This is a genomic window from Arthrobacter echini (genome assembly GCF_008107445.1).
In the GTDB taxonomy this organism is placed as follows: domain Bacteria; phylum Actinomycetota; class Actinomycetes; order Actinomycetales; family Micrococcaceae; genus Arthrobacter_D; species Arthrobacter_D echini_A.
In genome coordinates, this window is the sequence record NZ_VSLD01000004.1 from 57,672 (window position 1) to 115,342 (window position 57,671).

47 protein-coding genes (2 of these 47 cut by a window edge) are annotated in these 57,671 nt (G+C 69.3%); 32 read left to right on the forward strand and 15 right to left on the reverse strand.

Features of this window, described 5'->3' with window-relative positions; genetic code table 11:
• The 18 genes from mraY to nrdR form a co-directional block, all read left to right on the forward strand.
• A protein-coding gene (gene mraY, locus FQ377_RS09525; protein ID WP_148601033.1) for a phospho-N-acetylmuramoyl-pentapeptide-transferase crosses the window boundary here: on the forward strand, window positions 1-837 show its 3' portion. It extends 264 nt beyond the left edge of the window; only the last 837 of its 1,101 coding nucleotides appear in the window; the start codon falls outside the window, past its left edge; it ends in the stop codon at window positions 835-837.
• Complete coding sequence (murD, locus tag FQ377_RS09530; RefSeq protein WP_262364379.1) at window positions 834-2,456, forward strand: UDP-N-acetylmuramoyl-L-alanine--D-glutamate ligase; 1,623 nt, start codon at window positions 834-836, stop codon at window positions 2,454-2,456. Before mraY ends, murD begins: the two co-directional genes overlap by 4 nt.
• Window positions 2,453-3,736 (forward strand): putative lipid II flippase FtsW, encoded by a 1,284-nt coding sequence (gene ftsW / locus FQ377_RS09535; protein WP_148601034.1) that lies wholly within the window; start codon window positions 2,453-2,455, stop codon window positions 3,734-3,736. The genes murD and ftsW overlap by 4 nt, the downstream gene beginning before the upstream one ends.
• Window positions 3,733-4,851 (forward strand): undecaprenyldiphospho-muramoylpentapeptide beta-N-acetylglucosaminyltransferase, encoded by a 1,119-nt coding sequence (gene murG, locus FQ377_RS09540; protein WP_148601035.1) that lies wholly within the window; start codon window positions 3,733-3,735, stop codon window positions 4,849-4,851. Before ftsW ends, murG begins: the two co-directional genes overlap by 4 nt.
• 50 nt (window positions 4,852-4,901) lie before the next feature.
• Window positions 4,902-6,350 (forward strand): UDP-N-acetylmuramate--L-alanine ligase, encoded by a 1,449-nt coding sequence (murC, locus tag FQ377_RS09545; RefSeq protein ID WP_148601036.1) that lies wholly within the window; start codon window positions 4,902-4,904, stop codon window positions 6,348-6,350.
• A gap of 143 nt (window positions 6,351-6,493) precedes the next feature.
• Window positions 6,494-7,159 carry a cell division protein FtsQ/DivIB gene (locus FQ377_RS09550; protein ID WP_187393316.1) on the forward strand — a complete coding sequence of 222 codons (666 nt, stop codon included), beginning with the start codon at window positions 6,494-6,496 and terminating at the stop codon, window positions 7,157-7,159.
• Window positions 7,160-7,358: 199 nt separating this feature from the next.
• On the forward strand, window positions 7,359-8,549 hold the full coding sequence (gene ftsZ / locus FQ377_RS09555) for a cell division protein FtsZ (RefSeq protein WP_148601038.1): 1,191 nt from the start codon (window positions 7,359-7,361) through the stop codon (window positions 8,547-8,549).
• A 3-nt stretch (window positions 8,550-8,552) separates the two neighbouring features.
• Window positions 8,553-9,320, forward strand: a complete 768-nt coding sequence (locus tag FQ377_RS09560; RefSeq protein WP_262364380.1) for a purine nucleoside phosphorylase YfiH/LACC1 family protein — start codon at window positions 8,553-8,555, stop codon at window positions 9,318-9,320.
• On the forward strand, window positions 9,317-10,102 hold the full coding sequence (locus tag FQ377_RS09565) for a YggS family pyridoxal phosphate-dependent enzyme (protein ID WP_148601039.1): 786 nt from the start codon (window positions 9,317-9,319) through the stop codon (window positions 10,100-10,102). Before FQ377_RS09560 ends, FQ377_RS09565 begins: the two co-directional genes overlap by 4 nt.
• Window positions 10,103-10,213: 111 nt before the next feature.
• Entirely contained in the window at window positions 10,214-10,735 is a 522-nt protein-coding gene (locus FQ377_RS09570) for a cell division protein SepF (protein ID WP_148601040.1), read from the forward strand.
• A gap of 61 nt (window positions 10,736-10,796) precedes the next feature.
• Entirely contained in the window at window positions 10,797-11,087 is a 291-nt protein-coding gene (locus FQ377_RS09575; RefSeq protein WP_148601041.1) for a YggT family protein, read from the forward strand.
• A gap of 147 nt (window positions 11,088-11,234) precedes the next feature.
• Complete coding sequence (locus FQ377_RS09580; RefSeq protein WP_148601042.1) at window positions 11,235-11,909, forward strand: DivIVA domain-containing protein; 675 nt, start codon at window positions 11,235-11,237, stop codon at window positions 11,907-11,909.
• Window positions 11,910-12,183: 274 nt separating this feature from the next.
• Window positions 12,184-12,696, forward strand: a complete 513-nt coding sequence (gene lspA / locus FQ377_RS09585) for a signal peptidase II (protein WP_148601200.1) — start codon at window positions 12,184-12,186, stop codon at window positions 12,694-12,696.
• Window positions 12,686-13,621, forward strand: coding sequence for an RluA family pseudouridine synthase (locus FQ377_RS09590; RefSeq protein WP_148601043.1), 936 nt, complete (start codon window positions 12,686-12,688; stop codon window positions 13,619-13,621). The genes lspA and FQ377_RS09590 overlap by 11 nt, the downstream gene beginning before the upstream one ends.
• Before the next feature lie 38 nt (window positions 13,622-13,659).
• Window positions 13,660-17,205: a DNA polymerase III subunit alpha gene (dnaE, locus tag FQ377_RS09595; protein WP_262364381.1), complete on the forward strand. Its 3,546-nt coding sequence runs from the start codon at window positions 13,660-13,662 to the stop codon at window positions 17,203-17,205.
• A 56-nt stretch (window positions 17,206-17,261) separates the two neighbouring features.
• Window positions 17,262-17,789, forward strand: a complete 528-nt coding sequence (locus FQ377_RS09600; RefSeq protein ID WP_148601044.1) for a hypothetical protein — start codon at window positions 17,262-17,264, stop codon at window positions 17,787-17,789.
• Window positions 17,790-17,855: 66 nt separating this feature from the next.
• The gene (gene hisD / locus FQ377_RS09605; protein WP_262364382.1) at window positions 17,856-19,220 is read left to right on the forward strand and encodes a histidinol dehydrogenase; all 1,365 of its coding nucleotides are present in this window, start codon (window positions 17,856-17,858) and stop codon (window positions 19,218-19,220) included.
• A gap of 139 nt (window positions 19,221-19,359) precedes the next feature.
• The gene (gene nrdR, locus FQ377_RS09610) at window positions 19,360-19,857 is read left to right on the forward strand and encodes a transcriptional regulator NrdR (RefSeq protein ID WP_148601045.1); all 498 of its coding nucleotides are present in this window, start codon (window positions 19,360-19,362) and stop codon (window positions 19,855-19,857) included.
• Between the two features lie 23 nt (window positions 19,858-19,880).
• On the opposite strand, the gene ppgK is transcribed toward nrdR, so the two are convergent.
• Both ppgK and map read right to left on the reverse strand, forming a co-directional pair.
• The gene (gene ppgK / locus FQ377_RS09615) at window positions 19,881-20,693 is read right to left on the reverse strand and encodes a polyphosphate--glucose phosphotransferase (RefSeq protein ID WP_148601046.1); all 813 of its coding nucleotides are present in this window, start codon (window positions 20,691-20,693) and stop codon (window positions 19,881-19,883) included.
• A 78-nt stretch (window positions 20,694-20,771) separates the two neighbouring features.
• Window positions 20,772-21,650 carry a type I methionyl aminopeptidase gene (gene map, locus FQ377_RS09620; RefSeq protein ID WP_148601047.1) on the reverse strand — a complete coding sequence of 293 codons (879 nt, stop codon included), beginning with the start codon at window positions 21,648-21,650 and terminating at the stop codon, window positions 20,772-20,774.
• 104 nt (window positions 21,651-21,754) lie between these two features.
• On the opposite strand from map, the gene FQ377_RS09625 reads away from it, so the two are divergent.
• A complete protein-coding gene (locus FQ377_RS09625) occupies window positions 21,755-21,946 on the forward strand; it encodes an SPOR domain-containing protein (RefSeq protein ID WP_148601048.1) in 192 nt (63 codons plus the stop codon).
• On the opposite strand, the gene panB is transcribed toward FQ377_RS09625, so the two are convergent.
• Entirely contained in the window at window positions 21,943-22,824 is an 882-nt protein-coding gene (gene panB, locus FQ377_RS09630; RefSeq protein WP_148601049.1) for a 3-methyl-2-oxobutanoate hydroxymethyltransferase, read from the reverse strand. The two genes, FQ377_RS09625 and panB, sit on opposite strands and share 4 nt — an antisense overlap.
• Window positions 22,825-22,979: 155 nt before the next feature.
• On the opposite strand from panB, the gene glnA (FQ377_RS09635) reads away from it, so the two are divergent.
• Window positions 22,980-24,320 (forward strand): type I glutamate--ammonia ligase, encoded by a 1,341-nt coding sequence (gene glnA / locus FQ377_RS09635; protein ID WP_148601050.1) that lies wholly within the window; start codon window positions 22,980-22,982, stop codon window positions 24,318-24,320.
• A gap of 31 nt (window positions 24,321-24,351) precedes the next feature.
• Window positions 24,352-27,360 carry a bifunctional [glutamine synthetase] adenylyltransferase/[glutamine synthetase]-adenylyl-L-tyrosine phosphorylase gene (locus FQ377_RS09640; protein ID WP_148601051.1) on the forward strand — a complete coding sequence of 1,003 codons (3,009 nt, stop codon included), beginning with the start codon at window positions 24,352-24,354 and terminating at the stop codon, window positions 27,358-27,360.
• Between the two features lie 210 nt (window positions 27,361-27,570).
• Here FQ377_RS09640 and glnA (FQ377_RS09645) read toward each other — a convergent pair whose 3' ends face one another.
• Window positions 27,571-28,995, reverse strand: coding sequence for a type I glutamate--ammonia ligase (glnA, locus tag FQ377_RS09645; protein ID WP_148601052.1), 1,425 nt, complete (start codon window positions 28,993-28,995; stop codon window positions 27,571-27,573).
• 266 nt (window positions 28,996-29,261) lie between these two features.
• Here glnA (FQ377_RS09645) and FQ377_RS09650 point away from each other — a divergent pair, with 266 nt between their 5' ends.
• Window positions 29,262-29,699, forward strand: coding sequence for an RDD family protein (locus tag FQ377_RS09650; RefSeq protein ID WP_148601053.1), 438 nt, complete (start codon window positions 29,262-29,264; stop codon window positions 29,697-29,699).
• 112 nt (window positions 29,700-29,811) lie between these two features.
• On the opposite strand, the gene FQ377_RS09655 is transcribed toward FQ377_RS09650, so the two are convergent.
• The 3 genes from FQ377_RS09655 to lipB form a co-directional block, all read right to left on the reverse strand.
• Window positions 29,812-30,564, reverse strand: coding sequence for a DUF4191 domain-containing protein (locus FQ377_RS09655; protein WP_148601054.1), 753 nt, complete (start codon window positions 30,562-30,564; stop codon window positions 29,812-29,814).
• A 75-nt stretch (window positions 30,565-30,639) separates the two neighbouring features.
• The gene (gene lipA / locus FQ377_RS09660; protein ID WP_148601055.1) at window positions 30,640-31,641 is read right to left on the reverse strand and encodes a lipoyl synthase; all 1,002 of its coding nucleotides are present in this window, start codon (window positions 31,639-31,641) and stop codon (window positions 30,640-30,642) included.
• Window positions 31,638-32,339, reverse strand: a complete 702-nt coding sequence (lipB, locus tag FQ377_RS09665) for a lipoyl(octanoyl) transferase LipB (RefSeq protein ID WP_148601056.1) — start codon at window positions 32,337-32,339, stop codon at window positions 31,638-31,640. The genes lipA and lipB overlap by 4 nt, the downstream gene beginning before the upstream one ends.
• Window positions 32,340-32,482: 143 nt before the next feature.
• On the opposite strand from lipB, the gene FQ377_RS09670 reads away from it, so the two are divergent.
• Window positions 32,483-34,273 carry a serine/threonine-protein kinase gene (locus tag FQ377_RS09670; RefSeq protein WP_148601057.1) on the forward strand — a complete coding sequence of 597 codons (1,791 nt, stop codon included), beginning with the start codon at window positions 32,483-32,485 and terminating at the stop codon, window positions 34,271-34,273.
• 5 nt (window positions 34,274-34,278) lie between these two features.
• On the opposite strand, the gene FQ377_RS09675 is transcribed toward FQ377_RS09670, so the two are convergent.
• From FQ377_RS09675 to FQ377_RS09690, 4 genes are all read right to left on the reverse strand, one after another.
• On the reverse strand, window positions 34,279-35,175 hold the full coding sequence (locus FQ377_RS09675) for a TIGR01777 family oxidoreductase (protein WP_148601058.1): 897 nt from the start codon (window positions 35,173-35,175) through the stop codon (window positions 34,279-34,281).
• A 107-nt stretch (window positions 35,176-35,282) separates the two neighbouring features.
• Complete coding sequence (gene sucB, locus FQ377_RS09680) at window positions 35,283-37,145, reverse strand: 2-oxoglutarate dehydrogenase, E2 component, dihydrolipoamide succinyltransferase (protein ID WP_148601059.1); 1,863 nt, start codon at window positions 37,143-37,145, stop codon at window positions 35,283-35,285.
• Between the two features lie 141 nt (window positions 37,146-37,286).
• On the reverse strand, window positions 37,287-38,669 hold the full coding sequence (lpdA, locus tag FQ377_RS09685) for a dihydrolipoyl dehydrogenase (RefSeq protein ID WP_148601060.1): 1,383 nt from the start codon (window positions 38,667-38,669) through the stop codon (window positions 37,287-37,289).
• A 296-nt stretch (window positions 38,670-38,965) separates the two neighbouring features.
• Complete coding sequence (locus FQ377_RS09690) at window positions 38,966-40,513, reverse strand: leucyl aminopeptidase (protein ID WP_148601061.1); 1,548 nt, start codon at window positions 40,511-40,513, stop codon at window positions 38,966-38,968.
• Window positions 40,514-40,766: 253 nt separating this feature from the next.
• On the opposite strand from FQ377_RS09690, the gene FQ377_RS09695 reads away from it, so the two are divergent.
• From FQ377_RS09695 to FQ377_RS09710, 4 genes are all read left to right on the forward strand, one after another.
• Window positions 40,767-41,762 (forward strand): proteasome assembly chaperone family protein, encoded by a 996-nt coding sequence (locus tag FQ377_RS09695; RefSeq protein ID WP_148601062.1) that lies wholly within the window; start codon window positions 40,767-40,769, stop codon window positions 41,760-41,762.
• A gap of 27 nt (window positions 41,763-41,789) precedes the next feature.
• Window positions 41,790-43,139 (forward strand): MFS transporter, encoded by a 1,350-nt coding sequence (locus FQ377_RS09700; RefSeq protein WP_148601063.1) that lies wholly within the window; start codon window positions 41,790-41,792, stop codon window positions 43,137-43,139.
• A 77-nt stretch (window positions 43,140-43,216) separates the two neighbouring features.
• Entirely contained in the window at window positions 43,217-44,545 is a 1,329-nt protein-coding gene (locus tag FQ377_RS09705) for a DUF4192 domain-containing protein (protein WP_148601064.1), read from the forward strand.
• Between the two features lie 254 nt (window positions 44,546-44,799).
• The gene (locus FQ377_RS09710) at window positions 44,800-46,002 is read left to right on the forward strand and encodes an RNA polymerase sigma factor (protein WP_148601065.1); all 1,203 of its coding nucleotides are present in this window, start codon (window positions 44,800-44,802) and stop codon (window positions 46,000-46,002) included.
• A 79-nt stretch (window positions 46,003-46,081) separates the two neighbouring features.
• Here the strand turns inward: FQ377_RS09710 and FQ377_RS09715 are convergent, their stop codons facing one another.
• Window positions 46,082-46,303 carry a DUF7455 domain-containing protein gene (locus FQ377_RS09715; RefSeq protein ID WP_148601066.1) on the reverse strand — a complete coding sequence of 74 codons (222 nt, stop codon included), beginning with the start codon at window positions 46,301-46,303 and terminating at the stop codon, window positions 46,082-46,084.
• Between the two features lie 236 nt (window positions 46,304-46,539).
• On the opposite strand from FQ377_RS09715, the gene FQ377_RS09720 reads away from it, so the two are divergent.
• A complete protein-coding gene (locus FQ377_RS09720) occupies window positions 46,540-48,648 on the forward strand; it encodes a DNA gyrase/topoisomerase IV subunit B (RefSeq protein WP_148601067.1) in 2,109 nt (702 codons plus the stop codon).
• An 18-nt stretch (window positions 48,649-48,666) separates the two neighbouring features.
• Here FQ377_RS09720 and FQ377_RS09725 read toward each other — a convergent pair whose 3' ends face one another.
• Both FQ377_RS09725 and FQ377_RS09730 read right to left on the reverse strand, forming a co-directional pair.
• A complete protein-coding gene (locus FQ377_RS09725) occupies window positions 48,667-49,653 on the reverse strand; it encodes a M56 family metallopeptidase (protein WP_148601068.1) in 987 nt (328 codons plus the stop codon).
• 7 nt (window positions 49,654-49,660) lie between these two features.
• On the reverse strand, window positions 49,661-50,029 hold the full coding sequence (locus tag FQ377_RS09730; RefSeq protein WP_148601069.1) for a BlaI/MecI/CopY family transcriptional regulator: 369 nt from the start codon (window positions 50,027-50,029) through the stop codon (window positions 49,661-49,663).
• Window positions 50,030-50,203: 174 nt separating this feature from the next.
• On the opposite strand from FQ377_RS09730, the gene FQ377_RS09735 reads away from it, so the two are divergent.
• Window positions 50,204-51,247 (forward strand): GNAT family N-acetyltransferase, encoded by a 1,044-nt coding sequence (locus FQ377_RS09735; protein WP_262364383.1) that lies wholly within the window; start codon window positions 50,204-50,206, stop codon window positions 51,245-51,247.
• Window positions 51,248-51,317: 70 nt separating this feature from the next.
• Here FQ377_RS09735 and FQ377_RS09740 read toward each other — a convergent pair whose 3' ends face one another.
• Window positions 51,318-53,918 carry a DNA gyrase/topoisomerase IV subunit A gene (locus FQ377_RS09740; protein WP_148601070.1) on the reverse strand — a complete coding sequence of 867 codons (2,601 nt, stop codon included), beginning with the start codon at window positions 53,916-53,918 and terminating at the stop codon, window positions 51,318-51,320.
• Window positions 53,919-54,040: 122 nt separating this feature from the next.
• Here FQ377_RS09740 and FQ377_RS09745 point away from each other — a divergent pair, with 122 nt between their 5' ends.
• The 3 genes from FQ377_RS09745 to FQ377_RS09755 all read left to right on the forward strand — a co-directional run.
• Window positions 54,041-56,782, forward strand: a complete 2,742-nt coding sequence (locus FQ377_RS09745) for a bifunctional acetate--CoA ligase family protein/GNAT family N-acetyltransferase (RefSeq protein ID WP_148601071.1) — start codon at window positions 54,041-54,043, stop codon at window positions 56,780-56,782.
• 61 nt (window positions 56,783-56,843) lie between these two features.
• On the forward strand, window positions 56,844-57,518 hold the full coding sequence (locus tag FQ377_RS09750) for a DUF5998 family protein (RefSeq protein WP_148601072.1): 675 nt from the start codon (window positions 56,844-56,846) through the stop codon (window positions 57,516-57,518).
• 6 nt (window positions 57,519-57,524) lie between these two features.
• Window positions 57,525-57,671, forward strand: partial view of an alkaline phosphatase family protein gene (locus tag FQ377_RS09755; RefSeq protein ID WP_316245921.1) — the 5' portion only. It continues 1,056 nt past the right edge of the window; 147 of the gene's 1,203 nt are visible here — the first part of the coding sequence; the start codon lies at window positions 57,525-57,527; the stop codon falls past the right edge of the window.

Here is a 57,671-nt window from a genome sequence, read left to right on the forward strand (position 1 = left end):
CTGCTGTTCCTCGCCACCGGCATGGGACTGGTGGGCTTCGCGGACGACTTCATCAAGATCTCCAAACAGCGCAGCCTCGGCCTGAGCGCCCCGGCCAAGATCGCGGGCCAGACCGCCGTGGGCGTGACCTTCGGCATCCTCGCGCTGCAGTTCCCCAACGAGCAGGGACGCACCCCGGCATCGACGGCCATCTCCTTCATCCGGGACACGCCGATAGACCTGGCGTTCGCCGGGACCCTCCTCGGAGCGATCCTGTTCGTCGTCTGGTCCAACCTGATCATCACCGGAGCCAGCAACGGCGTGAATCTGGCCGACGGACTGGACGGACTCGCAGCCGGGGCGTCCATCCTGGTCTTCGGGGCGTACCTGCTGATCGGCATCTGGCAGAGCAACCAGAGCTGCGGCTCGCCCGGCGCCGGCAGCGTCTGCTACGAGGTGCGCGACCCGCTGGACCTGGCCCTCGTCGCCGGCGCCATGTGCGGCGCCCTCGTGGGCTTCCTCTGGTGGAACACGTCCCCGGCACGGATCTTCATGGGCGACACCGGATCCCTGGCCCTCGGCGGCGCGATCGCCGGCTTCGCCATCCTGTCGCGCACCGAACTGCTGCTCGTGATCCTCGCGGGGCTGTTCGTGCTGATCACGCTCTCCGTCATCATCCAGGTGGGCTATTTCAAGCTGTCCGGGGGCAAGCGCGTGTTCAAGATGGCACCCCTGCAGCATCACTTCGAACTCAAGGGCTGGGCCGAGGTCACGGTGGTGGTGCGGTTCTGGATCCTCGGGGGACTGTTCGTCGCCGTGGCACTGGGCGTCTTCTATGCGGAATGGGTTGTGGGATGAGCGAAGCGGAGGGAAGCATGGCGACCGGAGCCACGGGAGCAGGGCATGGAGTCGACCGGCTGGCATCGCTGGTGACCTGGGATGCCGACTGGGCAGGACTGCGCGTCGTCGTCGCCGGGATCGGCGCCTCCGGATTCTCCGCGGCCGACACGCTCATCGAACTCGGCGCCGTCGTCGTCGTCGTGGACGCGGGTGCCGGCGAGGAGAACGAGGCGCGCGCCGAGACGCTGCGGATCGTGGGTGCCCGAGAGGTGCTGCTCGGGGCCGAGCACGCAGCCTCCCTGCCCCTGGTGGACGGCCGTCCGGCAGAGCTCGTCGTCACCTCCCCGGGCTGGCCGCCCACCCAGCCACTCCTGGCCGCGGCCGCAGCGGAGGGCATCGCGATCTGGGGCGACGTCGAACTCGCCTGGCGGGTGCGGATCCGCGAGGGCCGCCCCACCGCCGACTGGCTGACGATCACGGGCACGAACGGGAAGACGACCACCGTGGGCCTCACCGAAGCCATGCTCCTGGCCTCCGGCAGGCGGGCCATCGCCGCGGGCAACGTGGGCATCCCCCTCCTCGACGTCATCCGCGACCCCCAGGGCTACGACGTCCTCGCCGTCGAGCTCTCGAGCTTCCAGCTGCACTGGGCCCACTCCATCTCGCCGCTGGCCAGCGTCTGCCTCAATGTGGCCGAGGACCACGTGGACTGGCATGGCAGCTACGAGGCGTACGTCGCCGCGAAGGCCTCGGTCTACGAGCGCACGAGGATCGCCTGCATCTACAACGTGGAGCAGCGCGAGACCGAGACCATGGTGGAGAACGCCGACGTCATCGAGGGCTGCCGGGCCGTGGGCTTCACCACGGGTACGCCGTCGATCAGCATGGTCGGCGTGGTCGAGGATCTGCTGGTCGACCGCGCCTTCATCGCGCAGCGCAAGGACTCGGCCGCCGAGCTGGCCGCCCTCGGAGACCTCGGCGCGGTGGTACCCCGGCACCTCGTGGCCGATGCCCTCGCCGCCGCAGCCCTCGTGCGGGCCGCCGGTGTGGAGCCGGCCGCGGTTCGCGAGGGCATCCGTGCGTTCCGCCCTGGCGATCATCGGATCCAGGTGGTCGGTGACGAGGACGGCGTCCTGTGGATCGACGACTCGAAGGCCACCAATCCGCATGCCGCAGCCGCCTCCCTCGCGTCCTTCGAATCCGTGGTCTGGATCGCGGGAGGGCTCTCCAAGGGTGTCTCCTACGACGACCTCGTCCGGGACCACGGGCGCCGCCTCCGCGCCGTCGTCCTTCTCGGAGCTGACCCGACCCCGCTCCAGGACGCCCTTGCGCGCCACGCGCCGGAGGTGCCAGTCCTCCTCCACCCCGCACAGCGCGCATCGTCGGACCCCGCATCCGCCATTACTGCCGACCGGGAGCGCGGCGCCGGGAAACCCCACCAGCTGCCGACGGGCGAGGCCCTGATGCACTGGGCGGTCGCCGAGGCGGCAGGCCTCGCCCAGCAGGGGGACACCGTGCTCATGGCCCCCGCCGCCGCGTCCATGGACCAGTTCTCCTCCTACGCGCACCGGGGAGCCGCCTTCACGGCCGCCGTCGCAGCGCGCAGTGGGCAGGGAACCGGGGAGGGCGCATCATGAGCACCTCGACCCGCACCGAAGCCCCCGCGTCGACGAGCCATCCGGTCCGCGAGCGGATCCGGAAGGGCTGGTCCCTCCTCGAGGGCGCCGGCCGGACGCCGTCGGGTTCGAGCTACTACCTCATCCTCGGGGCCGCCCTGGCGCTGACCGCGATCGGCCTGCTGATGGTCCTCTCCGCCTCGTCCGTCGAAGCCATCTCCGAGGGCAAGGAAAGATTCGATCTCTTCCTGAAGCAGGCCATCTGGGCCAGCGCAGGCCTGGTCCTGATGCTGGTGCTCTCGCGCCTCGGCCCGCGTGCGTACCGGGCGCTGGCCTGGCCCAGCCTCGGGATCGCCGTCGTGCTGCTGGTCCTGGTTCTCGTGATCGGCGTGGAGATCAACGGCAACAGGAACTGGATCAGGATCGGGTCGCAGACGTTCCAGCCGTCCGAGCCGACCAAGCTCGCGCTGGCCCTGTGGTTCGCCGCGGTCCTGGAACGGAAGAAAGCCCTCATCCGGGACTGGCGCCACGTCCTGATGCCGGCGCTGCCCTTCGGCGGCCTCCCGATCGGGCTCGTCCTGCTGGGCGGGGATCTGGGAACCGGGCTGGTCCTCATGATGATCGCCGGAGCGGCACTGTTCTTCGCCGGAGCGCCGCTGAAGCTGTTCATCCTCACCGGGGCCGGGGCGCTCGTCGGGTCGCTGCTCATGGTGGTCACCAGCGAGAACCGCGGCGGGCGCATCCGCGCCTGGCTCGGCCTGAACTGCGACAACGGGGCCGATCTGTGCCTGCAGTCCGACAACGGGCTCTTCGCCATGGCCTCCGGCGGCTGGTTCGGCGTGGGGATCGGGCAGAGCCGGCAGAAGTGGAACTGGATCCCCGAGGCGCACAACGACTTCATCTTCGCCATCATCGGCGAGGAGTTCGGCCTCCTCGGCACCCTCGTGGTCGTCCTGCTGTTCGGCATCCTCGCCGTCGCCACCATCCGGGTGGCCCTGCGGTACACGGATCCGTTCGTACGCATCCTCATGGGATCGATCCTCGTCTGGCTGATCGGACAGGCCTTCGTCAACATCGGGATGGTGACCGGGCTGCTGCCCGTGATCGGGGTTCCCCTGCCCTTCATCTCCTACGGCGGCTCCGCGCTCACCTTCACGCTCGGTGCGGTCGGGGTACTCCTGTCCTTCGCCCGCAAGATGCCGGCCACGCCGGAGACCGCCCCGCAGCCCGGCCCGGCCGGGCGCACCACGACGCCCGCCGGCGCCTCCCGCACCATCCGACGGAACGGCGCCCGATCATGACACCCACCTCCTCCGACCGGGCCGTGTCCGTGGTCCTCGCGGGCGGCGGCACCGCAGGCCACGTCAGCCCCCTCCTGGCCATCGCCGGGGCCCTCGTCGAGAAGCGCCCCGGGGCGCGCATCACGGTGGTCGGGACCGAGGCCGGCATGGAGACCCGCCTGGTGCCCGCCGCCGGGTTCGAGCTACGGACGATCGATCGCGTACCCTTGCCGCGGCGCCCGTCGATCGACCTGCTGAAGCTGCCGGTCCGTTTCGTCCGCGCGGTGCGGCAGGCACGCCGGATCATCGTCGCGGCTGGAGCCGACGTCGTCGTCGGGGTGGGTGGGTACGTCTCCGCGCCCGCCTATCTCGCCGCCCTCTCGGCGCGTGTCCCCGTCGTCATCCACGAGGCCAATGCCCGACCCGGTATCGCCAACAGGGCGGGGGCACGGATCGCGTCGCGTGTCGCGGTCGCCTTCGAGGGCACGAGACTCACGGGTGCGGTGCTGGTGGGCATGCCGATGCGCAGGAGCATCGCCGAGCTCGACCGCGCGGGGTCCCGCACCGAGGCTCGCGCGGGCCTCGGCCTCGCTCCGGAACGGACCACGCTCATCGTCACGGGCGGGTCCTCGGGAGCTGCAAGCATGAATCGCGCCCTGGCGTCCGCCGTTCCCGATCTCGTGGCGGCGGGGATCCAGGTCCTCCATCTCACCGGCCGGGGCAAACACATTGCCGGAGCGGACGGCACACCCCTCGCCGTGCCCGGCTACCAGCAACTCGAGTTCGTCGACGGCATGGAGCGCGTGTACGCGGCGGCCGATCTGCTGGTGGCCCGCGCCGGCGCAGCGACCGTGAGCGAGATCAGTGCCGTGGGCCTTCCCGCCGTGCTCGTCCCGCTTCCCCACGGCAACGGTGAGCAGCGACTCAACGCCGCCGGACTCGTGGCTGCCGGTGGCGCCGTGCTGGTCGACGACGCGGCCTTCACGCCCGCGTGGATCCGCGGTGAACTCCTGCCGCTGGTGTCCGACGCCGCCCGGTTGCAGGCGATGTCGGCGGCATCCCGCGCGCGCGGGGTGCGCGACGCCGATCGCCGGATGGCGGAGCTCGTCCTCGCCGTCGCGGAGGACCACCGATGAGCACGGACGGCTCACCAGGACAGCACACAGCAGCAGCTACGGAAGTCCCGATGAACACCACCGCACCGGCGCTGGAGGCAGGCCTGACGGAACCGGTCCATTTCATCGGGCTGGGAGGCGCAGGCATGTCCGCGGTGGCCCGCGTCCTCCTGGGCCAGGGGCTGCGGGTCTCGGGGTCCGACGCCGCCGACTCGAAGGGCCTGCGGGCGCTGGCCGCGCTGGGCGCCGACGTCCACCTGGGGCACGCCGCCGACAACGTTCCCGGGGAGGGCACCGTGATCGTGTCCTCGGCGATCCGTGGGACGAACCCCGAACTGGTCGAGGCGCGCGGCCGCGGCCTGCCCGTGCTCCACCGCTCTGAAGCACTCGCGGCCGCCATGCACGGGCAGCGGTCGGTCGCAGTCGCGGGGACGCACGGCAAGACGAGCACGACGGCGATGCTCACCGTCCTGCTGCGGCAGGCGGGGTTCGGCCCCTCCTTCGCGATCGGCGGCGATGTCGCCGCGCTCGGCGTCAACGCGGAGTGGACCGGTGGCGACATCTTCGTCGCGGAGGCGGACGAGTCCGACGGCTCGTTCCTGAACTACGCACCCCTGATCGCCGTCGTGACGAATGCCGAGGCCGATCATCTGGACCACTACGGCAGCGCCGACGCCGTCCATGCGGCCTTCCGCGACTTCGCGGACAGTATCGGTGACGGCGGACTCCTGGTGGCGTGCGCCGACGATCCAGGGGCTGCGATGCTCGCCGAGAGGCTTCCGGCGTCGCGCCGCGTCCGGACCTACGGCTATGGCGAGACGGCGGACGTCAGGATCAGCGGGACGAGATCCGTGGGAAGTACCACCAACAGCGTGCTGTCCTTCTCCATCGACGGGCTCGACGCCGTCCAGGAGCTCCAGCTCAGCGTCCCGGGCCGGCACAACATCCTCAACGCCGCCGCGGCCTTCACCGTGGCGCTCGAACTAGGGGTGGATCCCGCCGTCGCTGCGACCGGGCTGGCACTGTTCTCCGGAGCGGCGCGCCGGTTCGAGGCCCGTGGGGAGGCCGACGGCGTCCGCGTGTTCGACGACTATGCGCACCATCCCACCGAGGTCCGTGCCGCCCTGACCGCCGCGCGGACCGTCGCGGGGGAGCACCGCGTCCACGTTCTCTTCCAGCCGCACCTGTTCTCGCGCACGCGCGAGTTCGCTGCCGGGTTCGCCGAGGCCCTGACGCTGGCGGACACCACCACGGTGCTGCCCGTCTACGCGGCCCGGGAGGACCCGGCCGACGACGTGGGCGGCTGGTCCATCACGGAGCTCATGCCCGCCGGCACCGCGCGCTACGTGGCGGACCCGACGGAGGCACTCCACGCGGTCGTGGGCGGGGCCCGTCCGGGCGACATCGTCCTCACGGTGGGTGCCGGGGACGTGACCCACCACGGAGGGGAGCTCGTGGCCCTGCTCGCGCGACGCACCGCCGGTCACCGGCCTCCTCCGGTCACCGGGACCGGGACCTGATGGCACGGAAGCCACCACGGCCCGCGGGGAGATCCGGCAGCACCCCCGTCCCCGGGCACGTAGTCGGTACCGGCGACGCGCCGCGGTCGGGGACCGTCCTCGACTTCCCGGGGCCCCGCCGGTCCCACCGCTTCAGGAACACCGTGCTGACACTCGTCTCGCTGGCTGTGGTCCTCGGCGGCCTGGTGGCGTTCGCCGTCTTCTCCCCGGTGCTCGCGCTGCAGACCATCGTGGTCCAGGGCCAGTCCCTGACCACCGCGGACGAGATCGACGCCGCCCTCGAGCCGCTGACGGGGACCTCCCTGACGCGGATCTCCCGCGAGGACGTCCTGGAGCTCCTGGCGGACAAGGCGCCGATCGAGGACGTGCGGATCGCCGCCGAACCGCCCTCCACACTCGTGGTGACGCTCGAGGAGCGCAAGCCCGTGGCCGTGGTGCGCGAGGGCTCCGAGTTCGTCCTCATCGACTCCGCGGGGCAGCACCTGGCCGGCGTGGCCGATCGCGAGGACGTCGAGCTCCCGCTCATCGACGGTGGGACGGACGCCGCCGACTCGGCGATGTTCTCCGCCATCACCGAGGTGCTGGCGGAGCTGCCTGATCCGGTCCTGTTCAGGCTCACGAGCGCGTCCGCGGGAAGCGTCGACTCGATCAAGCTGTCCCTCGACGGGGACCGGACGATCTTCTGGGGCAGTTCCGAACGCAGCGGGGAGAAGGCGCTCGTGGTGGAGGCCATGCTCGCCATGCCTGCCGGGGACCAGCCCGTCAAGGAGTTCGATGTCAGCACACCCGACCGTCCGGTCACCCGGTGAACCCGGTGCGGAGCGGGCGGTCTGGAGCGACACGCAACGCCCGGTTATTGCATCATGGCGCCGACGCACCTAGCGTCGAACACAGAAGCTACTTGACATAACGTTAACTTTCAACCTGAACGTTAATGTTATGGGGGCAGACTTGGGCCGAGAATCGGCTCACCGAACAGCACACAGATTCGAACAAGGGACACAGGACGTGGCAGCACCTCAGAATTACTTGGCCGTCATCAAGGTCGTCGGCATCGGCGGTGGTGGCGTCAACGCCGTCAACCGCATGATCGAGGTGGGACTCCGTGGCGTGGAGTTCATTGCCATCAACACCGACGCCCAGGCGCTCCTGATGAGCGACGCCGACGTCAAGCTCGACGTCGGGCGTGAACTCACGCGCGGTCTCGGAGCCGGAGCGGATCCGGAGGTGGGGCGGCGTGCCGCCGAGGACCACGCCGAGGAGATCGAGGAAGTCATGCGCGGGGCGGACATGGTCTTCGTCACGGCAGGAGAGGGCGGCGGTACCGGCACCGGTGGCGCGCCCGTCGTCGCCCGCATCGCGCGCTCCCTCGGAGCACTCACCATCGGCGTGGTCACGCGCCCGTTCACCTTCGAGGGCCGGCGTCGGTCCAATCAGGCCGAGAGCGGGATCGACACCCTCCGCGAGGAGGTCGACACCCTCATCGTGATCCCGAACGACCGGCTGCTCTCGATCAGTGACCGGAATGTGTCGATGCTCGACGCGTTCCGTTCCGCGGACCAGGTCCTGCTCTCGGGCGTCCAGGGCATCACCGACCTCATCACCACGCCGGGCCTGATCAACCTCGACTTCGCGGACGTCAAGTCCGTGATGCAGGGGGCAGGATCGGCGCTCATGGGTATCGGTTCGGCGCGCGGCGAGGACCGGGCCGTCAAGGCCGCCGAACTCGCCATCGCCTCACCGCTGCTCGAGGCGTCGATCGACGGCGCACACGGCGTGCTGCTGTCCATCCAGGGTGGTTCCGATCTCGGTCTGTTCGAGATCAATGAGGCCGCCCGGCTCGTGCAGGAGGTGGCCCACCCAGAGGCGAACATCATCTTCGGTGCGGTCATCGACGATGCGCTCGGTGACGAGGCCCGCGTCACGGTCATCGCTGCAGGCTTCGACCAGGTGGATGCCACGTCCCAGCCCGCACCGGCACCGGCACCCGCGTCGAGGCCGGCCGTCGCGCCGAGCGTCGGCGCGGACCAGCCGCGTTCGCCCGCTTCGGCGGGCCTCGGTACCTGGTCCGCCCAGCGCTCGAACGGGCGGGCCGTACCGGCCGACTCGGGCTTCGACGTGGATCTCCCCGCGATCGTGGAGCCCGACCTGTCCGCGGGTCGCTCCGACGACCTCGACGTCCCCGACTTCCTCAAGTAGATCGTGGACACCACGGCCGTGGCCCGGACCTCCCCGTTCCACTGGGACGAGGAGGTCCGGCCCGGGCTGCGGGTAGCCTTCACCTCCAGCAGTGCCGGGAATCTGGCGCTGCACGTGGGCGACGACGCCGTCGCCGTCCACGGGAATCGCGCACGGCTCGCGGCGTCCATGGGCATCGGGACCGGAACGCTGCGGTTCATGAGCCAGACGCACTCGGACCGCGTGGTGGTTCTCCCCGGTGGCGTGCCCGGCAATGCTGCTCCGGCAGGAGTGGCGCCGGACGCCGACGGCCTGATCTCCCCGGACGGACACGATCCGCTCGCCGTGCTCGTGGCCGACTGCGTCCCGGTGGTCCTGGCCGACGCCCCTGTCGATGAGGGCGGATCCGGTGCCACCGCGGTGGTGCACGCCGGTCGCGCCGGCGTGCTGAACGGCATCGTCGGTCATGCCGTGGAGCTCCTGCGGGCCCGCGGCGCCACGGATCTCATCGCGTGGGTGGGACCGGCCGTGTGCGGATCCTGCTACGAGGTACCCGGGGAGATGATGCGCGGGCTTGCAGCGCTGGTGCCCGAGGCTGCGTCGCGTACCCGGACCGGGTTACCGGCCCTCGATCTCCCGGCAGCCGTCCGTACACAGCTCCGGCGCGGCGGAGTGGGGGTTGCTCCGGTGCCCGACGCCGCTGCCTGGTGCACGCTGGAGAATCCCGCCCTGTACTCGCATCGCCGTGCACCCGGCGCCGGACGGATCGCCGGTCTGGTGTGGCGGACGTGACCGGACCCGGGGATGGCTCCTCCACCCCGTCCGGCGCCGGGGACGGTAGAGCCGGGGACGACAGAGCGCGGGAACTCCGGGGCCGTCTCGACGCCGTGAGGGAGCGGATCGCCTCGGCGGCCGGAGCTGCCGGACGCGACGAGCCGCGCCTGATCGTCGTCACCAAGTACTTCCCGGCGTCGGACCTGAGGATCCTGGTCGACCTGGGCGTCACCGATGTGGGTGAGAACCGTGACCAGGAGGCCTCGGGCAAGGCGGCGGAGCTGGAAGGTCTGCTGACCTGGCACTTCATCGGCCAGCTGCAGACCAACAAGGCAAGATCGGTGGTCCGCTACGCGCACAGCGTGCACTCCGTGGACCGGGCGTCCCTGGTGACCGCCCTCGGGAAGGCCGTGGCGGCGGACCGGCACGAGCGGGCCGCAGGGGGATCCGGCACGCCTGCTGAGCTCGAGTGTTTCCTCCAGTTCGATCTCGACCGTGCCGCCGTCGCCGGTGGCAGGGGAGGGGCACTGCCCGCGGACGCCGTCGCCCTGGCCGAGACCCTCGCGGGCACACCGGGACTCCGCCTCGCGGGAGTCATGGCGGTGGCACCGCTGGGCGCCCCGCCGGCAGCGGCCTTCGAACAGCTCCGACGGATCTCCGAGACCGTCCGTACCGTCGACGCGGCAGCGACGTCGATCTCGGCGGGCATGAGCGGGGATCTCGAGGAGGCGGTGGCAGCCGGCACGACACACCTGCGGATCGGTTCTGATGTCCTCGGTCCGCGTCCGGGCGTGGGGTAGCGTCGGGGCGAGAACGGCAGGACCACGCACACCGGACCTGCCTCGTCCGACACGCCCCAGGACTGCCCCACGCACGATCTCCGTATCCACTCGTCCACGACAGGAGCCACCATGGCCGGCGCACTGCGCAAGACAATGATCTACCTTGGGCTCGCCGACGGTGATGAGCACTACGAACCCGAAACGAAGACGAAGCACGGCAGGAGCGAGGACTACACGGTGGACTACGATCGCGACGAGCGTCATCCCGAGCCCGCGCCGGCCCCCACGCGCATCGCTGCCGTGGAGGAGTACCGCGCTCCCGTCACACCGATCAAGCGCGCGCCGTCGTCCCGCGACGACTCGACGGCCCTGCGCCAGATCACCACGATCCACCCCCGGTCCTACAACGATGCCAAGCTCATCGGCGAGAGCTTCCGGGACGGGATCCCCGTGATCATGAACGTCACCGACATGGCGGAGGCCGACGCGAAGCGCCTCGTCGACTTCTCTGCCGGTCTCGTCTTCGGTCTGCACGGCAGCATCGAACGCGTCACCAATAAGGTGTTCCTGCTGTCACCGTCGTATATTGAAGTCCTCGGCGAGGACCTGAAGGCCAGCGAAGGTCAGACCAGCTTCTTCAACCAGAGCTGAACCCCGCGGCCCTCCAGGTCGCGTCCGACCCCCCGAAGGCCCGAAGGACTGGAACTGCTCCGTGAGTTTGGTATTCGCACTGATCTACCTCGTACTGATGCTGTTCCAGCTCGCCCTGATCCTGCGCATCGTCTACGACGCCGTCCAGGGCTTCGCCCGGAGCTGGCGGCCGCAGAAGCTCGCCCTCGTCCTCGCCTCGGCGGTCTACTCGGTGACGGACCCGCCGATCAAGGTACTGCGTCGGCTGATCCCCCCGTTGCGACTGGGCGGGGTGCAACTGGATCTCGCCTTCCTCGTGCTGTTCATCGTGGTCCTGATCCTCATGTCCGTCTCGGCCAACCTCGCCGCCTAGCGTCCGGTGCCGTTTCATGTTGCAGTTCCGGACCAGCTACGCTGATTCCCAGCTCGACGCGGGTCAGCAGGCCCGTGTCCACGACCCGATCCCGCAGCAGCGCCCGCTCCTTCCGGCGGACCGGCACTCATCAGAAGAGGTGACCAGATGGCATTGACACCAGAAGACGTCGTCAACAAGAGATTCCAGCCCACCAAGTTCCGTGAGGGCTACGACCAGGACGAGGTGGACGATTTCCTCGACGAGATCGTCGTGGAACTGCGCCGCCTGAACCAGGAGAACGAGGAGCTGCGCCGCGCCGCGGGCTCCGACTCCGTTGACGGAGCCCGCACCGATACCGGGACCGTCCCGGCTCCTGTCGCTGCGAGCCCGCAGACGGCGGACGCCGTGCCAACCGATCCAGCCGCAGGCTCGGACATCGGCACCACGGAGCTCGCGGAGCCCACGGCGGCCCCGGCGGCTCCTGACGCCCTCGAGAGCGCCCAGGCCCCCGCCCCCACCGACACGGCGGAATCAGCGGCCGGCGTGCTCGCCATGGCGCAGCGCCTGCACGACGAGTACGTCAACGCGGGCGTGGAGCAGCGCGACAGGATCATCGCCGAAGCACAGCTGGAGGCGACCGACCTCGTCGAGAGCGCCGAGCACAAGAGCCGCAAGACCCTCGGCGACCTCGAGGAGCACAAGAGTGTCCTCGAGCGGAAGGTGGAGCAGCTCCGCGGCTTCGAACGCGACTACCGCTCGCGCCTGAAGGACTACATCGAGGGGCAGCTCCGCGATCTCGATGTCACCGGCACGGTCGCCTCGGACACGACGGCGTCCTAGGCACGTCGATCCGTCCGGACCGCAGCGGAAGGGCCGGCCCCGGGGCACCACCCCATGGGTCGGTCCTTCCGCCGTTCCGGCCACCTGCCCGGCCACCCCGGGCCGTGAACGCCGCACCTACACCGGAAGAACAGTGACCGTGAACCACGCAGAGGAGAATGTCCCGCCGGACGGCGGGAGCGCGCCCGGGGCACACCCAGGGTCGGACGACGTCGGCGCGACCACGGCGTCGGGCCGCGACGACGTGAAGCGGTCCCCCCGCTTCGGCATCCTGATGGTCGTCTGCGCCGCCCTGGTCTACGGCCTGGACCAGCTGACCAAGTGGTGGGTGGTGTCCACCATGACCGAGGGCCAGATCACCCCGGTCCTGCCACCCCTGCTCTCGTGGCGATTCATCCGGAACCCCGGAGCGGCATTCTCCATCGGCACGGACTACACGTGGGTCTTCACCATCATCATGGTCCTCGTCTCGATCGTGCTCGTGCTGCAGGTCCGCAGGGTGGCCTCCCGACTGTGGGCGACAGCCCTCGGACTGGTCCTCGGAGGCGCCCTCGGCAATCTCACCGACAGGCTGTTCAGGGAGCCGTCCTTCGGACAGGGCCAGGTGGTGGACTTCGTGGCGCTGCCGAATTTCGCGATCTTCAATGTCGCGGATTCCGCCGTCGTCAGCGGTGTGGTGCTCATCGTCATCCTGACCCTGCGCGGGGTCGCCATGGACGGCACCCGGGACGCGGGCGCAGCCGAAGACGATGCGAGCCCGGGGGAGGGTGCGGATCATGACAGGTGACCACCAGGAGATCGTGATCGCTGAGGAGGACAGCGGTCAGCGCCTCGACGCGGTGCTCGCACGCCGGCTCGGAGTCTCCCGCTCCGCGGTCGCCCAGTGGTGCGCCGACGGGCGCGTCCGACGCTCGGGCGCGAACCTCGCCAAATCGGACCGCGCCAGGACCGGGGACCGGCTGGAGGTCGCCCTACCGGACCCCGCGGACGGACACCGGGTCATCCCGGAGGCCGTGGACGGTATGGGGATCCTGCTCGACGACGAGGATTTCGTCGTCGTGGACAAGCCCGTCGGGGTGGCGGCCCATCCCTCGCCGGGCTGGGTCGGCCCCACCGTCGTCGGCGCCCTCGCCGCCGCCGGCTACCGGATCTCCACGTCCGGGGCGCCGGAGCGGGTCGGGATCGTCCACCGGCTCGACGTCGGCACCTCGGGCGCGATGGTCGTCGCCAAGACCGAGCCCGCCTACACGGCCCTGAAGCGGGCGTTCAAGGAGCGTTCTGTCGAGAAGGTGTACCACGCCGTGGTGCAGGGCCTCCCCGATCCGCTCAGCGGCACGATCGACGCGCCCATCGGCCGGCACCCCCACCACGAGTGGCGCTTCGCCGTCCTGGAGGGCGGGCGCGAGTCGCGGACCCACTACGAGGTGCTGGAGGCCTTCGGGCGGGCCAGCCTCGTGGAGGTGCACCTGGAGACCGGCAGGACCCACCAGATCCGCGTGCACTTCTCGGCGCTCCGGCACCCCTGCGCCGGCGATCTGACCTACGGGGCCGATCCGCGGCTCGCCGCCGAGCTGGGGCTGACCCGGCAGTGGCTGCACGCCCACCAGCTCGGCTTCGCGCACCCCCGGACCGGGGAGCAGGTCCAGGTGACCAGCGGCTACCCGGTGGATCTCGCCTATGCGCTCATGGCACTGTCCGAGGGCCTCGTCTGAGGCACCGTCCGACGACCGCGGAGCACTAGACTTGCCAGGTGGCTACCCCAGCATCGCGTGAATCGTTCGTCCATCTCCACAACCACACCGAGTACTCGATGCTCGACGGCGCCGCCCGGCTGACGGATCTGTTCAGCCACACCGAGGAACTCGGCATGAAGGCCCTGGCGACCACGGACCACGGGTTCGTCTTCGGGGCCTTCGACTTCTGGAGCAAGGCCACCACCGCCGGGATCAAGCCGATCATCGGCGTCGAGGCCTATCTCACGCCGGGCACCGCGCGGAACGACCGCACGCGCGTCAAATGGGGTGGCGGAGGGCGCGACGACGTCTCCGGCGCCGGTGCCTACACGCACATGACACTGTGGTCCGAGACCACGGAGGGCATGCACAATCTCTTCCGCATGTCCTCGCTCGCCTCCCTCGAGGGCTATCTGTACAAGCCGCGCATGGACCGCGATCTGCTGCAGACCTACGGCAAGGGCCTCATCGCCACCACGGGGTGTCCCTCGGGTGAGGTGCAGACCAAGCTGCGGCTCGGGCTGTACGACGAGGCGAAGCAGGCGGCCTCCGACTTCCGGGACATCTTCGGCGCGGAGAACTACTTCTGCGAGCTGATGGACCACGGTCTGGACATCGAGCGCACCGTCAAGGCGGATCTCATCCGGCTCGCCGGGGAGCTCGGCCTGCCGCTCGTGGCCACCAACGACCTCCACTACACCCACGCCGAGGACTCGAAGGCCCACGCCGCGCTCCTGTGCGTGCAGTCAGGGTCCACCCTGGCCGATCCGAAGCGCTTCAAGTTCGACACCAACGAGTTCTACCTGAAGTCGCCCGCCGAGATGCGCGCCATCTTCCGCGACTACCCCGAGGCCTGCGACAACACGCTGCTGATCGCGGAGCGGTGCGACGTCGAGTTCAACACCAAGGCCAACTACATGCCGCGCTTCCCCGTGCCCGAGGGGGAGAACGAGCAGTCCTGGTTCGTCAAGGAGGTCGAGACGGGACTGCACGCCCGGTATCCCGCGGGCGTGCCCGACGACGTCCGACGGCAGGCGGAGTTCGAGGTGGGGGTCATCACCCAGATGGGCTTCCCCGGCTATTTCCTCGTGGTCGCCGACTTCATCAACTGGGCGAAGAACAACGGGATCCGGGTGGGTCCGGGACGCGGCTCGGGTGCGGGTTCCATGGTGGCCTACGCGATGCGCATCACCGATCTCGACCCGCTCAAGCACGGTCTGATCTTCGAGCGTTTCCTCAACCCCGAGCGCGTGTCCATGCCCGACTTCGACGTCGACTTCGATGACCGTCGCCGGTCCGAGGTCATCCGCTACGTGAGCGACAAGTACGGCGATGAGCGCGTGGCCATGATCGTCACCTACGGCACCATCAAGGCGAAGCAGGCACTCAAGGACTCCTCCCGCGTCATGGGCTACCCGTTCTCGACGGGCGAGCGGCTCACCAAGGCGATGCCGCCGGACGTGATGGGCAAGGGCCTGGCCCTTGCCGACGTGCACAACAAGGAGGCCAAGCGGTATTCCGAGGCGGAGGAGCTGCGCGAGCTCCTGCGTACCGATGCCGAGTCCGAGAAGGTCTTCGAGACCGCCCTCGGGCTCGAGGGGCTGAAGCGGCAGTGGGGTGTCCATGCCGCGGGCGTGATCATGTCCTCCGACCCACTGATCGACATCATCCCGATCATGCGCCGTGAGCAGGACGGCCAGATCATCACGCAGTTCGACTACCCCACCTGTGAGGGCCTCGGACTCATCAAGATGGACTTCCTCGGGCTGAGGAATCTGACCATCATCACCGACGCGGTGGAGAACATCCTCGCCAACAAGGGTGAGGACCTCGTCCTCGAGGACCTCGAACTGGACGACCAGGCATCCTACGAGCTGCTGGCCCGCGGCGACACCCTCGGTGTCTTCCAGCTCGACGGCGGCCCCATGCGCTCCCTGCTGAAACTCATGCGTCCCGACAATTTCGAGGACATCTCGGCGGTCCTGGCGCTGTACCGTCCCGGACCCATGGGCGTGAACTCGCACACGAACTACGCCCTGCGGAAGAACGGCCTCCAGGAGATCGAGCCGATCCACCCCGAGCTCGAGGGTCCGCTCGAGGAGATCCTCGGCAGCACCTACGGGTTGATCGTCTACCAGGAGCAGGTGATGAGCGCAGCGCAGAAGCTGGCGAACTTCACGCTCGGCCAGGCGGACATGCTCCGCCGGGCGATGGGCAAGAAGAAGAAGTCCGAGCTGGACAAGCAGCAGGCGGACTTCTTCGCCGGGATGCAGGCCAACGGCTACTCGCAGGCCGCCATGGACAAGCTCTGGACCGTGCTCGAATCCTTCTCGGACTACGCCTTCAACAAGGCCCACACCGCCGCTTACGGTCTGGTCTCCTACTGGACGGCCTATCTGAAGGCGCATCACCCCGCCGAGTACATGGCCGCCCTGCTCACGAGCGTCGGCGACGACAAGGACAAGCTCGCCATCTATCTCAACGAGTGCCGCCGCATGGGCATCACGGTGCTGCCGCCGGACGTCAACGAGTCGAGCGTGGACTTCACCCCGGTAGGTCGGGACATCCGCTTCGGCATGGGAGCCATCCGCAACGTAGGGGCCAATGTGGTGGGGGCCATGGTCGGCGCGCGGAACGACAAGGGTGCCTTCGCCTCGTTCAGCGACTTCCTGCAGAAGGTGCCCGCCGTCGTCTGCAACAAGCGCACCATCGAATCGCTGATCAAGGCCGGCGCCTTCGACTCCCTCCGCCATCACCGCCGGGCCCTGGCGGTGATCCACGAGGAGGCCGTGGACTCCGTGATCGTCCTCAAGCGCAACGAGGCCGCGAACCAGTTCGACCTCTTCAGTGCCTTCGACGACGACGGCGGCATGGGCGGGCCCGGCGGACTGTCGGTGGAGGTGCCCGATCTCCCGGAGTGGGACAAGAAGGACAAACTCTCCTTCGAACGCGACATGCTCGGTCTCTACGTCTCGGACCACCCGCTGCAGGGGCTCGAGGGGATCCTCGGCCAGCACGCGGACTCCCCGATCCCGTCGATCATCGGCGAGGAGGGTCCGGCCGACGGCGCGATCGTCACCATCGCGGGGATGATCACCTCACTACAGCGCAGGATCGCGAAGAACAGCGGCAACGCCTACGCACGGGCCGAGATCGAGGACCTGGCGGGCTCGATGGAGGTCATGTTCTTCGGGCAGGTGTACGGGCCCATCTCGGGCGTCCTCGCGGAGGACCTCATCGTGGTGGTGCGCGGACGGCTGCAGCGCCGCGACGACGGCGCGGTCATGCTGAACGCCCAGGAGCTCACGGTGCCCGATCTCAGCGGGGGGCATTCCGGGCCGGTGGTGATCTCCATGGCGCAGCACAAGGCCACGGAGACCGCCGTGAGCGCCCTCGGGGACGTCCTGAGGACCCATCCCGGAACCAGCGAGGTGCTGATCAGGCTCAACAGCTCCCGCAAGGTGGAGGTCATGAAGCTCGGGGTGGATCTGCGCGTCACCCCCACGCCGGGGCTCTTCGGCGACCTGAAGGTGCTCCTGGGTCCGGCGTGCCTGGACGCCTGACCCGGCGGCGGGCAGCTCCGTCCGGTGGCCCGGGTGCATTTGTTAATGTAGAACCCATGCGTGCCAGTCAGAAGCCGGACACCGGATCCTCCACCTATCCACCGTCCGTCTACGCCGTCGCCGAGGACCGCAGGTCGGTGCCTCCGGCCGGGGTGGTCTGGTGGCTGGGCTCCACCATCCTGCTCGGGGTGCTCGTCGGCATCGCCTGGTGGCTCCTCGCGCCCACCGGGCGGATCTTCGGTGATCCGCTGGTGTCCGAGGACTGGGTGCTCCGGGATCTCACCCTCGCCGGGCTGGAACTGGCGGCCGGGATCACCGTGGGGGTCCTGGTGGCACTGCGCCTGGGCCTGCCGGGCGTCATCGGGCGGATTCTCGCGGCGATCGGTGGCTCGATCCTGGGCTCCCTCCTGGCCCTCGGCGTGGGGCAGGGGCTCGCCTCCCTCCTCGGACCCCATGGACGCGACGACCTCCCGGGGTCGGACTTCCTCCTCGCATCCTATGGAGCGCTCGCCATCTGGCCCGCGGCGGCAAGCATCATCGTCTTCGTCACCGCCCTGATCGGTCTCGCCCGCCGGAAGAACTGACCCGCCCCCGCCGCCCGCCCCGGCACCACGGCTCCGGGTGCCGGCAGTGCCCGCTAGACTTCCGGAGTGACTTCAGCGGCCAGTACCCTGCCTCCCCTCGACTTCCGGACCATCGACCTGCGCGGTCACCGCCTCACGCCTGCCGGGCTGAAGGACGCCATGCCGCGGGCCGCCGTGAGCGCCGGATCCGCGGAACCCGCCGTGCAGGCGATCATCGACGAGGTCAGGAGCGGCGGCTTCGAGGCGCTGCGCAGTTTCGCCCTCCGCTTCGACGGCGTCGACCGTGACCACCCCCGGGTGCCGGCGGACGTCATCGCCGCGGCGGCCCACGCGCTAGACGACGACGTCCGCTCGGCACTGCAGGAGGCCATCCGGCGCGCGCGGATCTTCGCCGAGGCTCAGCTCCCGCAGCCGGTCGTCGTCGAGCCGGCAGCAGGGGCACGGCTCACCCAGATGTGGGTCGCGGTGGATCGGGTGGGTCTCTACGTCCCCGGTGGCCTGGCCGTCTACCCGTCCTCGGTGGTCATGAACGTGGTGCCCGCGCAGGCCGCCGGCGTGGGCTCCATCGCCCTGACCTCGCCCCCGCAGCGGGAGTACGGCGGGTGGCCGCACCCGGTGATCCTGGCCGCGGCGTCGATGCTCGGCATCACGGAGGTCTACGCCATGGGTGGCGCGCACGCCGTCGCGGCGCTGGCCTACGGGGTCGCCGACGCCCACGCCCCGGATCGGGGCATCGATCCCGTGAATGTCATCACCGGCCCCGGGAACGCCTTCGTCGCCACGGCCAAGCGCCTCGTCAGGGGTCGGGTGGGTATCGACTCCGAGGCCGGCACCACGGAGATCGCGGTGCTCGCGGACGAGACGGCCGACGCCGCATTGGTGGCCGCCGATCTCGTGAGCCAGGCGGAGCACGACCCGCAGGCCGCGTCGGTGCTCGTGACGGACTCCGCAGAACTCGCCGACGCCGTCCGTGCTGCACTGCGCACCGGTGCTGCGCGGACCCGCCACGCCGAGCGCGTGCGCACCGCCCTGTCCGGTCCGCAGTCGGGCGTGGTGCTGGTCGACGACATCGAGGCCGGCATCGCCGTGTGCAACGCCTACGCCGCCGAGCACCTCGAGATCCAGACGCGGGATGCCGCCGCCGTGGCCGGCCGGATCCGCAATGCCGGTGCCATCTTCATCGGGCCCTACAGCCCGGTCAGCCTGGGGGACTACTGCGCCGGGTCGAACCACGTGCTGCCCACCGGCGGCACGGCGGCCTTCGCCTCGGGACTCAATGTGACGACCTTCCTGCGCGCCGTCCAGCTGATCGACTACGACCGCGCCGCGCTGCACGAGGTGTCGTCGTCCATCATCGCGCTGGCGGAGGCGGAGAACCTCCCCGCGCACGGTGAAGCCGTCACGGCCCGCTTCGGGACGCCGGCGGCCTGATCGGGCAGCGGTCCGGGCGGGTTCGTCCGAGAATCACGGTGGTGGTGGAGAATCCCCGGAGCAGAATCACAGTGTTGTTGTTTGGCCGTTCCGCGCCCTAAACTGGCCGGAGGACATCGGATCGAGCTGAGGTGGTGCCGTGTACTGCCCGTACTGCCGCAACCCTGACTCACGCGTGGTCGACAGTCGCCTCGGCGACGACGGCTCGGCCATCCGGCGTCGGAGGCAGTGCCCGCAGTGCGGTCGCCGGTTCAGCACCGTCGAGACCACCAGCCTCAGTGTCATCAAGCGCTCCGGTGCAGGGGAGCCGTTCAGCAGGTCCAAGATCATCAACGGTGTGCGCAAGGCGTGCCAGGGCCGCCCGGTGACGGAGGATGATCTCGCACTCCTAGCCCAGGAGGTCGAGGAGAACATCCGGGCCAGCGGCGTGGCCGAGATCGATGCCCACGAAGTGGGCCTCGCCATCCTGGAACCACTGCGCAAGCTCGACCAGATCGCCTATCTACGCTTCGCCAGCGTGTACCGCGGATTCGAGTCCCTCGAGGACTTCGAGGACGCCATCGACACCCTCCGCCGCCAGGCGGAGGACGGCGCCCGCGTCCCCGGGGGAGCCCAGCGGCCACTGACCGCCCGGTAGAACTCCCCGGTCACACCTTCGCGTCAGGCGGGGCCGTCGACGATCAGGGCGGCCTGCAGTGCGGCGCCCACGATCCCCGCGTGATTCCTCAGCTGGGCCACTATGATCGGTGTCCGCAGATCGAGCAGGGGCAGGTACTCGCTCCCGCGCTTGGAGATACCGCCCCCGACGATGAACAGTTCCGGCGAGAAGAGGAACTCGACGTGGGAGAAGTAGCGCTGCAGGCGTACGGCGTACTCCTCCCAGCCGATGCCGTCGCGTTCCCGTGCGACGGCGGAGGCCTTCGACTCGGCGTTGTGCCCGTCGATCTCCAGGTGCCCCAGTTCGGCGTTGGGCACGAGTTTCCCGTCGAAGACGAAGGCCGAACCGATGCCCGTGCCGAGGGTGATGACCAGCACCGTGCCCTTCCGGCCCTTGCCCGCGCCGTAGCGGACCTCCGCGAGGCCTGCGGCGTCGGCGTCGTTCATGACGCGTACGTCGCGTCCGAGCACCTCGGTGAAGAGGGCGTCGACGTCGGTGTCCACCCAGCTCTTGTCCACGTTCGCCGCGGAGCGCGCCACGCCGTGCTGGATGATCGCGGGGAAGGTCACACCCACGGGGACGTCCTCGGCCGGACCCTCGGGCCTGGAGGAGAGTTCGACGACGATCTGGCGCACCACCTCGGCGACCGCCTCCGGGGTGGAGGGATGGGGTGTGGGGATGCGATGGCGGTCCCCGACCATGACGCCCTTCTCGAGGTCGACGATCCCACCCTTGATGCCCGTCCCGCCGATGTCGACACCGATGACCGTCGTCGGGAACTTCGCGGACTTCTTCTTGTCGGTGTGCTTGGCCATGGTTCCCCCTCGGGATGTGCCGGCGCGGGCCGGAGTGGATGATGCCGCGTACAGGACCCGCGCTGCGGGCAGGCCGCGTCAGGGCAGGGTGAGGATCTCGGCGCCCCGGTCGGTGACGACGAGCGTGTGCTCGAACTGCGCCGTCCGCTTCAGGTCTTTGGTGACCACGGTCCAGTCGTCCTGCCACATGGTCCAGTCGATGGTGCCGAGGGTGAGCATGGGCTCGATGGTGAACACCATGCCCGGTTCCATGACGCGCTCATAGGCCGGGGCGGCGTCGTAGTGGGGGATGATCAGGCCCGTGTGGAACGCCTCGCCCACCCCGTGTCCGGTGAAGTCGCGCACCACGCCGTACCCGAAGCGCTTCGCATAGGACTCGATGGTCCGTCCGATGACGTTGATCTGCCGGCCCGGCGCCACGGCGCGGATGGCCCGGTTCAGGGATTCCTCGGTCCGCTCGACGAGGAGCCGGGACTCCTCGTCCACCGCCCCGATGCAGAACGTGCGATTCGTGTCCCCGTGCACGCCGTCCTTGAACGCGGTGATGTCGATGTTCAGGATGTCGCCGTCCTGGAGGACGGTGGAGTCCGGGATGCCGTGGCAGATCACCTCGTTGAGGGAGGAGCACAGGGATTTCGGGAAGCCGCGGTAGCCCAGTGTGGAGGGGTAGGCGCCGTGGTCGAGGATGAACTCGTGGCCCACACGGTCCAGCTGGTCGGTGGTGACCCCGGGCTTCGCCTGCCTGCCGACCTCGACGATGGCCTGCGCGGCGATCCTTCCCGCATGGCGGATCTTCTCGATGACCTCGGCCGTCTTGACCTCGGAACCGGTGAACGGCGCCGGTGCCTTGCGGCCCACGTACTCGGGCCGCTCGATGCTCGACGGGACGCGCCGCGGAGGTGAGACGGTGCCCGGGGTCAGGGTCCCGAGTGGGGCGGTGGCAGGAGACTGGGGCATACCCTTGATCCTATAGGGGACTCGGACGGACGGCAGGAGGATGCCGCTCGTCCGTCGAAGTCCGTCGGAGACGGGGCCCGCGGGCCCGCGATCAGGAGGTCGATGTGACGGAGTACTGGTTCAATGTGCGCACGCGCGAGGTCGAGGAGGACCGGCAGTCGGACTGGAAGCAGCTGATCGGTCCCTACGCCACGCGCGGCGAGGCGGAGAACGCACTGCAGAAGGTCAAGGACCGTAACGAGGCGTGGGAGAGCGACGACGACTGGGGCAAGGCGCCCGGTCCCGTCACGGGCTAGAAGCTGTGCTCCGGGCCGGGGAAGGTGCCGGAGCGCACGTCGGCCGCGAAGGACCGGGCGGCCTCCGAGAGCGTGCCCCGCAGATCGGCGTACTGCTTGACGAACTTGGCCTGCCGGCCGCCGCGCAGACCGGCCATGTCCTGCCACACCAGCACCTGGCCGGTGGTCCCGGCGCCGGCACCGATCCCGATGGTCGGCACGCCCAGGGCCGTGTCGATGCTCCGGGCCACCTCGTCGGGCACCATCTCCATCAGCACGCAGAAGGCTCCCGCCTCCTCCAGCGCCAGCGCGTCGTCGAGGAGTCGCTGTGCGGTCTCTCCGCGACCCTGCACGCGGTAGCCGCCGAGGGCGTGTTCGCTCTGCGGCGTGAAGCCGATGTGCGCCATGACCGGGATACCCGCTCGGACCAGGGCCCGGACGGTCTCGGCGTAGGCGGCGCTGCCCTCCATCTTCACCGCATGCACCAGGCCCTCCTTGAGGAGCCGCACGGAGGACTCCACCGCCTGCTCCGGGGAGACCTCGTAGCTCCCGAAAGGCAGATCGGCGACCACGAGGGCCGTGGAGGCAGCCAGGCTCACGGTCCGGCTGAACAGGATCATCTCGTCGAGTGTGATGGGGAGGGTCGTCGCATGCCCCAGAACGTTGTTCGCTGCGGAGTCGCCGATGAGCAGCACCTCGATGCCGGCGTCGTCGAACACCTGGGCCGCGTACTGGTCGTACGCCGTCAGCATGGCGAAGTGCCTGCCCTCGTCCTTGGCCTGCTGCAGGTGGTGGATCCGGACCCGGCCCGGCCGCTTCACCCCGTTCGACGCCTCCGCCGGGGGAACGGGGGCGGCACCTCCGTCTCCGTAGGGGGCAGGCAATTCGGCGTCGGTCATGCCACGAGACTAGCGGCTGGCACCCGCAGGGCGCACCGCCGTACCCGGATGCCGCCCCTTCCGGCCGGTCAGTAGAGTATGGACTGCACGACGCCGTACCCGGCAGACCGTCCGGACACCGCTGGTGGCGGCGTCGAACGAGGAGATGAGGGTGCATGGATCGGCAGCAGGAGTTCGTACTGAGGACCATCGAGGAGCGTGACATCCGCTTCGTCCGGCTGTGGTTCACCGACGTCGTCGGGTCGCTGAAGTCGGTGGCCCTCGCACCGGCGGAGGTCGAGGGCGCGTTCGAGGAAGGACTGGGGTTCGACGGGTCGTCCATCGAGGGTCTTGCCCGCGTCTACGAGGCCGACATGCTCGCCCAGCCCGATCCCTCCACCTTCCAGATCCTCCCGTGGCGCGGCGAGACGGAACAGACCTCGCGCATGTTCTGCGACATCCTCACCCCCGACGGCCAACCCTCCACCGCCGATCCCCGCGGGGTGCTCAAGAAGACCCTGGCCAAGGCCGCCGATATGGGCTTCACCTGCTACACGCATCCGGAGATCGAGTTCTACCTGTTGAAGTCGGCCGATCCCGGAGCCGACGGGCAACCCGTCCCGGTGGACGAGGCCGGCTATTTCGACCACGTTCCCGGCGGCGTGGCCCAGGACTTCCGGCGCCGGGCGGTGTCCATGCTGGAATCGGTGGGAATCTCGGTGGAGTTCAGCCACCACGAGGCCGGACCGGGCCAGAACGAGATCGACCTGCGGTATGCGGACGCCCTGCAGACGGCCGACAACATCATGACGTTCCGGACCATCATCAAGGAGGTGGCACTGTCCTCGGGCAGCTACGCCACCTTCATGCCCAAGCCCTTCTCGCAGCATCCCGGATCGGGGATGCACACCCATTTCTCCCTCTTCGAGGGTGACACCAATGCGTTCTTCGAACCGGGTGCCGAGTTCCAGCTGTCGAGGACCGCCCGCCAGTTCATCGCCGGAATCCTCCGGCACGCTCCCGAGTTCACCGCGGTGACCAACCAGTTCGTCAATTCCTTCAAGCGTCTGTGGGGTGGAGGGGAGGCGCCCAGCCACCTCTCCTGGGGTCACAACAACAGATCGGCACTCGTCCGAGTGCCGCTCTACAAGCCGAACAAGGACCAGTCGGCGCGGATCGAGTACCGCGGCATCGACTCGGCGAGCAACCCCTACCTCGCGTACTCGGTGCTGCTCGGTGCCGGGCTGAAGGGGATCGAGGAGGGGTACGAGCTGCCGCCTGCGGCCGAGGACGATGTCTGGAGCCTCACCCCGGCCGAGCGCCGCGCCATGGGACACGACCCACTGCCCTCGAGCCTGCACGACGCCATCGGAGTGATGGAGGAGTCCGAGCTGGTCGCGGACATCCTGGGGGAGCAGGTCTTCGAGAACTTCCTGCGCAACAAGCGCGCCGAGTGGTACGACTACCGCATCGAGGTGACCCCCTACGAGCTGCGTCGCAATCTGGGCATCCTGTAGGGACCGGCCAGCGCATGGCTAGGGTTGGCCCATGAGCCTCAACCGCAAGCTGATCACGTACGGCTTCACGGATCTGGAGAAGAGTCGGCGTTTCCTCGAGGCTCCCGAGCTCGCGGGGATCGACGAGGACCAGCTCTTCGAGGGCCTTGCCGCCTCGGCGAACCCAGATATGGCGCTCCAGTCCCTCGTCCGGCTGCTGGCCGTCGACCGGGACGCCGTCATCGCGGCCATGGCCGACGTCGACCGTCGCCGGCCGCTGTTCGGCCTGCTGGGTGCCTCCGAGGCGCTCGGGGAGTTCCTCATGCGCCATCCGGAGCATCTCGAGGTGGTCCGGGCCGCGGCCGTACCCCTGCCGGACGCCGATCCGGCAGAGCTCAGGGCCCAGCTGCTCCGCTCGGTCGGGGCCGACCCGGCGGAGGAGAACCCGGTGGCGGGTGTGCTCGGTGTGGAGGCCCATCGCCGGCTCCGGGTGGTGTACCGGCGGCTGGTGACCGATCTTGCCGTCCGCGACCTGGGCCACGGCGTCCCGGTGGACTACGTGGGCGTCGTCGCCCGTGAGCTCGCGGACCTGGCGGCCGCAGCCCTCGAGGCATCCCTCGCCGTCGCGCGGGCCGATCTTGCGGAGATCTACGGCGCCGACACCGTGGCGCGGGTGAAGCTCGCCGTGATCGCGATGGGCAAGTGTGGTGCACGGGAACTCAACTACATCTCCGACGTCGACGTGGTCTATGTCGTGGAGGGCGACGATCTCGAGGAGTCGACGCTGGCCCGCATCGGCACGGGACTGGCCTCGGGCATGGCTCGTGGTGTGTACTCGCCCGGACCGGAACCGGCCCTGTGGGAGGTCGATGCGAATCTGCGCCCCGAGGGCAGGGACGGCCAGCTCGTGCGCACCCTCGCCTCCCACGTGTCCTACTACGAGCGGTGGGCCAGGACCTGGGAATTCCAGGCCCTGCTCAAGGCCAGGGCCATGGCGGGGGATCCAGGACTCGGCCGGCGCTACGAGGAGGCGATCGCCCCGTTCGTCTGGGCGTCCTCCCAGCGGGAGGGCTTCGTGGAGGCCGTCCGTGCCATGCGCCGCCGCGTCACGGAGAACATCCCGCTCGACGAGCAGGCCCGGCAGCTCAAGCTCGGGCGCGGGGGCCTGCGCGACGTCGAGTTCACGGTGCAGCTGCTCCAGCTGGTGCACGGCAGGCTCGACGACTCCATCCGTCACCGTGACACGCTCTCGGCGATCGCCGCTCTCAGCGCGGCCGGGTACGTGGGCCGGACGGACGCGCAGGAGCTCGATGACGCCTACCGGTATCTGCGGGTCCTCGAGCACCGCATCCAGCTCGTGCAGCTACGCAGGACCCACCTCATGCCCGAGGACGAGATGGCGCTGCGCGCGCTCGCCCGGTCGTCGGAGGGCAGCATGGTGATGGTCAGGCCCAGCGCGCAGCACCTCCAGGAGAAGTGGCAGCGCACCCGCAGGCTCGTCGGCCGACTCCACGAATCCATCTTCTACCGTCCACTGCTCAACAACGCCGCCACCCTGCGCCCGGAGGACGTCCAGCTCACCGACGAGGCTGCGCAGGCACGACTTGCCGCCCTCGGGTACCAGGATCCCCGCGGCGCGATGAACCACATCAGGGCACTCACCGGGGGACTGCGGCGTCGGGCCATGCTCCAGCGCCAGCTGCTGCCGATCCTGCTGGCGTGGTTCGCGGACGGCGTCGATCCGGACGCCGGTCTCCTCGGCTTCCGTCGCCTCAGCGAATCGCTCGGCGAGAGCCACTGGTACCTGGGCATGCTCCGCGACTCGAATGCGGCGGCGGAGCGCCTCAGCGCCGTGCTCTCGAGCAGCCGGTTCATCACCGATCTGCTGGAGGTCTCGCCGGAGTCGACGCGCTGGCTCGGGTCCGATGCCGCCCTCGTCCCGGACTCCTTCGAGGCCCAGTGGCAGGAGATCCGCTCCATGATGTCGCGGCACCCCGAACCGGCCGAAGCCATCCGGCTCATCCGGCTCATCCGCCGGCGCGAGCTGCTGCGCGTGGCCATCGCCGACAGTGCGAGTCTGCTGACCCAGGCGGAGGTGGGGCAGGCGCTCTCCGATGCCGACCGCGCGGCGATCCTCGGCGCGCTCCATGTGGCCGAGAAGCAGGTGTTCGACGACCAGGAGCAGCTGACCGACGTCCTCGTCGTCGCCATGGGCCGGCAGGGCGGCCGGGAGATCACCTACGGCTCGGACGCCGACGTCATCTACGTGCACCGGCCCCATCCCGGCGTCGATGCCGAGGCGGCACAGAAGCAGGCCGAGCGGGTCGTCAATCGCCTCGGAGCACTCCTCACGCAGCCCTGCGGGTCTCCCGTCCTGGCAGAGCGTCCGCTGGAGATCGACACGGCTCTCCGCCCGGAGGGGAAGCAGGGCGCCATCGTGCGGACCCTGGAGTCCTATCGCGAGTACTACCGCCGCTGGTCGGCCATCTGGGAGGCACAGGCACTACTGCGCGCCCGCCCGATCGCGGGGGACGACGCCCTGGCCGCGGACTTCGTCGCCGTGATCGACGACGTGCGCTACCCGAGGGAGCTGGATCAGCCCGAGCTGCGCGAGATCCGCCGGATCAAGGCCCGCGTCGAGGCGGAGCGACTGCCCCGGGGCGCCGACCCGTCGCGGCATCTGAAGCTGGGGAGGGGAGCGCTCAGCGATGTCGAGTGGCTCATGCAGCTCCTGCAGCTGCAGCACGCCCACGACGACGCCTCACTGCGGGTGCAGTCGACACTCGCCGCGCTCGACGCCGTCGCCGCGGCAGGCCTCCTGCCCGAGGAGGAGGTGGAGATGCTGCGGGCGAGCTGGAACCTGGCCACGCGCATCCGTGCGGCCATCGTCATCTGGACCGGGCGCTCCTCCGACCAGCTGCCGTCCTCGCGGCGGGACCTCGAGGCCGTGGCCCGCTGGTGTGGGTACGGTCCGGGCAGGGGAGCGGATCTGGAGGAGGACTACCTGAGGATGACGCGGCGGAGCCGGACGATCTTCGAGCGGCACTTCTACGGGTCCTAGCCGGTCCGATCGCGCCGTCGCGCCGGTCGCTCCCACCATTCGGTGCCGGGCGGTGGGGGTGGACGCTCCTACCCACTGCTTCTCCCCGATCGGTGGGAGCGACCGGCGCCGAACAGCGATCCAGCGGGGGCAGCACAACGGCGGCCCCCACGAGGGAGACCGCCGTCGACCGATCGACCGGCACGGCAACCGCCGCGCCGGATGATCCAGCTACACGCCGTAGTAGAGCTCGAACTCGTACGGGTTGGGACGCAGGGAGAGGGGGAGGATCTCCATCTCGCGCTTGTACTCGATCCAGGTGTCGATCAGGTCCTGCGTGAAGACGTCTCCGGCCTGCAGGAACTCGTTGTCCGCCTCGAGAGCCAGCAGCGCCTCCTCGAGGGACGCCGGAGCCTTCTGGATGTCCTTGGCCTCCTCGGGGGGCAGCTCGTAGAGATCCTTGTCGATCGGGTCCGCGGGCTCGATGCGGTTCTTGATCCCGTCGAGGCCCGCCATGAGCTGTGCCGCGAAGGCGAGGTAGGGGTTCGACGCCGCATCGGGCGCCCGGAACTCGAGGCGCTTGGCCTTCGGGTTGGACCCCGTGATGGGGATCCGGATGCCGGCGGAGCGGTTGCCCTGCGAGTACACCATGTTGATCGGCGCCTCGAAGCCCTTCACCAGGCGGCGGTAGGAGTTCACCGTAGGGTTCGTGAAGGCGAGGACGGCCGAGGCGTGCTTGAGCAGGCCGCCGATGTACCACCGGGCGGTGTCGGACAGGCCGGCGTAGCCGCGCTCGTCGTAGAAGAGCGGCTGGCCCCCGGTCCAGAGCGACTGGTGGCAGTGCATGCCCGAGCCGTTGTCGTTGAAGACCGGCTTCGGCATGAAGGTGGCGGACTTCCCCCATGCCTGCGAGACGTTCTTCACGATGTACTTGAACTTCTGCAGGTCGTCCGCGGCGTGGGTCATGGTGGTGAACTTGTAGTTGATCTCGGCCTGGCCGGCTCCACCGACCTCATGGTGGGAACGCTCCACCTCGAGACCCACGCGGTCCAGCTCCACGCAGATGGCGTCGCGGAGATCAGCCTGCTTGTCCACGGGAGCCACCGGGAAGTACCCGCCCTTGAACGGGGTCTTGTTGCCGAGGTTGCCTCCGACCTCCTCGCGGCCGCTGTTCCAGGGTGCCTCGATGGAGTCGACCTTGTAGAAACTGCCCTGCGGGGCCGATTCGTACTGGACGTTGTCGAAGATGAAGAACTCCGCCTCCGAGGCGAAGAACGCGGTGTCCGCGATGCCGGTCGAGGACAGATAGGCCTCGGCGCGCTCGGCGACGCTGCGGGGGTCGCGGTGGTACGGATCGCCTGTGCGCGGGTTCACGATGGAGAAGTTCAGCGCGAGCGTCTTCTCGATGCGGAACGGGTCGACGTACGCCGTGGTCACATCGGGGATGAGCTGCATGTCCGACTCGGCGATGCCCTGGAAGCCGCGAATGGAGGATGCGTCGAAGAGCTGGCCGTTGATGAAGAAGTCTGCATCCACCGTCTTCGCGGGAACGTTGAAGTGCTGCTGCACCCCGGGGAGATCGGTGAAGCGGACATCGACGAATCGGATGTCCTCGTCGGCGATGAACTTGAGGACCTCGTCCGCATTTTTGAACATCTGTGCGTGCTCCTTGAACCATGGATGGGGAATGACCCGGCGCCGGCAGGTGGGACTGCACCGCTCCCGGGTAGGGCGGACCACGACACATCCGCGCGGTGTTGCACGGTGCCGAGGACTCGATCCCACTGTAGGAGCAGGCGGTGTCCCGCTGGTGTCGCCTTTGTTTCCGAGACGTGAATTGAGGGCAACTGCGGGTCCAAGCCTAGCGCGTCCGCTCCCGTGCCCACCCCATCAGCCCGGTACACGGCGGGTAGGCTGGATCCGTGGTGAACAGGAGCGACATCGGATCGTGGCTGGACGGGCCCCCGCCGTCGGGCCAGCAGGAATGGCCGGGCCAGCGTCTCGGCCGCCCGGAATCGGGTCCCGGGTCCATAGCGCGCTTCGGTCCGAGGGCAGGAGCGCTCCTGATCGACTGGGCACTGTGCTCGGTGATCTCGGCTGCCTTCTTCGACTACGACGCCGTCGCCACCCTCGCCGTCTTCCTCGCGGAGCAGATCCTGCTGGTGGGGTTCTTCGGCTACAGCATCGGTCACCGCGCCCTGCGGATGCAGGTCCAGACACTCGACGGGAAACCGGCGGGGTACCTGACCGCCCTGATCCGCGGTGTGCTCCTGTGCCTGGTGATCCCGGCGGTCATCATCGATGTCGACCAGCGTGGTCTCCACGATCGTGTCCGTAGGACGGGACTGTTCCGCATCTGAGCCGGTATGCGCTCGAGGGATACCGCTCCCGGACATGATGAGGGCCCCTCCGTTCGGAGGGGCCCTCATCAGGTGGGGCGGCGGGACGCCCCGAGCTCTCGGCGATCGTGGCTCAGCGTCCGCGCATGGCCTTCCGGTCGGGACGCGCCTTGAACGGATCCACGCCCTTGGGGATGGGCAACTTGGTTCCCAGGGCCGTGAGGCGCTTGTCCACGGCGTGGACCTCCTGCTTCGTCAGGGTCTTCTTCAGCTTCTGGACGGCCTTCGGCACTTTCGCGAGGGAGACCTGGCGGTCACTGCGGCCGGACTCGATGACATGCACCGGAACGTTGGGGATGATTCGCGCCATCTTCCGTTTCTCGCCGTCCACGAGTTGCTTGACGCGTGTGGACGGGCCCTCGGAGACGAGGATCACGCCCGGGCGCCCGATGACGCGGAACACGGCGTCCTGCGTCCGGGGATTCACGGCGACGGGCTGCTCCTGCAGGATCCAGCCACGGCGGAGGACGCTCAGCGCAGCGCCGGCTGCCCCCGGTTTGCCCTCGATCTGCGAGAAGGCGGCCCGTTCGGCCCGCCGGGACAGGATGAAGATCGCAGCGAGTAAGGCCAGCGGGATCGCGATGATCAACAGCGTGATGACATTGTCGATCAGCAGACCGATGAGCAGGCCCACCGCGATGATCCCCACGAAGGCCAGCAGCATGAACCAGACCACCCCCGGATCGCTGCGGCGGGTCATCTTGAAGACCTCGATGATCTGCTTCGTCCGCCCGGTCTTCTTCGGCCCCTTCCCGGGTTTCGGCTTGCGGGAGAAGAGACGGCGTTTGGGCGCAGGTGTTCCTGCCGGATCGATCGCGTGTGACATAGTTCTTCGATTCTACGACATGACCGGACAAGGGCTCGGTGCAGCGCGGACCACCGGTGCTCCGCGTGGGCGAGGTCAGCCGGCGAGCAGGGAGGAGGCCTCCTGGGCAGCCGACCCGGAATCATCGAGGTGCGCGAGCTCTGGGGGAAGCTCCAGGCCCTTCCTGCGCATCGCCCGGGCCCACAGCCGTCCCGCCCGGTAGGACGAGCGGACCAGCGGCCCGCTCATGACACCCAGGAATCCGATCTCCTCGGCTTCCTCGCTGAGTTCCACGAACTCGCCCGGCTTCACCCAGCGGTCCACCGGGAGATGACGCTCGCTCGGCCGGAGGTACTGAGTGATGGTGATGAGATCGCAGCCGGCCCCGTGGAGGTCGCGCAGGGCCTCGGAGATCTCCTCGCGGGTCTCTCCCATGCCGAGGATGAGATTCGACTTGGTGACCATGCCCAGATCCCGGCCCTGCGTGATCACGTCGAGCGAGCGCTCGTACCGGAACGCCGGACGGATGCGCTTGAAGATCCGTGGCACGGTCTCGACATTGTGCGCGAAGACCTCGGGTGAAGTGTCGCAGATCGCCTGGATGTGCTCTGGTCGGCCGGAGAAGTCGGGGATCAGGATCTCGACGCCGGTGCCGGGGTTCATGCTGTGGATCTGGCGGATGGTCTCGGCGTAGAGCCAGACGCCCTCGTCCGCGAGGTCGTCCCGGGCGACGCCGGTGACGGTGGCGTACCGCAGATTCATGGATCGGACGGACTGCGCCACCTTGAAGGGTTCACTACGATCCTCCGCCTGTGGCTTGCCGGTGTCGATCTGGCAGAAGTCGCATCGCCTGGTGCACTCGGAGCCTCCGATGAGGAAGGTGGCTTCCCGGTCCTCCCAGCACTCGAAGATGTTGGGGCAGCCTGCTTCCTCGCAGACCGTGTGGAGTCCTTCCTGCTTCACCAGGTTCTTCATCGCGACGAACTCGGGGCCGATGTTGACCTTGGCCTTCATCCAGTCCGGTTTGCGTTCGACAGGCGTCTGGGCATTGCGTGCTTCGACGCGCAGCAGGCGGCGACCCTCGGGTGCAAGGCTCACAGTAGAGCTCCTTCTGACGTTGTGGTGGCATGGGGGAGAGTGTCGGAGTCCGGACCCACGAGGACGGCCTCCTGCGCGCGCAGTGCGGCTTCGACGAGGGGGACGACGTCGACCGGCGAGATAGTACGCCCGGTCTCTGCGGAGATGGTGGTGACCCCGGCATCGGAGATCCCGCAGGGCACGATCTGCTGGAAGGGCGCCAGGTCATTGCTGCAGTTGAGGGCGAAGCCGTGCATCGTGACCCGGTTCTTCACCCGGATGCCGATGGCGGCGATCTTCCGAGCCGGCGCATCGGCCGTCTCCGCCATCCAGACACCCGACCGCCCGTCGATCCTGACTCCCGCCAGCCCGAAGTGCCGCAGGGTCGAGATGATCACGTCCTCGAGCACGTGCACGTATTCCGCGACCCGTGCCGGTTCGCGGAGTGCCAGGACGGGGTAGCCCACCAGCTGTCCCGGACCGTGCCAGGTGAGCTTGCCGCCCCGGTCCACCGGCACCACAGGGGTCCCGTCGAAGGGCCGCTCGTGGTCCTCGGTACGCTTGCCCGCGGTGTAGACGGGTGTGTGCTCGAGCAGCAGGACCGTACTCGGTTCCTCGTGTGCGACGACCCGGGCGTGGAGGGAGGTCTGCAGCTCCAGGCCCTGCGTGTACTCGATGTAGTCCGGGGCCAGGCCGACACGTGACAGAACAAGAGTCATGGACCCAGCGTAGTCCCGCCAGAGCGCGGATCGGACGCGATCTTGCTTCGCCGTCCCGGCGCGGGGCCGCGCCGGCGATGACGGCACGGACCAGGTCCTGTGGATAACGCCCCCTGGGCCCCGCCGTGGCCTAGAACTGAAGCATGAGCGACGAGGTGCGACCTGTGGTGTCCGGGCTGGAGGTGGGGCGTCTGCTGGGCGCGGGTGGTTCATCGGCCGTCTGGCTGGTGGAGGACCCCGAGGGGCAGCGCTTCGCCCTGAAGATCGCGCGGCGCCGGCACCGCGACGAGGCCGCGCCGGCCGGCCCGGCCGGGCGTGACCGCCGGCACGGACGACGGGCCGCCCTGCCCGCGGAGCAGCTGCCCCGGCTGACCCACCCGGCTGCCGACTCCGGCGACCCGCGGGAATCGACCGGTGAGCGCTCGGCGCTCCACCCTGCGGCCGCCATCACGGAGGAGCTCCGCCTCCTCCGCCGCTTCGCCCACGACCACCTGCTCCGGGTGCACCGGGTCGTGAAGACCGACCAGGGCCCCGGCATGCTGATGGACCTCGCTCCCGGCGGTTCCCTCCTGGGGCTCCTCACGAGCCGGGGGCCGCTGCCGGTGGCGGAGGTGGTGACCGCGCTGGTACCGATAGGGCAGGTCCTGGGGTACCTGCACGCCGAGGGTGCGCTGCACGGCGATGTCACCCCCGGGAACATCCTCTTCACGAGTGACGGCAGGCCACTGCTCGGTGACTTCGGGACCGCCCGCCTCCTGGGTACGGATCGACGCGCGGACGCGGGTACCCCCGGCTTCATCGATCCGACACGGCGGACTGCGTTCGATCCCGGCGCCGACGTCTTCGCCCTGGCGGCGGTTGCGTGGTTCGCCCTGACCGGTCGGATTCCCGGGCCTACGGAGGAGAGACCACCGCTGGCCCTGATCAATCCGGAGGTGCCGGTGACACTCATGCACCTCATCGAGGACGGTCTGAGCCCGGATCGCGACCGCCGACCCGCGGCGGGTGACTTCGCCGCCACCCTGCTGCGCGCTGCCACGCCCGCGCCCGTCGACCTCGTACCGGCCGTCCACACCAGTGTGCTGCCCGAACTGCTGACCAGACGCCGCCCCGAAACCGCGGCCGCGGCGGCTCCCGGGCGGCGGGGACCTGTCGGCGGGGACAGGCTGTCCCGGCGCAGGACGCCAGCCGCAGCGCGGGGTCAGCAGCCGCGGCGGACGGGACGGGCGGCGTGTCGGGTGCCGCGCGACTCGGCAGCCCCACGCGGGCGTCCTCGCCCCGGGGAGACGGTGCCGTCCAGGGCGCCTCTCGCCCTCGTGGCCGGAGCCATCGCGGTGCTGCTGCTGACGGTGGGCCTGACCCTGACCCTCGGCGATCCGCAGGAACCTGCCGCGCGGGCAGGAGCGGCCGGGGGAGGGGGGCAGCAAAAGAGCGCCGGGCCGGCGGACGCTCCCGCTTCGACGGTCGAGCCCCTCGTGGCGCTCGAGGCTCTCGTCTCGTCCCGAGCAGAAGCCTTCCGGGCGGCCGATGCGGCGCTGCTGGCGGGAGTGGACGTCGAGGGCTCACCCGCGCTGGCGGCCGACACGAACGCGGTCCAGGCCCTCGCCGACGCCGATCGCAGTCTGGCCGATCTGTCGATCACCATCCGCCACGCGGTGGTCCTCTCCCAGCCGGACACGTCCGTACCTGCGCTCCAGAAGCTGCCTGCCGTCAGCGCCGCTCCGCCGACCACGGAGGTCGTGGTGATCCGGGCGACTGCGGCGCTGTCGTCCTATACGGCTGTGCAGTCGGTGGCCACCGATAGCTCCGACTCGTCCTCGGGTGGGGAGCGCACCGGATCCGATCCGGTCGTCGCCGGATCGGAGGAGCTGATCTTCGTCCTGTGGGACGCCGGGTCCGGGTGGCTGATCCACTCGGTGCTACCCCCGCCCTGAGCGAACTAGGCCGTGACCACCCGGTGCACCCACTGCGCGAGCGCTTCAGGCGTTGGCTCGTCGAACATGAAGCCCGCGTCCTTCAACGCCCGCGGTTCCATCCGCGTGCTCACGAGCAGCAGTTCGTAACCCAGCCGGCCGATGACGGTCGTGAGGATGAAACCCGGCACCCGGAACCACACGGGACGCCTGAATGCCCTGCCGAGCTGGACGACCACGGCGTCGAGGGGAGCAGGCGTCGGCGCGTTGAGATTCACGGGGCCGCTCACCGGGGCGGTGAGCAGGAACTCGAGTGCCCGGATCTCGTCGTTCAGGCTGATCCACGGCCACCACTGCCGGCCGGATCCCAGGGCCGTGCCCATGAACAGCCGGATGGGGATCAGCAGCTTGGGCAGTGCCCCACCCCCCTTCGACATCACGATGCCGGTGCGGGCCAGGACGACGCGCACGGACTCCGGAGCGCGCACGGCCTCTGCCTCCCAGCGTCGGCAGATATCCGCCAGCAGAGTATCGCCCGATCCCGACTCCTCCGTCAGCACCTCGTCGCCGCGGTCACCGTAGTAGCCCGACGCCGACTGGCTGATGAACACCTCCGGCGGATTGCCGGATCTCCGCATCGCCTGGACGAGCGTCCTCGTGGGCATGATGCGCGACGAGTAGAGGGTCTCCCTGTAGGACCTCGTCCAGAGTCCACCGGCGATGCCGGCACCGGACAGGTTGATCACGGCGTCGGCCCACTCGATGGCGGAGTCGTCGAGCTCACCCGCGGCGGGATTCCACCGGATCTCCGACGGACCCTTCGGGTCCCGGCGCACGAGCCGGGCCACCTCGTGGTTCTTCTCGAGCTGTCGGGTGAGGGCTGTTCCGATGGTGCCGGACGCGCCGGCGAGGAGGATACGCATGGTTCCATCGAACCACTAGTCATGAAGGAGTGGTACTGCGTCCTGTGCCGCCCGGAAAACAGGACGGGAGCAGCCCCCGGAGGCCGCTCCCGTCCATGGTGCTGCGCCTACTGGCCGAGGTCCGCCTCGAAGGTGCCCGCTTCGAGGCGCGCCTTCAGGGTCTGCAGGAACCGCCCCGCGTCCGCACCGTCCACGAGCCGGTGGTCGTAGGTCAGGCTCAGGTACATCATCGAACGAATGGCGATGGTGTCGTCGCCATCGGCCCCCGTCACGACCACGGGCCGCTTGACGATGATGCCGGTCCCCAGGATGCCGACCTGCGGCTGGTTGATGATCGGGGTGTCGAACAGGGCACCCGCGGAGCCGATGTTGGTGATGGTGAAGGTGCCACCGGAGAGTTCGTCCGGGCCGATCTGGCCGTTGCGGGTCCGGGAGCCGATATCGGCGATCTTCTTCGCCAGGCCGCCGAGATTGAGATCACCCGCATCACGGATCACGGGTACGAGCAGGCCCTTCTCCGTGTCCACGGCGATCGCCAGGTGCTCGGCGTCGTGGTACGTGACCTCCTTCTTCTCCTCGTCGAAGGAGGCGTTCAGCTTCGGGTGCTGCTTGAGCGCCTCGGTCACGGCCTTCGAGATGAAGGGCAGGAAGGTGAGCTTCGCCCCGTTCTGGGCCTGGAAGCTCTCCTTCGCGCCGGTACGCAGCTTGACGATGCGGCTCATGTCCACCTCGATGACCTGGGTCAGCTGGGCGGACACCTCTAGGGACTCCCGCATGCGCTTGGCGATCGTCTGCCGGATCCTGGGAGCCTTCTCCACGGTGCCGCGCAGCTTCGACGGCTCGACGGTGGGGGCGGCAGCCATGCCCGCCGCAGGAGCGGATGCGGCCTCCGGCGCTGCGGCCGGAGCCTCCTGCTGGGCCTTCTGTGCCTCCGCAGCCTCGACGACGTCCTGCTTGCGCACACGGCCACCGACGCCGGTGCCCTTGATCGTGGAGAGATCGACCCCACTCTGGTTCGCGAGTCGGCGGACGAGGGGAGTGACGTAGGGGGCGTTCGACGCCGAGGAGTCGTCGCCTGACGCACCCTGCTCCGCCGTCGATGCCGCTGGCGCCGGAGCATCCTCGGCCCGGGTCTCCCCGGAGGCCGCCGGAGCCGCCCCCGATTTCGCAGTCTCCTCGGCCGCCACGGGCTCCTCGGCGGGCTCGGGCTGCTGGGCGGGGGCATCCTCGCGCTCGTCCGAGGGCGCGGCGGCGACCGGCTCACCTGACGCGGCCTCGACCTTCTGCGGAGCGGCACTGCCCGAGCCGATCACCGCGAGGACCGCGCCCACCTCGGCGGTCTCGTCCTCGTCGACGCGGATCTCCTGCAGCGTGCCCGCCACAGGGGACGGGATTTCGGTGTCGACCTTGTCGGTCGAGACCTCCAGGAGTGGCTCGTCGACCTCGACGTCGTCGCCCACGGCTTTGAGCCAGCGCGTGACCGTGCCCTCCGTGACGCTCTCGCCGAGCGCCGGAAGAGTGACCTCGGTACCTTCACCATCGCCGGAGGGCGCATCATCCGAGGAAGCCTCGTCCGTGGACGCGCTGTCGGTGGAGGCGCTGTCGCTGGAGGCACTGTCCGACGTCGCGTTGTCGGCGGGCTCCGCCGCCGCAGGTTCTTCCTCGGCCGGCTCCTCAGCGGCGGCGTCATTCCCGGTGGAAGCTCCGTCGTCGTCGGCGGAGTCCCCGGAGGAGCCGTCGCCGATGCGTACCAGGGGCGCGCCCACCTCGGCGGTCTCGTCCTCGTCCACGAGGATCTCCTCGATCACTCCGGCGATCGGGGACGGGATCTCGGTGTCCACCTTGTCGGTGGACACCTCGAGGAGGGGTTCGTCGACCTCGACTCGGTCGCCGACCTGCTTGAGCCAGCGAGTGACGGTGCCTTCGGTGACGCTTTCACCGAGAGCGGGCAAGTTCACGGATTCACTCATAGCGTGCCCGTTCCTCCTGAAGTAGATCGTTCCTGACGGCCGGACGGCATTGGGCCCGTCCGGCCGGACGTGCAAGAGATTTTCTGGTGTCGAGCTTAGTCCACGCCTCCGCGGCGCGGACCAGGCCCGCCGAGGACCCGCTCAGCCGTGCAGCGGCTTGCCCGCGAGGGCCAAGTGGGCCTCTCCCAGCGCCTCGTTCTGCGTCGGGTGGGCGTGGATCAGCGGTGCGACGTCCTCGGGGTACGCCTCCCAGTTCACGATCAGCTGTGCTTCGCCGATCTGCTCGCCCATCCGGCTTCCGAGCATGTGCACCCCGACGATGGGGCCGTCTTTCTCGCGGACGAGCTTGACGAGGCCGCCTGTGCCGATGATCGTGCTCTTGCCGTTGCCGGCGAGGTTGTACTCGTGGGTCTCCACACGGTCGTCTCCGAACTTCTCCCGCGCAGCCTTCTCCGTGTACCCCACCGAGGCGATCTCCGGATCGCTGTAGGTGACCTTGGGGATGTTCAGGTCGGCCACCACGACGGGCTTCAGGCCCCCGATCTCCTCGGCGACGAAGATACCCTGCGAGAATCCACGGTGCGCGAGCTGCAGCCCGGGGACGATGTCGCCCACCGCGTAGATGGTGCCCACCCCGGTGTGCAGGCGCTCGTCGGTGATGACATAGCCGCGATCCATCGTGAGGCCGGCTTCCTCGTACCCGAGGTCCTGGGTGACGGGTCCGCGGCCGACGGCGACGAGCATGAGGTCCGCCTCGAAGGTCTTGCCGTCCTCCAGCGTGACGACCACGCCGTCGTCGTTCTGCTCGACGGACTGGAAGCGCGTCCCGGTGTTGAACGCGATGCCACGCTTCTTGAAGGCACGCTCGAAGCCCTTGACGATCGACGCATCCTCGTTGGGTACGAGGGAGGGCAGCGCCTCGATGATGGTGACGTCCACGCCGAAGGACTTCCACACGGAGGCGAACTCGCAGCCGATCACGCCGCCGCCGAGGATGATGGCCTTCTTCGGCACGAAGTCCATGGTGAGGGCCTGGTCCGAGGTGATGACCTTGCCGCCGATCTCCAGCCCGGGAAGGCTGCGCGAGTACGAACCCGTGGCGAGGATGATGTGCTTGCCGGTGTAGACGGTGCCCTCGACATCGACGGTGGTCTGCGAGGCGAGCTTGCCCGCCCCCTCGATGACCGTGATGCCCCTGGACTTGATGAGCCCCTGCAGGCCGCGGTACTTGCCGGCGATCACGCCGTCCTTGTACTTGTTCACGGCGTCCATGTCGATGGAGTCGAAGGTGGCTTTCACACCGTACTTCTCCGACTCGCGGGCGCTGTCGGCGATCTCCGCCGAGTGGAGGAGCGCTTTGGTGGGGATGCAGCCGTTGTGGAGGCAGGTGCCGCCCAGCTTGCCCTTCTCGATGAGGCCCACCGTGAGGCCCAGTTGAACGGCGCGCAGTGCCGCGGCGTATCCGCCGCTGCCCCCGCCGAGTACCAGGATGTCGAATTCTTTCGCGGATGCCGATTCGGCCACGTGGACGCTCCTCGCGTGTTCTGGTGACGCGCGGTGCGCGTCGGTTGATGAATCGATGACGGGTGCGGTCGCAGTGCGGTCGCCTGCCCTCGGAAGGCTCTCGTTTTCAGCCTATCCCCAGAAGTTGGCTGCATCCACCCGGAGCGGTGCCCGCCGCGCCCGTGGCGCGCTGATGTGCTCCGATTCACCCGGCGGCATCATGTACCCTGCCCTGCCCGGCCCGGACCGGGGCAGGACCGGCCGCGCACGGCGGCTGGTCCTGCCTTGGTCGGCCTGCCCGAGTCGCGGAGGCCGACCTACACGGTGCGGGCGAGCACGTCCTCGACATAAGCGAGGAGGGTGCGCACACCGACGCCGGTCCCGGCCTTGGGCGTGTAGCCGTACGGGGATCCCTCGTTGAACGCCGGTCCCGCGATGTCCAGGTGCGCCCAGGGGATCTTCTCGCCGTCCACCTGGCCGACGAACTCCCGCAGGAACACCGCGGCGGTCATCATGCCACCATTGCGCTCACCGATGTTGGCGATGTCGGCGACCTGCGACTCGAGGCTCGGGCGCAGCTCCTCGGGCAGCGGCATGGGCCAGAACTGCTCGCCCGCGCGGTCGGCCGCGGCCTTCACGGCGTCACGTACGCCGTCGTCGCCCATGACGCCGGATACCCGCGTGCCGAGGGCGATCATCTGTGCCCCGGTCAGCGTCGCGATGTCGATGATCGCGTCCGGTGCCTCCTCGCTGGCGGCGGCGAGGCCGTCGGCCAGGACGAGCCGGCCCTCGGCGTCGGTGTTGAGAACCTCAACAGTGCGTCCCCCGTAGATCGACAGCACGTCCTCGGGTCGCTGCGCGGTACCGGAGGGCATGTTCTCGGCGAGGCAGAGCCAGGCGGTGATCTTCGCGGGGAGGCCGAGTTCGGCGACGGCGAGGAGGGTGCTGAGGACCACGGCGGCGCCGGCCATGTCCAGCTTCATGGTCTGCATGCCCGCGGCAGGCTTCAGCGAGAGTCCTCCGGAGTCGAAGGTGATGCCCTTGCCGACGAGCGCCAGGTGGACGGCGGACTTCGCGGGGGAGTACTCGACCTTGACCATGCGCGGCGGGCGCGAGGAGCCCTTGCCGACGCCGAGGATGCCCCCGTAGCCGTCGCGCTCGAGCCGCTTCTCGTCCATGATGGTGACCTTGACGGGCAGGGAGCGGGCGAGCTCCTTGGCTGCCTGCGCGAAGGTCTCGGGGTAGAGGTGGCTCGGTGGCTGGTTCACCAGCGTGCGCGTGGTGTTCACGTTCTTGCCGAGGATGGTGGCACGCTCCAGGGCCGACGTCAGGGCGGCCTCGGCCGCCACCGGGGTATGGACGACCACACTCTTCACTGCGGTCCTGGTGTTCTTGGTCGACACCGAGCCGTCCGGTGTGAGGCCGGACTTGTGCCCGTCGTAGCTGTAGGCGCCGAACGCGGCACCCTCGGCGACGGCGGCCGCGGCCTCGGTGGTGTCCGCCGGCAGGGCGAGCACGACGGTGTCGAGTCCAACGAGCTGCCGGACGGCGGCGCCCGCCGCGCGGCGCAGGGTCTCGGTGCTCGGGCTGGTCCCACCCTCCAGCGGCCCGACCCCGGAGAGGACGAGGGAGTCGGCCCCGGTCTCGGGGAGTCCTGGGAGGCGGCGCACCTCGTCGGCGGCGCCCGTGATCCCGAGGACCTCGAGCGAGTCGCCGAGCGCGCGGGCGGCCTTCGCCGGCAGGGGGCTCTCGAGCAGCACCGGCCCGTCCGGCCCCTTGGCGACGGCGATCACGAGCGCGTCGCTCGGGATCTTCTTGAGGTCCTTCGCCGAAGCGCTCAGGTGTAGTTCGGTCGTCGTGATCACGGAATCTGTCTCCTCGTATCCGGATGGGTTGCCCAGGTGCTGCAGCAGGTTTCTTCCCGGACTCTGGTGGGCCGGGAATCGTTCCTCGTCGATCGTAGTCCGTGAGCTGCGCGGTTCCACCGACCGCGTCGTGGCGACCCGTGCAGCAGGGCCGGGTCGGCTCTGCGGTGGTCGCGCGGGAGGGCGTAGGCCGCGGAATGAAGCGGGATCAGCGGGTGTTGACATGGACAGGACCCCACCGGAAGAGAGAGCCATGCTGGATCCACGAACCCTTTACACCATCAACACCGACGTCTTCGACGATCCGGAGTCCGTCGGGCTGCCCCTGCTGGTCAGTCTGACCGGCTTCATGGATGCGGGCCAGGTCGTCGCCCAGGTCGGCGAGGAGCTGGTCGACGTGCTGGACCACGACCTGGTGGCCGAGTTCGACACCGATCAGCTGGTCGACTACCGCGGACGGCGCCCGAAGATCACCTTTGTAGAGGATCACCTGGAGGACTACAAGCCGCACCGCCTCGAGATCCGGCGGCTGTACGACGGGCTCGGCGAGCCCTTCCTCCTCCTGACCGGCACGGAACCGGATCTGCAGTGGGAACGGTTCGTCCGCGCCGTCGTGGGACTCGTCGAGGATCTCCACGTACCGCTGGTCTCGTGGATCCACGCCATCCCGATGCCGGTCCCGCACACGCGGCCCATCGGTGTGACCCTGCACGGAAACCGCGCCGACCTGATCGACGGGATGAACGCCTGGCGGCCGACGGCGGAGCTCCAGGCCTCGATCGGGCACGTCCTCGAGCTACGACTCATCGAGGGCGGGCACGACGTCGTCGGGCATGTGATCCACGTTCCGCACTACCTCTCCGAGGCCGAATACCCTCCGGCAGCTGTGGCCGGGCTCGAGTACCTCGGCGCCACGGCGGGGCTGGTCCTGCCCACCGACCGTCTCCGCGAGACCGGCCGCGACGTCGAACGGCAGATCGCCAAGCAGGTGGGGAACTCGACGGAGGTGCAGTCCGTGGTCTCCTCCCTCGAGCAGCGGTACGACGAGTACGCCGACGGCGCTGCCCGCAAGTCGCTCCTCGTGAAGGAGAACAGCGAACTGGCCAGCGCGGACGAGATCGGGGCCGCGGTGGAGGCCTACCTGGCGAGCCCCCAGGCTGAGGAGGAATCCACCCTGCTCTGGGAGGCGGAGTTCCCCGGCGCAGCCGACGCGGGAGACCAGCACGAGGGTGAGGGGCGCACGCCGTAGCAGGACCGGCCGCGCGATAATGGGCGGGTGAATTCCTCGAGGGCGTTTCTGGTCTGGGCCGCGGGCGTCACGGCCTATCTGGTGGCCGTGACGCAGCGCACCACCTTCGGTGTCGCCGGACTCCAGGCCACCGACCGTTTCGACGCCTCCGCATCCCAACTGTCGATCTTCACCGTGGTGCAACTGCTGGTGTACGCCGGTCTTCAGGTGCCCGTCGGCGTGCTCGTGGACCGGTGGGGCCCGAGGACCCTCATCGTGGCGGGCGGGATCCTGATGATCCTCGGCCAGGTGCAGCTGGCCTTCGCCGAATCCGTGGGTGCGGGGATCGTGGGGCGACTGCTCGTCGGAGCCGGCGACGCGACCACCTTCATCAGTGTGCTCCGCCTGCTCCCCGCATGGTTCCCCTTCCACCGCATACCCGTCCTGACCCAGTGGACCGGGATCATCGGGCAGCTCGGTCAGATCGTGTCCGTGATCCCGTTCGTCGCGGTACTCTCCACCTTCGGGTGGGAGCCCGCCTTCCTCGGCGCCGCGGCCCTGTCCGTGCTCGCCGTCCTCTTCGCGGTGATCGCCATCCGCGACTCGCCGGAGGCCGGCAGCGAGCGCTCCGTGCAGACCCTCCGGGAGACCGGGGCGTCGCTCGCCGAGGCCTGGAGGCAGCCGGGAACGCGGCTCGGGCTGTGGACGCACTTCACCATCCAGTTCCCTGGCACCGTCTTCGTCCTGATGTGGGGCTATCCGTACCTGGTGCGGGCGGAGAAGCTGGGGGAGGGGCCTGCCTCGGTCCTGATGACCCTGTTCGTCGCCGTCGGGATCCTCTGCGGGCCGTTCCTCGGACGGTACGTGGGGCGTCATCCCCTGCGGCGCTCCACCATGGTGCTCGCCATCGCGGCGCTGATCGCCGGGGCGTGGCTCGCGGTCCTGCTGCAACCCGGGCCTGCTCCGCTACCGCTGCTGGTCCTGCTGGTGATCGCCCTCGCCATCGGCGGCCCGGGCTCCATGATCGCGTTCGACTTCGCCCGTACCTTCAATGCCGCCGCTCGGCTGGGTACTGCAACGGGCATCGTCAACATCGGCGGGTTCCTGGCGTCGCTGCTGTCGATGTTCGTCATCGGCGTCATCCTCGATCTGCTCCTCGGCAGCGGATTCTCCGAGGGAGATCTCTACGCGCTGGGCTCGTTCAGGATCGCCATGGCGGCGCAACTCGTCGTCCTCGCCGTGGGAGTGGTCAACGTCGTCCTCATCCGGCGCCGCGTCCGACGGCGGATGGCCGAGCAGGGCGTCGTCGTGCCGCCGGTCCGCGACGTGATCGTCCGCGAGCGCGCACGGCGCCGCGAGCAGAAGGCAGCCCGGCGCAGGGGCGGGCTCGGATCGTGAGGAGCGGGCCCTTCCCCTTGTCCACATAGCAGGTGGCCCCGGGGCGCACCGGGGCGTGGCCGGGCAGGGTGATCGGCATGACCTCATCGAACCCTGCACCGGGCCGTTCCCTCCCATCCACCCTGTCCATCACCTCGCCCGAGGACATCCTGGTCTACGTACCTCACGCTCTCGGCTTCGCGCCGCAGGAGAGTCTCGTGGTCCTCACGACGGCGAAGGGACGGCTCGGTGCCACCCTCCGGGTGGACCTCCCTGCCGAGGGCGCCGACACCTCGATGTTCGTGCAGGGCGTCCTGTCCTTCCTGCTGGGCGACACGGAGGCAGATGCGACCCTCGTGATCGTCTACACCGAGCACCCCTGGCCCCGGCTGTCGGCTCCTCCCTTCGACGGGATGGTGGCACGCCTCGAGTCGATCCTCGCTGTCGCGGGGATGCCTGTTCGCGCCGGGTGGCTCGCCTCCGCCTCGATCTGGCGCGACTACTTCTGCCGCGACGAGAACTGCTGCCCCTGGCCAGGTGCCCCGCTCGACGCCGTGGCTCATAGCGTCCTGGGCGCGGAACTGGTCTTCGCGGGCAGCAGCTTCGATGCCTCCGCCCCCGATGCTGTGCTGCGCGGAGCGCCGGAGCTGACCCGGACGGACCCGGTCGCGGGAGAAGTCGGCGAGGTGGAGGACGCCCGGGTCCGCTACGCCTCCCGGTGCGAGGGCCGGTGGGACTCACCTGCGCAGTTCGCGGTGACCTCGGGCGCGTGGGATGCCGTCGTCGGGGGACCGGAGCCGCTGCGGACCGACACGGAGGTACAGCTCACCGGGTTCCTCCTTGCCAGTATCGAGTCCCGCACCGTGCGGGACTTCCTCCTCGTGAGCGCGTGCCTGGGCTCAACCGCTGCGCTCGCGGGAGCCGGGGCATGCGGCCTGCTCGCAGGGGAAGCGCGGGCCCGGACCCATGCCGCGGCGGATCTCTCCGCCGACGTCGTCCTCGTCGATGTCGGTGCGTCACGGCGTGCGGTCGGTACGGCGGCTCCCGCCGAGGCGGCGCCTGCCGCCTCGACCGGCGGACGGGGACCGGAGCTCCTGTATGCGGACGTGCTGGCGGGCCGATACGCCGGACCGATCCTCTGGGCGCGTGTCGACGCCATGGCGTCCCTCCTTCCCCGACTCGCCGTCGTGTCCTCTGGGGAGCCCCGCGCTGCCGCCCTGACCATGGCGGGATGGTTCGAATACGCGCGCGGCAGGGGCTCGAGGGCTGCTGTCTTCCTCGACGCTGCGCAGGATGCAGTACCGGGCTACCGGCTCGCGCGCCTGCTGGACGAACTGCTGAGCAGGGGTGGGCTTCCGGCCTGGGCCCGGAGCCGCTCCACGGCGTGGTGCCCCGGGGGTGGACGCCTCGGGGAGGACGGCTCATGATTACCGGGCCGGGAGCCGCACGTGAGACAATCGGGGTTGCGACCCGGTTGGGTCCGTGCATCAGATGGTGGCTGTATGCCCCGGGATCATGTCCTCCGAGCAGGAACGATCCAGGGAATAGCCGCATCGGCGGAGTGGTTCCCCTGAGGAGCTGATCCTGTCGTTCCCCTCTGGTATCAAGCGCGGATTTGACAGGGTCATAGTGGTGTTGTCCCTCTGGTGGCGCCACACACCGTGCGTTCGAAAGGTTCTCTGTGTCGGTCAAGAAGACAGCAGCACCGGCGTCGACAGACGCTGGTACCACCACCACCAAGCGACGGGTCGCGGCCAAGAAGCCCGCCACGAAGGCTGCTTCCTCCGCTGCGGCCGCGAAGGTTTCCGTCCCTGCTCCGCAGGCGACGGCCGAGGCGACGGAACCGGCCGGCGGCAGCGCGGTCGAGACGGAGGACGTCAAGTCGGAGACGGCCGAGACGGGCACCACGAGCGGCTTCGTGTACTCGGATGCCGACGATGATGACGCGCCTGCGCAGCAGGTGGTCTCCGCCGGCGCAACGGCGGACCCCGTCAAGGACTATCTGAAGCAGATCGGCAAGGTCGCGCTGCTCAACGCCGAGCAGGAGGTGGATCTGGCCCTGCGTATCGAGGCGGGCCTCTTCGCCGAGGCGAAGATGAAAGCCGATCCGGACATGGATGCCAAGCTCAGGCGCGAGTTCGAGTTCGTGATCCACGACGGCAAGCGTGCGAAGAACCACCTGCTCGAGGCCAACCTGCGCCTCGTGGTCTCCCTCGCCAAGCGGTACACGGGGCGCGGGATGCTGTTCCTGGACCTCATCCAGGAGGGCAATCTCGGACTGATCCGCGCGGTCGAGAAGTTCGACTACACCAAGGGCTTCAAGTTCTCCACCTATGCCACCTGGTGGATCCGCCAGGCCATCACCCGCGCCATGGCCGATCAGGCCCGCACCATCCGCATCCCCGTCCACATGGTCGAGGTCATCAACAAACTTGCCCGCGTCCAGCGGCAGATGCTTCAGGACCTCGGCCGCGAACCGACCCCCGAGGAGCTTGCGCTCGAACTGGACATGACGCCCGAGAAGGTCGTCGAGGTACAGAAGTACGGGCGGGAACCCATCTCGCTGCACACCCCCCTGGGCGAGGACGGCGATTCCGAGTTCGGCGATCTGATCGAGGACTCGGAGGCGGTCGTCCCGGCCGACGCCGTGAGCTTCACGCTGCTGCAGGAGCAGCTGCACTCCGTGCTCGACACACTGTCGGAGCGGGAGGCGGGCGTGGTCGCGATGCGGTTCGGCCTCACCGACGGGCAGCCCAAGACCCTGGACGAGATCGGTAAGGTCTACGGCGTCACGCGCGAGCGCATCCGCCAGATCGAGTCGAAGACCATGTCCAAGCTGCGTCACCCGTCACGGTCCCAGGTGCTCAGGGACTACCTGGACTGATCTGCAGGATCCATCTCCGGGTCCGACGACAAAAGCCCCCTCCGGATGGAGGGGGCTTTCGTGTGCTACGGGACCGATCTCAATCGGCGACGACAGCGGCCTTCTCGTGCAGTCGCTGCGTCTCGTCCTGCCACTCCGAGGTGATCGGCTTGAGATTCGCTTCTACTGCGCGCGCGTGATGGCCGCAGAACAGAAGCTCGCCACCGGAGGACTGAAGGACCGCCCGCACGTATGCCTGGGCGCCGCATCGGTCGCAGCGGTCCAGTGCCGTCAGTTCGCGAGTTGCTACTGCAGTGGTCATGAATGCCTCCTCATGTGGATCGTGTACTCATATAACCATCATTCGTCACCACTTCATCCCAGGCTTGGCCCCCTTTCGCTCGGGGCGTACGAGCGCTAGGCCCACCGGCCGGCAGCACGGCGCACCACCGCCCGGCGGCCGCCGTTGTCGGACCCGGCCCGTAAACTGGGGTGACCACCAGCACCCTGCCGGGCACCTGTCCCGGACTGTGCATGTCTTCCGTCAAGGAGCTCCTGATGACACCCCCCACCTCGGACTACACGGCCCGGCACCTGTCGGTCCTGGAGGGCCTCGAAGCGGTCCGCAAGCGTCCCGGGATGTACATCGGCTCCACGGACTCGCGCGGACTGATGCACTGCCTGTGGGAGATCATCGACAATTCGGTCGACGAGGCGCTGGCGGGCTACGGCCAGAACATCACCGTGATCCTGCACGGGGACGGCTCCGTGGAGATCCACGACGACGGTCGGGGCATCCCGGTGGACCTCGAACCCAGGACGGGATTGAGCGGCGTCGAGGTCGTCTTCACCAAGCTTCACGCCGGCGGCAAATTCGGCGGCGGGTCCTACACGGCGTCGGGCGGCCTCCATGGCGTGGGCGCCAGCGTCGTCAACGCGCTCTCCTCCCGGCTCGACGTCTTCGTCGATCGGGGGAGCAAGACCTACGCCATGTCCTTCCGGCGCGGCGAGCCCGGTATCTTCAGGGACGGCAGAGTGGTCTCGCCCGAGGCTCCCTTCGATCCCTTCGTCAACGACTCCCGGCTCGAGGTCGTCGGCACCGCCAAGCGCGGCGTGACCGGGACGCGGCTGAGATACTGGGCGGACCGCCAGATCTTCACCCCCGACGCGCGGTTCTCCTACGAGGAACTGCAGACCCGGGCGCGGCAGACCTCCTTCCTCGTCCCGGGGCTGCGCATCACCCTGCGCGACGAGCGCAGGCTGCCCGGTACCCCGGGGGAAGCCGGCCCGGTGGAGGAGGTCTTCCAGCACGACGGCGGCATCTCCGAGTACGCCGAGTTCCTGGCTCCCGACACGGCCATCACCGACGTCTGGCGCCTCCACGGCTCCGGACGCTTCACGGAGTCCGTGCCGGTCCTCGACGCGAGCGGACACAGCAGGATGGCCGAGGTGGAGCGGGATTGCGAGGTGGATATCGCCCTGCGCTGGGGCATCGGCTACGAGACGACACTGCGCAGCTACGTCAACATCATCGCGACCCCCAAGGGCGGCACGCACCAGAGCGGGTTCGAGCAGGCCCTGCTCAAGACCTTCCGCAAGGTGATCGGCGAGAACGCACGGAAGCTCAAGGCCGGCAGCGACAAGATCGAGAAGGACGACGTCTTCGCGGGGCTGACGGCCGTCCTCACCGTGCGCCTCGCGGAGCCGCAGTTCGAGGGCCAGACCAAGGAGATCCTGGGGACCTCGGCCGTCAGGCCCATCGTCGTGAAGGTGGTGGAGAAGCAACTGCAGGCGCAGCTGTCCTCCTCGGCGCGCAACGACAAGGCCCAGGCGAGCATCCTGCTGGAGAAGGTCGTCGCTGAGATGAAGTCCCGCATCTCGGCGCGCGTGCACAAGGAGACCCAGCGCCGCAAGAACGCCCTCGAGACCTCGACGATGCCGGCGAAGCTCGCTGATTGCCGCATCGACGATCCGGAGCGCTCCGAACTCTTCATCGTCGAGGGCGACAGTGCCCTGGGCACCGCCAAGAACGCGAGGTCCTCGGACTACCAGGCGCTGCTGCCCATCCGCGGCAAGATCCTCAACGTGCAGAAGGCCTCGGTGGGTGACATGCTCTCGAACGCGGAGTGCGCCGCACTCATCCAGGTCATCGGTGCCGGCTCCGGGCGCAGCTTCCAACTGGACGCCCGCCGCTACGGCAAGGTGATCCTCATGACCGACGCCGATGTGGACGGCGCGCACATCCGGACGCTCCTCCTGACCCTCTTCTTCCGGTACATGCGGCCCCTCGTCGAGGCGGGCCGCGTGTACGCGGCGGTTCCACCCCTGCACCGTGTCGAGGTCATCAACAGTGGAGCCAAGGCCAACGAGATGATCTACACCTATTCGGAGGCGGAGCTGACCCGGCTGCTGGCCGCCATGGAGGAGCAGGGCCGGCGTTACAAGTCACCGATCCAGCGCTACAAGGGGCTGGGGGAGATGGATGCCGACCAGCTCGCGGAGACGACCATGGACCCGCGGCACCGGACCCTGCGGCGCGTGCGCATCCAGGAGGCAGCGTCGGCCGAGCGCGTCTTCGGTCTGCTCATGGGCAGCGACGTGGCTCCGCGCAAGGACTTCATCGTTGCAGGCGCCTCGACCCTCGACCGCGATCGGATCGATGCCTGAGCGGGTGAGGCGCCAGGGTCAGCCCACCAGTTCCGGGACCACCAGGAGCGCCGGGGGCACCACCAGGAGGAGACCGGCCGCGGACAGTGCAGCTGCCTGCTGGAGCCGGCGCAGGGGTGGCAGCGGTGCGAGGAGCCGCCGCACCCGATGTGCCGTCGATTCGTTCCCGAGGGTCCGGCCCGTTGGATCCGCCCTAGCGGCGCGGGGCAGTTCGTCAGCCGCTGAGGCGGCGAGCTCGTCCCGATCCGGGTGCACCTCGCCGGAACCCACGATCACGATGGCCCGGACCAGTGTGGCCCGGTCCACGCGTCGCAGGGCCTCGTCGTCGGCGAGCATCTCGATCAGCTCGCTGACGGCACGCTGGGCGAGCTGCGAGGTGGGCAGCCACGGCAGCGCGGATCGCCAGGCGGCGAAGGCCCACAGCAACAGGTGATGGCGCTGGTGGAGGTGGGCGTGCTCATGGGTGAGGACGGCATCGAGCTCGGCCTGCGTCAACAGGTCCATCAGCCCGTCCGACATCACGGTCACCGAGTGCGCCCCACCCGGCAGGCAGTAGGCCACGGGCGCCGGATGGTTGATCACCACGGTGGCGGGCTGCTGGGCGGACGGCGAACTGAGCAGGGTCAGCATGTCCCGGTGCCGGGAGCGCTGGCGCCGGATGCGTACGAAGGTCAGCGCCAGGGTGAACACCAGGTGGGCGAACAGGAGGACGGCCGCGCTGATGGCGAAGACGTGCACCACGCCCAGCGTCCGGGCGGAGGCGTCATCGAGCAACAGATCGAGGAAGCCGGCCGATGCGGCGACCAGGTTGTCCCCGAGCGGTTCGAGCCCCCAGACCAGCAGCGCCCCGATCATCGACAGACCACCGGCCAGGGCTATGGACTGCCAGAGCACCATGGCAGTGAAGGGTGCCCGCGCCGTCCAGTCGGCCCGTGAGAGCGCGATGGGCGCAGGCCAGGCCAGGACGATCGCGAGGGCCGCGAGCAGGTAGGAGGCCCAGAACACGGAGGGGTCAGCTGCCGCCGAGCAGGGTACGCAGCGTCTGGGCTTCTGCCTCCGAGACACTTCCGATGAACCGGGCGAGGACGGCATCGCGGTCGGGCGCGGTGACCAGCACCTCGTGCATGAGTTCTGCCGTGTGGTCCTCGCGACTGGTCACGGACCTGTAGCGGTGCGGCCGGATGTTGCGTTCACGCTCGACCAGGCCCTTCTTCTCCAGACGTGACAGGACGGTCAGCACTGTGGTCACCGCGAGTTCGCGGCCGGTCTCCGGCGCCGGCACCTCGGCGATCGCGTCCCGTAGTTCGTTCGCGGTGGTCGATTCCGTGGTGGCCCACAGCAGGTCCATCACCGTGCGTTCGAGGTCTCCGAGCGTTGCCATGTTCTTCCTTCGATCGCTCCGTGGTCCGGGCCTGCGGCAGGGCCGGAGGATCTCAATCTACAGCCTGGCGGCACACGGTTCTACTTGATGTAGAAGTCTCGTGGAGGAGAACGCCACGCCCGCAGCGGAGCATCACCGGGACCCGCCCAGGATGCGCTGCAATAGGCTGGATCCATGAGTACGTCCGACACCCGAACGAGCAGCCCCCGCAGCGATCCTGGCGCAGCGGCCCCGGACCTTCCGCCCCTCCTCAGCTGGCGCCCGCTGACGCACCCGGACATCGACGCCTGGCTCGCCCTGACCCGGAGGATCGCCGCAGCGGACGAGCCGGACTGGATGGAGCAGCGGGCCGATCTCGAGGAGGTGCTGCGCGCATCGAAGAACGATGCGCGTCGCGACACGATCGCCGGGTTCGACGTCGACGGTGTGCCGCGCGCCGTCGGACGCGTCTCCATGAATGCCGGCTCGACCCTCGTGCACGGTGCCGGTGGCGTCGATCCGGCCTGGCGTCGGCGCGGCCTCGGGCGGGCGATCTTCACCTGGCAGGCCTGGCGTGCACGTGAACGCCTCCGCGAGACCGAGCAGGCGACGGGAACCCTGCGGAATTATGTCGAGGAGCGCAACCCCTCCCACCTGGGTCTGCTGGAGGCGACCGGCAGCGAGATCGTGCGCTACTTCACCGAGATGACCAGGACACTGGCCCAGCCACTGCCGGAGCCGGTGTTCCCGGCGGAACTCGAACTCGTGAGTTTCGCGGACGGACCGGGCACGGACCTCCCCGAACTCGTCAGGCTCGCCCACAACGACGCGTTCCGGGACCATTGGGGCAGCGAGCCCCGCGACCGGGAGTCGTGGCAGTTCACCATCGGCCATCCGGAGTTCCGCAGCGACTGGAGCCTGGCGCTGCTGCATCCCGGGAGGAACGAGGTCGTGGCCTATCAGCTGGCCAGCTACGACCCTCAGTCCAGGGAGCTCCTCGGCCACACCGAGGGCTACACGGATCTGCTCGGGGTGCGCAGATCCTGGCGCGGTCGGGGGCTGGCGGCGTCCCTGCTGATCGAGGCGATGAGGCGGTACCGCTCGGCTGGCATGGAGAACGCCGGACTCGGCGTGGACACGGAGAACCCCTCGGGTGCCCTCGGGCTCTACGAGCGCATGGGCTATCAACCGACACAGCGATCGATCGTCTTCGACCTCCCCCTGGCGGTGGGCGGTTGAGAGCCGGCGAGGTCCCCACCACGGCTGTCGACCGTCCTGCCGGGGCGACGCCGCTGCGCGCCGGCCCGGACTACAACAGGGTTCCCTGACCGTCCTGCAGATCCTGCGCAGGAGCGGCACCATCGTGCTGGGTGCTGCCTGACCCGACCCTGCCCGCTCCGACGCCGCCTGCTCCGACGCCGCCCGACCCGACGAGTCCGAGCAGACCGGGACCGACGGCGTCGATCCGCTGCGAGAGGGGCACCCCCGAGCCGTCGCGCCGACCGTGCTCGGTCGGCAGGGCGCGGGCAACACCGTTCGCCGCTGCAGCCCGGGCCGGCCCATGGCCCGCCCAGGCGAGGGACAGCGCTTCCTCACCGCGCAGGAAGCGGTGGGCCCGCACTCCGGCCGTGGCCCGTCCCTTGAGCGGGAACTCACCGAGGTCGGTCACCTTCGCCGAGCCCAGGGAGGCCCCGGAGGTGTCGGCGGCGGCCACCGCTCCGGTCACGGTGACCACCACCGCCCGGTCGTCCCCGGCGGAGATCGCGCCGAAGTGCAGCACGGTGTCTCCCGCCGGGAGCTTGATCCCTGTCATCCCACCGGCCAGGCGGCCCTGCGCCCGCACGGAACCGGCCGGGAAGCGGAGGAGCTGCGCGAGTCGTGTCACGAAGACCAGCTCGTCCTCGTCGGTGGCCGCAGCGATCCCCACCACCGAGTCCTTCGGTTTCAGGGCGATGATCTCCCAGTCGTCCCGGTTCAGGGGGTACTCGGGCTGGACCCGCTTGACCACTCCCTGGGTCGTGCCGAGTGCGAGGACGGAGTCCAGTGCGGCCAGTCCGACGAGGCGCTCGCCCCGTTCGAGGGTGATGAACTCGCTCGAGGGGACACCGCCCGCCAGATTCGGCGTTCCTGAGGTCGGAGGCAGCGCGGGCATGTCCACCACCTGCAGGCGGATCATCCGTCCGGCGGAGGTCACCGCGCCCACCTCACCGCGCGCGGTCGAGGCGAGCACCGAGGTGAAGGCGTCGTGCTTGACGCGCTGCCCCTCGCCGAGCGGTTCGCGGTCCGCGGTGCGCGCGAGCTGCCCGGAGGCCGAGAGCAGTACCCAGCACGGATCGTCCGGCACCTCGAGCGGCAGGGCGGCCTTCACCGCCCTGCCGGCGACCGGGAGCTGGTTGCGCACCGGCGCGGCGGCCTCCGACTCCAGCAGGACCGTGCGGCGCGGGGTGGCGAACTTCGCGGACAGTTCGGCGAGTTCGTCGGAGACCACCGCGCGCAGTCGCTCCTCCGAGCCCAGGACGGCCTCCAGCTCCGAGATCTCGCGGAGCAGCTGCTCCTGCTCCTTCTCCAGCTCGATGCGCGAGTACTTGGTGAGCTGGCGCAGGCGCAGCTCCAGGATGTAGTCGGCCTGCACCTCGGAGAGATCGTAGATCGACCTGAGTCGGGCGCGGGCAGCGGACGACTCGTCCGAGGACCGGATGATCTGGATGACCTCGTCGATGTCGACGATGGCGATGAGCAGGCCCTCGACGAGGTGCAGCCTGTTGCGCCTGCGCCGCAGCCTGTAGGACGTTCGACGCCGTACCACCAGGATCCGGTGCGTGAGATAGACCTGCAGCAGCTCCACGAGTCCCAGGGTCCGGGGTTGGCCGTCCACCAGCGCCACGTTGTTGATGCCGAAGGAATCCTCCATCGGCGTGAACCGGTACAGCTGGTCCAGGACAGCATGCGGGTTGAAGCCGTTCTTCAGCTCGATCACCAGCCGCAGGCCGTGCGTACGGTCCGAGAGGTCCACGATGTCCGAGACACCCTGCAGCTTCTTCGCGGTGACGGCATCCTTGATCTTCTCGATCACCTTCTCGGGGCCCACCGTGTAGGGCAGTTCGGTGACCACGAGGCCGGTGCGGCGGGCGGAGAGTTGCTCGACGGCCACGGTGGCGCGGGTCCTGAAGGAACCCCGGCCGGTCGCATACGCGTCGCGGACCCCGCCGAGCCCCACGATCTTCCCGCCGCTGGGCAGATCCGGTCCCGGCACGATGCGCATCAGGTCCTCCAGCGGGGCATCCGGATGCTCGATCAGATGACGGGCCGCCGCCACGATCTCGCCCAGGTTGTGCGGCGCCATGTTGGTGGCCATGCCGACGGCGATGCCGCTGGCCCCGTTCACGAGCAGATTGGGGAAGGCCGCCGGCAGCACCTCGGGCTGGGTGAGCTGGTTGTCGTAGTTCGGGACGAAGTCGACGACGTCCTCGTCGAGATGGTCCGTCATGCTCAGGGCCGGTGCCGCGAGGCGTGCCTCGGTGTAGCGGGCCGCCGCCGGACCGTCGTCGAGCGACCCGAAATTGCCGTGCCCGTCGATCAGCGGCAGTCGCAGCGAGAAGTCCTGGGCCATGCGCACCATGGCGTCGTAGATGGCGGTGTCGCCGTGCGGGTGGAGCTTGCCCATCACCTCGCCCACCACGCGCGCCGATTTCACGTGGCCGCGGTCCGGACGCAACCCCATGTCGGTCATCATGTAGAGGATGCGCCGCTGGACCGGCTTGAGGCCGTCGCGGGCGTCGGGCAGCGCCCGGGAGTAGATCACCGAGTACGCGTACTCGAGGAAGGATTCCTCCATCTCGGTCTCGACGTCGATGTCGATGATCTTCTCGGTGTAGTCCTCCGGCGGTGCGGACTTCTGGCGCCTGGCCATATGCGTGGCGGTTCCTCAGCAACTCGGTAACGAAAGGGTGGCGTGGGCCTGCATCCGCCCGACGCGGACGGCCCTGCTCGCGATGCGACGCGCGATCGGGGGAGGCCGACTACCCTGAGTCTATGGTGACGGACGGACAATACCCCTCCTACTGGGAGGCCGATGTCATCCTCCGCGACGGTGGGACGGCCCATCTGAGACCCATCTCCCCGTCGGACGCAGATGCCGTACAGGCTTTCCATATCCGCCAGTCGCAGAATTCCATCTATCTCAGATTCTTCACCTACAAGGCCAAGCTCAGCGCCAGGGAGCTCAAGCGGTTCACCGAGGTGGACCACCGCGACCGGGTGGCGTTCGTCATCACCCGGGGCACCGAGATCGTCGGCATCGGCCGCTACGACAGACTCGACGACCCACTCGAGGCCGAGGTGGCCTTCAATGTCTCCGACTCCTACCAGGGGCGCGGACTCGGCTCCATCCTCCTCGAGCATCTCGCCACCGCGGCCCGTGAGAACGGGATCCGGCGCTTCTCCGCCGAGGTGCTCCCCGAGAACCGGAAGATGATCACCGTCTTCGCCGAGGCCGGCTACGAGGTGAACCGGCACTTCGACGACGGCGTCGTCATGCTCGGCTTCGACATCGATCCCACCCGGAAGTCGCGGGCCGTGATGGAGGCGCGCGAGCACCGCGCCGAGGCACGCAGCATGGCCGAACTGCTGACGCCGTCCTCGGTCGCGGTCATCGGCGCGAGCCGGGAGCGGGGGAGCGTGGGCCAGGCCCTGCTGGAGCACCTGCTCGACGCCGGCTTCACGGGCCGGGTGTTCGCGGTCAACCCGGAGGCCTTCGAGCTGAACGGCATCGTCTCCCACGCCACGATCGGCGAGGTCCCGGAGCCGGTGGATCTGGCCGTGATCGCCGTGCCGCACCACCTGGTCGACACGGTGGTGGACGACTGTGCCCGGGCGGGGGTCAAGGGCCTGCTCATCGCGACGGCCGGATACGCCGACGACGACGACGGCCTGCTGCGCCAGCGCGCGCTCGTCCGGCGCGCCAGGGCCCACGGCATGCGCGTGGTGGGACCGGCCTCCCTGGGGCTGGTCAACACGGACCCTTCGATCCGGCTCAATGCCTCGCTGGCACCCGATCTGCCCGAGCGGGGCGCACTGTCCCTGTTCAGCCAGTCCGCCGGTCTCGGGGTGCTCCTGTACGCCAGCGCCCACCGGCGTGGTCTCGGGGTCTCCTCCGTCATCTCGGCCGGCAATCGTGCCGATGTGTCCGGGAACGACGCCATGCAGTTCTGGGAGGACGATCCCACCACGCGCGCCGTGGGACTCTACTTCGAATCGATCGGCAACCCGCGCAAGTTCTCGAGGATCGCCCGGCGCCTCGCCCGGTCCAAACCCGTCATCGTCGCCAAGTCGGACGTCACAGGACTCCAGTTGCCCCCCGGCCACGCCGTGCGGACCTCGCAGGCGCCCCCGGGTGCCCTCGACGCGATGCTCCGGCAATCGGGTGTCATGCGGGTCGAGACGACCGAGCAGCTGATGGATATCGCGCAGATCGTGGCGAGCCAGCCGCTGCCGCGCGGCTCCGGGGTGGCGGTCTTCAGCAACTCGTCGGCCCTCGGCAAGGTGGTCTCGGACGCCGTCGTAGCCCAGGGCATGACGGTGGCGCTGCTCGAGAGCTCGCTGCAGCTCGACACCGGCCGGTCGGTGGCCCTGCCCGTCCTGGCCGCCACGGTGGCGAAAGCGCTGGAGGACGACCGTGTGCATGCGGCGATCGTCACCACGCTCCCGGCCCGCGGGCTGACCGCCGAGTCGATCGCCGCGTGCCTGCAGCAGTGCGCCGAGGCGGCCGGCAAACCCGTGATCGGCTCGTTCACGGGCATCCTCGATACAGCGCTGCAGCTGGACGGGCTCGTGGCCGCGGCGCCCTCGTCCGTCCGGCTGGAGTCGGACGCCGAGCAGGAGCAGCCGGGGGAAGCCGCCGCGCTGCCGCTGCAGCGCGGGCTGCCGTGCTTCCCGAGCCCGGGGGCAGCCCTCGCCGCACTCGGGGCGGTGGTGCGGTACTCGCGGTGGCGCACCCGCGACCACGGGGAGTTCCTGGACCCCGACGGTGTCGACGCCGAGGAGGCCTCGCGTCTGCTGGGCCGGGTCCGCTCCCGCGTGGCCGATGTCGAACTCACGCGCCTCTCCGCCGAGGAGTGCGGCTCGTTGCTGGGCGCCTACGGCATCGGGCTCCTGCCGTCCGCGCGCTTCTCCTCCGCGGACGAGGCCGTCGAGGCCGCGGAGCGCCTGGGCTGGCCCGTGGCCCTGAAGACGATGGACGAGCACCTGCGGCATCGCCTCGATCTGGGCGGGGTGCGCCTCAGTATCGACGACGCGCAGTCGCTGAGGGAGAACATCACCCAGATGGAGCGGGTCCTGGCGCCCTTCGGCAGTTTCGGCATGGAGGTCCAGTCCATGGCGCCCTCCGGGCAGGCCTGCAGCATCCAGGCGATCGAGGACCCGCTCATGGGGCCCGTGGTGTCCTTCGGCCTCGCCGGCGACGCCGTCAACCTGCTGGACGACTGGGCGCATGCCGTGCCTCCCCTGAGCACCGGCGACGTCGCGGACCTGGTGCGGGCGCCGGGAGCCTCCCGCAAGCTCTTCGGGTACCAGGGTCTGCCGCCGGCGGATGTCGCGGCCCTCGAGGACCTCCTCGCGCGCGTGGCCCTGCTCAAGGACAACCACCCCGAGATCGCGCGGATCGACCTCACGCCGGTGCTCGCGGCAACGTCCGGGTTGTGCGTCCTGAACGCCGCGATCGACGTCGGGAACCCCAGGCGCCGCACCGACAGCGCACGCCGGGCGATGCGCGACTGATCGGACCTGCCCGAGAACCACGGTTAGGCGCTGGAGCGCCCCGTGGGGGAAACTGGGGCACATGACCCCATCGCTCTCCGCCCAGCGGCGCGACCTCGACGCGTCCCTCGAACGCGCGGGCTTCTACCCGCGACTGGTGGCCGACGTCGTGCACGACGCGCTCGACGGACGCGAGCCGCTGTCCCATGTGGCCCACCTCGAGACGCACTTCGAGCGGACCGAGGTGCACCGGCACATCACCGTGCTCGTGCTCACCGAGGACATGCTCGTCATCACCCACGTGGACGACCAGGAGCTCGACGAGAGCGGTGAGCAGGTGATGGCCCAGATCTCCACCGAGTCCGTCCCCGTCAGCCAGATCCGCTCCGTGGTGCTCAGCTACCTCTACGCCCAGCCGCAGGACTACAAGCCCAGCGACCAGGTCAGGGAGATGACCCTGGCCATTGCCTGGTCCGGCGGCCAGCGGCTCGATCTCGGTCCGGCCGGCTGCGGGGACCCCCAGTGCGAGGCGGATCACGGCTACACGGGCACCGTGGCCCAGGAGGACATCGTCCTGCGGGTCAGCGCCGAGGCCGACGGCGCGCAGGCCGTGCAGAACGCAAAAGCGTTCGCCCGGGCGCTGCGGAAGGTCAATACGGCCAGTCCTGTCTCCGGTGGCTATGTGGCCGGGCCCGACGCGCCCACCCGGCGTCAGCACGGGTTCGGTGGACGGTTCAACCGGGCCCACCAGCGGTAGAGCCGCGTGACTTTCCTGCATCGGGAGCCTCTTCCGGCAGCGCCCGCCTACGGCGTCTCCACCGTGGCCGAAGTGATGACCAGCGCGGCCGCTGCGTTGGACGTCCCCGGTTTCGAGAACGCGCTGGGTCTGCCCCGTGCGCGCCGTGCCGCC

Excerpts from the sequence above, each read along its gene's own strand:
- murD (WP_262364379.1), top strand. The coding sequence starts at position 834 with ATGAGCGAAGCGGAGGGAAGCATGGCGACCGGAGCCACGGGAGCAGGG.
- ftsW (WP_148601034.1), top strand. The coding sequence starts at position 2,453 with ATGAGCACCTCGACCCGCACCGAAGCCCCCGCGTCGACGAGCCATCCG.
- murG (WP_148601035.1), top strand. The coding sequence starts at position 3,733 with ATGACACCCACCTCCTCCGACCGGGCCGTGTCCGTGGTCCTCGCGGGC.
- murC (WP_148601036.1), top strand. The coding sequence starts at position 4,902 with ATGAACACCACCGCACCGGCGCTGGAGGCAGGCCTGACGGAACCGGTC.
- FQ377_RS09570 (WP_148601040.1), top strand. The coding sequence starts at position 10,214 with ATGGCCGGCGCACTGCGCAAGACAATGATCTACCTTGGGCTCGCCGAC.
- FQ377_RS09580 (WP_148601042.1), top strand. The coding sequence starts at position 11,235 with ATGGCATTGACACCAGAAGACGTCGTCAACAAGAGATTCCAGCCCACC.
- lspA (WP_148601200.1), top strand. The coding sequence starts at position 12,184 with ATGGTCGTCTGCGCCGCCCTGGTCTACGGCCTGGACCAGCTGACCAAG.
- FQ377_RS09590 (WP_148601043.1), top strand. The coding sequence starts at position 12,686 with ATGACAGGTGACCACCAGGAGATCGTGATCGCTGAGGAGGACAGCGGT.
- FQ377_RS09600 (WP_148601044.1), top strand. The coding sequence starts at position 17,262 with ATGCGTGCCAGTCAGAAGCCGGACACCGGATCCTCCACCTATCCACCG.
- ppgK (WP_148601046.1), bottom strand. The coding sequence starts at position 20,693 with ATGGCCAAGCACACCGACAAGAAGAAGTCCGCGAAGTTCCCGACGACG.
- map (WP_148601047.1), bottom strand. The coding sequence starts at position 21,650 with ATGCCCCAGTCTCCTGCCACCGCCCCACTCGGGACCCTGACCCCGGGC.
- panB (WP_148601049.1), bottom strand. The coding sequence starts at position 22,824 with ATGACCGACGCCGAATTGCCTGCCCCCTACGGAGACGGAGGTGCCGCC.
- glnA (WP_148601050.1), top strand. The coding sequence starts at position 22,980 with ATGGATCGGCAGCAGGAGTTCGTACTGAGGACCATCGAGGAGCGTGAC.
- FQ377_RS09640 (WP_148601051.1), top strand. The coding sequence starts at position 24,352 with ATGAGCCTCAACCGCAAGCTGATCACGTACGGCTTCACGGATCTGGAG.
- glnA (WP_148601052.1), bottom strand. The coding sequence starts at position 28,995 with ATGTTCAAAAATGCGGACGAGGTCCTCAAGTTCATCGCCGACGAGGAC.
- FQ377_RS09655 (WP_148601054.1), bottom strand. The coding sequence starts at position 30,564 with ATGTCACACGCGATCGATCCGGCAGGAACACCTGCGCCCAAACGCCGT.
- lipB (WP_148601056.1), bottom strand. The coding sequence starts at position 32,339 with ATGACTCTTGTTCTGTCACGTGTCGGCCTGGCCCCGGACTACATCGAG.
- FQ377_RS09670 (WP_148601057.1), top strand. The coding sequence starts at position 32,483 with ATGAGCGACGAGGTGCGACCTGTGGTGTCCGGGCTGGAGGTGGGGCGT.
- FQ377_RS09675 (WP_148601058.1), bottom strand. The coding sequence starts at position 35,175 with ATGCGTATCCTCCTCGCCGGCGCGTCCGGCACCATCGGAACAGCCCTC.
- sucB (WP_148601059.1), bottom strand. The coding sequence starts at position 37,145 with ATGAGTGAATCCGTGAACTTGCCCGCTCTCGGTGAAAGCGTCACCGAA.
- FQ377_RS09695 (WP_148601062.1), top strand. The coding sequence starts at position 40,767 with ATGCTGGATCCACGAACCCTTTACACCATCAACACCGACGTCTTCGAC.
- FQ377_RS09705 (WP_148601064.1), top strand. The coding sequence starts at position 43,217 with ATGACCTCATCGAACCCTGCACCGGGCCGTTCCCTCCCATCCACCCTG.
- FQ377_RS09715 (WP_148601066.1), bottom strand. The coding sequence starts at position 46,303 with ATGACCACTGCAGTAGCAACTCGCGAACTGACGGCACTGGACCGCTGC.
- FQ377_RS09720 (WP_148601067.1), top strand. The coding sequence starts at position 46,540 with ATGACACCCCCCACCTCGGACTACACGGCCCGGCACCTGTCGGTCCTG.
- FQ377_RS09730 (WP_148601069.1), bottom strand. The coding sequence starts at position 50,029 with ATGGCAACGCTCGGAGACCTCGAACGCACGGTGATGGACCTGCTGTGG.
- FQ377_RS09735 (WP_262364383.1), top strand. The coding sequence starts at position 50,204 with ATGAGTACGTCCGACACCCGAACGAGCAGCCCCCGCAGCGATCCTGGC.
- FQ377_RS09740 (WP_148601070.1), bottom strand. The coding sequence starts at position 53,918 with ATGGCCAGGCGCCAGAAGTCCGCACCGCCGGAGGACTACACCGAGAAG.
- FQ377_RS09745 (WP_148601071.1), top strand. The coding sequence starts at position 54,041 with ATGGTGACGGACGGACAATACCCCTCCTACTGGGAGGCCGATGTCATC.
- FQ377_RS09750 (WP_148601072.1), top strand. The coding sequence starts at position 56,844 with ATGACCCCATCGCTCTCCGCCCAGCGGCGCGACCTCGACGCGTCCCTC.